This is a genomic window from Mucilaginibacter sp. P2_D11, from assembly GCF_056404435.1.
This window is the reverse complement of the sequence record NZ_JBFUEA010000003.1, coordinates 57,672-115,342: the sequence shown is the minus strand read 5'-3', so window position 1 is coordinate 115,342 and position 57,671 is coordinate 57,672. Positions and strand designations below refer to the sequence as shown.

At 47.5% G+C, this 57,671-nt stretch carries 51 protein-coding genes (2 of these 51 cut by a window edge); 26 read left to right on the top strand and 25 right to left on the bottom strand.

Translation table 11 applies throughout. The features are described from left to right. A protein-coding gene (locus AC1DXC_RS05340) for a hypothetical protein (RefSeq protein ID WP_477458105.1) crosses the window boundary here: on the bottom strand, window positions 1–159 show its 5' portion. The gene continues 261 nt to the left of window position 1, outside the view; the window shows 159 of its 420 coding nt (coding positions 1–159); its start codon is at window positions 157–159; the stop codon falls past the left edge of the window. Between the two features lie 187 nt (window positions 160–346). Continuing rightward, window positions 347–502, bottom strand: a complete 156-nt coding sequence (locus tag AC1DXC_RS05335; RefSeq protein ID WP_477458104.1) for a hypothetical protein — start codon at window positions 500–502, stop codon at window positions 347–349. A 215-nt stretch (window positions 503–717) separates the two neighbouring features. On the opposite strand from AC1DXC_RS05335, the gene AC1DXC_RS05330 reads away from it, so the two are divergent. After that, on the top strand, window positions 718–1,737 hold the full coding sequence (locus tag AC1DXC_RS05330; RefSeq protein ID WP_477458103.1) for a phosphotransferase: 1,020 nt from the start codon (window positions 718–720) through the stop codon (window positions 1,735–1,737). On the opposite strand, the gene AC1DXC_RS05325 is transcribed toward AC1DXC_RS05330, so the two are convergent. Next, a complete protein-coding gene (locus AC1DXC_RS05325) occupies window positions 1,706–2,401 on the bottom strand; it encodes a glycosyltransferase family 2 protein (RefSeq protein WP_477458102.1) in 696 nt (231 codons plus the stop codon). The two genes, AC1DXC_RS05330 and AC1DXC_RS05325, sit on opposite strands and share 32 nt — an antisense overlap. 104 nt (window positions 2,402–2,505) lie before the next feature. Here AC1DXC_RS05325 and AC1DXC_RS05320 point away from each other — a divergent pair, with 104 nt between their 5' ends. After that, complete coding sequence (locus tag AC1DXC_RS05320) at window positions 2,506–3,645, top strand: glycosyltransferase family 9 protein (RefSeq protein ID WP_477458101.1); 1,140 nt, start codon at window positions 2,506–2,508, stop codon at window positions 3,643–3,645. A gap of 59 nt (window positions 3,646–3,704) precedes the next feature. After that, window positions 3,705–5,540: an ABC transporter ATP-binding protein gene (locus tag AC1DXC_RS05315; protein ID WP_477458100.1), complete on the top strand. Its 1,836-nt coding sequence runs from the start codon at window positions 3,705–3,707 to the stop codon at window positions 5,538–5,540. A 2-nt stretch (window positions 5,541–5,542) separates the two neighbouring features. Here AC1DXC_RS05315 and AC1DXC_RS05310 read toward each other — a convergent pair whose 3' ends face one another. The 3 genes from AC1DXC_RS05310 to AC1DXC_RS05300 all read right to left on the bottom strand — a co-directional run bounded on the left by AC1DXC_RS05310 (window position 5,543) and on the right by AC1DXC_RS05300 (window position 8,003). Further along, complete coding sequence (locus tag AC1DXC_RS05310; RefSeq protein WP_477458099.1) at window positions 5,543–6,355, bottom strand: class I SAM-dependent methyltransferase; 813 nt, start codon at window positions 6,353–6,355, stop codon at window positions 5,543–5,545. A gap of 3 nt (window positions 6,356–6,358) precedes the next feature. Next, window positions 6,359–7,210: a hypothetical protein gene (locus AC1DXC_RS05305; RefSeq protein WP_477458098.1), complete on the bottom strand. Its 852-nt coding sequence runs from the start codon at window positions 7,208–7,210 to the stop codon at window positions 6,359–6,361. Between the two features lie 100 nt (window positions 7,211–7,310). Further along, window positions 7,311–8,003, bottom strand: coding sequence for a porin family protein (locus AC1DXC_RS05300; protein WP_477458097.1), 693 nt, complete (start codon window positions 8,001–8,003; stop codon window positions 7,311–7,313). A gap of 320 nt (window positions 8,004–8,323) precedes the next feature. Between AC1DXC_RS05300 and AC1DXC_RS05295 the strand changes: the two genes are divergently transcribed. Then, the gene (locus AC1DXC_RS05295) at window positions 8,324–10,045 is read left to right on the top strand and encodes a glycoside hydrolase family 3 protein (protein WP_477458096.1); all 1,722 of its coding nucleotides are present in this window, start codon (window positions 8,324–8,326) and stop codon (window positions 10,043–10,045) included. Between the two features lie 58 nt (window positions 10,046–10,103). On the opposite strand, the gene AC1DXC_RS05290 is transcribed toward AC1DXC_RS05295, so the two are convergent. Then, window positions 10,104–11,690, bottom strand: a complete 1,587-nt coding sequence (locus AC1DXC_RS05290; RefSeq protein WP_477458095.1) for a S41 family peptidase — start codon at window positions 11,688–11,690, stop codon at window positions 10,104–10,106. Between the two features lie 242 nt (window positions 11,691–11,932). Between AC1DXC_RS05290 and murQ the strand changes: the two genes are divergently transcribed. From murQ to AC1DXC_RS05270, 4 genes are all read left to right on the top strand, one after another. Then, window positions 11,933–12,739, top strand: a complete 807-nt coding sequence (gene murQ, locus AC1DXC_RS05285) for an N-acetylmuramic acid 6-phosphate etherase (RefSeq protein ID WP_477458094.1) — start codon at window positions 11,933–11,935, stop codon at window positions 12,737–12,739. A 177-nt stretch (window positions 12,740–12,916) separates the two neighbouring features. Beyond that, window positions 12,917–13,483 (top strand): hypothetical protein, encoded by a 567-nt coding sequence (locus AC1DXC_RS05280; protein WP_477458093.1) that lies wholly within the window; start codon window positions 12,917–12,919, stop codon window positions 13,481–13,483. Window positions 13,484–13,667: 184 nt separating this feature from the next. Continuing rightward, window positions 13,668–14,195, top strand: coding sequence for a hypothetical protein (locus tag AC1DXC_RS05275; protein ID WP_477458092.1), 528 nt, complete (start codon window positions 13,668–13,670; stop codon window positions 14,193–14,195). Window positions 14,196–14,291: 96 nt separating this feature from the next. Beyond that, entirely contained in the window at window positions 14,292–15,023 is a 732-nt protein-coding gene (locus tag AC1DXC_RS05270; protein WP_477458091.1) for a Bax inhibitor-1/YccA family protein, read from the top strand. 181 nt (window positions 15,024–15,204) lie between these two features. Here AC1DXC_RS05270 and AC1DXC_RS05265 read toward each other — a convergent pair whose 3' ends face one another. After that, window positions 15,205–15,729 carry a YfiT family bacillithiol transferase gene (locus tag AC1DXC_RS05265; RefSeq protein ID WP_477458090.1) on the bottom strand — a complete coding sequence of 175 codons (525 nt, stop codon included), beginning with the start codon at window positions 15,727–15,729 and terminating at the stop codon, window positions 15,205–15,207. Window positions 15,730–15,820: 91 nt separating this feature from the next. On the opposite strand from AC1DXC_RS05265, the gene AC1DXC_RS05260 reads away from it, so the two are divergent. After that, on the top strand, window positions 15,821–17,647 hold the full coding sequence (locus AC1DXC_RS05260; protein ID WP_477458089.1) for an FAD-dependent oxidoreductase: 1,827 nt from the start codon (window positions 15,821–15,823) through the stop codon (window positions 17,645–17,647). 100 nt (window positions 17,648–17,747) lie between these two features. On the opposite strand, the gene AC1DXC_RS05255 is transcribed toward AC1DXC_RS05260, so the two are convergent. The 4 genes from AC1DXC_RS05255 to AC1DXC_RS05240 are packed head-to-tail and all read right to left on the bottom strand — an operon-like array spanning window position 17,748 to window position 21,343. After that, window positions 17,748–18,293: a hypothetical protein gene (locus AC1DXC_RS05255; RefSeq protein WP_477458088.1), complete on the bottom strand. Its 546-nt coding sequence runs from the start codon at window positions 18,291–18,293 to the stop codon at window positions 17,748–17,750. A 15-nt stretch (window positions 18,294–18,308) separates the two neighbouring features. Further along, on the bottom strand, window positions 18,309–19,361 hold the full coding sequence (locus tag AC1DXC_RS05250; protein ID WP_477458087.1) for a glycosyltransferase family 4 protein: 1,053 nt from the start codon (window positions 19,359–19,361) through the stop codon (window positions 18,309–18,311). Continuing rightward, window positions 19,358–20,326, bottom strand: coding sequence for a glycosyltransferase family 9 protein (locus AC1DXC_RS05245; protein ID WP_477458086.1), 969 nt, complete (start codon window positions 20,324–20,326; stop codon window positions 19,358–19,360). The genes AC1DXC_RS05250 and AC1DXC_RS05245 overlap by 4 nt, the downstream gene beginning before the upstream one ends. A 39-nt stretch (window positions 20,327–20,365) precedes the next feature. After that, window positions 20,366–21,343, bottom strand: a complete 978-nt coding sequence (locus AC1DXC_RS05240; protein WP_477458085.1) for a glycosyl transferase family 90 — start codon at window positions 21,341–21,343, stop codon at window positions 20,366–20,368. A 102-nt stretch (window positions 21,344–21,445) separates the two neighbouring features. Here AC1DXC_RS05240 and meaB point away from each other — a divergent pair, with 102 nt between their 5' ends. After that, window positions 21,446–22,360, top strand: coding sequence for a methylmalonyl Co-A mutase-associated GTPase MeaB (gene meaB, locus AC1DXC_RS05235; RefSeq protein WP_477458084.1), 915 nt, complete (start codon window positions 21,446–21,448; stop codon window positions 22,358–22,360). Between the two features lie 36 nt (window positions 22,361–22,396). Here the strand turns inward: meaB and AC1DXC_RS05230 are convergent, their stop codons facing one another. Then, window positions 22,397–23,686 (bottom strand): aminopeptidase P family protein, encoded by a 1,290-nt coding sequence (locus AC1DXC_RS05230; RefSeq protein WP_477458083.1) that lies wholly within the window; start codon window positions 23,684–23,686, stop codon window positions 22,397–22,399. A gap of 148 nt (window positions 23,687–23,834) precedes the next feature. Between AC1DXC_RS05230 and AC1DXC_RS05225 the strand changes: the two genes are divergently transcribed. From AC1DXC_RS05225 to AC1DXC_RS05190, 8 genes are all read left to right on the top strand, one after another. Then, window positions 23,835–25,268 (top strand): OmpA family protein, encoded by a 1,434-nt coding sequence (locus tag AC1DXC_RS05225; protein ID WP_477458082.1) that lies wholly within the window; start codon window positions 23,835–23,837, stop codon window positions 25,266–25,268. Window positions 25,269–25,343: 75 nt separating this feature from the next. Beyond that, the gene (locus AC1DXC_RS05220) at window positions 25,344–25,487 is read left to right on the top strand and encodes a DUF6728 family protein (RefSeq protein ID WP_477458081.1); all 144 of its coding nucleotides are present in this window, start codon (window positions 25,344–25,346) and stop codon (window positions 25,485–25,487) included. A gap of 34 nt (window positions 25,488–25,521) precedes the next feature. After that, the gene (locus AC1DXC_RS05215) at window positions 25,522–25,902 is read left to right on the top strand and encodes a RidA family protein (RefSeq protein ID WP_477458080.1); all 381 of its coding nucleotides are present in this window, start codon (window positions 25,522–25,524) and stop codon (window positions 25,900–25,902) included. A gap of 12 nt (window positions 25,903–25,914) precedes the next feature. Further along, a complete protein-coding gene (recG, locus tag AC1DXC_RS05210; protein ID WP_477458079.1) occupies window positions 25,915–28,023 on the top strand; it encodes an ATP-dependent DNA helicase RecG in 2,109 nt (702 codons plus the stop codon). A gap of 52 nt (window positions 28,024–28,075) precedes the next feature. Further along, window positions 28,076–28,381, top strand: a complete 306-nt coding sequence (locus AC1DXC_RS05205) for a HigA family addiction module antitoxin (protein WP_477458078.1) — start codon at window positions 28,076–28,078, stop codon at window positions 28,379–28,381. Between the two features lie 37 nt (window positions 28,382–28,418). Next, a complete protein-coding gene (locus tag AC1DXC_RS05200; protein ID WP_477458077.1) occupies window positions 28,419–29,801 on the top strand; it encodes a M20/M25/M40 family metallo-hydrolase in 1,383 nt (460 codons plus the stop codon). Window positions 29,802–29,986: 185 nt separating this feature from the next. Then, window positions 29,987–31,303 (top strand): MFS transporter, encoded by a 1,317-nt coding sequence (locus AC1DXC_RS05195; protein WP_477458076.1) that lies wholly within the window; start codon window positions 29,987–29,989, stop codon window positions 31,301–31,303. A 288-nt stretch (window positions 31,304–31,591) separates the two neighbouring features. Continuing rightward, window positions 31,592–33,328, top strand: a complete 1,737-nt coding sequence (locus tag AC1DXC_RS05190) for a tetratricopeptide repeat protein (protein ID WP_477458075.1) — start codon at window positions 31,592–31,594, stop codon at window positions 33,326–33,328. A gap of 599 nt (window positions 33,329–33,927) precedes the next feature. Here AC1DXC_RS05190 and AC1DXC_RS05185 read toward each other — a convergent pair. Next, window positions 33,928–35,277: a polysaccharide deacetylase family protein gene (locus tag AC1DXC_RS05185; RefSeq protein ID WP_477458074.1), complete on the bottom strand. Its 1,350-nt coding sequence runs from the start codon at window positions 35,275–35,277 to the stop codon at window positions 33,928–33,930. A gap of 269 nt (window positions 35,278–35,546) precedes the next feature. On the opposite strand from AC1DXC_RS05185, the gene AC1DXC_RS05180 reads away from it, so the two are divergent. The 4 genes from AC1DXC_RS05180 (at window position 35,547) to AC1DXC_RS05165 (ending at window position 38,172) form a co-directional block, all read left to right on the top strand. After that, on the top strand, window positions 35,547–35,861 hold the full coding sequence (locus tag AC1DXC_RS05180; protein ID WP_477458073.1) for a hypothetical protein: 315 nt from the start codon (window positions 35,547–35,549) through the stop codon (window positions 35,859–35,861). Window positions 35,862–35,944: 83 nt separating this feature from the next. After that, window positions 35,945–36,535, top strand: a complete 591-nt coding sequence (locus AC1DXC_RS05175; protein WP_477458072.1) for a TetR/AcrR family transcriptional regulator — start codon at window positions 35,945–35,947, stop codon at window positions 36,533–36,535. Between the two features lie 123 nt (window positions 36,536–36,658). Beyond that, the gene (locus AC1DXC_RS05170; protein ID WP_477458071.1) at window positions 36,659–36,883 is read left to right on the top strand and encodes a hypothetical protein; all 225 of its coding nucleotides are present in this window, start codon (window positions 36,659–36,661) and stop codon (window positions 36,881–36,883) included. Between the two features lie 5 nt (window positions 36,884–36,888). Further along, complete coding sequence (locus tag AC1DXC_RS05165; RefSeq protein WP_477458070.1) at window positions 36,889–38,172, top strand: MFS transporter; 1,284 nt, start codon at window positions 36,889–36,891, stop codon at window positions 38,170–38,172. A gap of 622 nt (window positions 38,173–38,794) precedes the next feature. Here the strand turns inward: AC1DXC_RS05165 and AC1DXC_RS05160 are convergent. Next, complete coding sequence (locus AC1DXC_RS05160; protein ID WP_477458069.1) at window positions 38,795–39,142, bottom strand: hypothetical protein; 348 nt, start codon at window positions 39,140–39,142, stop codon at window positions 38,795–38,797. A 144-nt stretch (window positions 39,143–39,286) separates the two neighbouring features. Here AC1DXC_RS05160 and AC1DXC_RS05155 point away from each other — a divergent pair, with 144 nt between their 5' ends. Together AC1DXC_RS05155 and AC1DXC_RS05150 are read left to right on the top strand one after the other, a co-directional pair. Further along, window positions 39,287–41,356 carry a prolyl oligopeptidase family serine peptidase gene (locus AC1DXC_RS05155; protein ID WP_477458068.1) on the top strand — a complete coding sequence of 690 codons (2,070 nt, stop codon included), beginning with the start codon at window positions 39,287–39,289 and terminating at the stop codon, window positions 41,354–41,356. 62 nt (window positions 41,357–41,418) lie between these two features. Next, window positions 41,419–44,259, top strand: coding sequence for an NACHT domain-containing protein (locus AC1DXC_RS05150; RefSeq protein ID WP_477458067.1), 2,841 nt, complete (start codon window positions 41,419–41,421; stop codon window positions 44,257–44,259). Window positions 44,260–44,353: 94 nt separating this feature from the next. Here AC1DXC_RS05150 and AC1DXC_RS05145 read toward each other — a convergent pair whose 3' ends face one another. The 3 genes from AC1DXC_RS05145 to AC1DXC_RS05135 are packed head-to-tail and all read right to left on the bottom strand — an operon-like array spanning window position 44,354 to window position 47,469. Continuing rightward, the gene (locus tag AC1DXC_RS05145; protein WP_477458066.1) at window positions 44,354–46,189 is read right to left on the bottom strand and encodes an ABC transporter ATP-binding protein; all 1,836 of its coding nucleotides are present in this window, start codon (window positions 46,187–46,189) and stop codon (window positions 44,354–44,356) included. Window positions 46,190–46,237: 48 nt separating this feature from the next. Further along, window positions 46,238–46,543, bottom strand: coding sequence for a hypothetical protein (locus AC1DXC_RS05140; RefSeq protein WP_477458065.1), 306 nt, complete (start codon window positions 46,541–46,543; stop codon window positions 46,238–46,240). A gap of 59 nt (window positions 46,544–46,602) precedes the next feature. Next, window positions 46,603–47,469 (bottom strand): PfkB family carbohydrate kinase, encoded by an 867-nt coding sequence (locus AC1DXC_RS05135; RefSeq protein ID WP_477458064.1) that lies wholly within the window; start codon window positions 47,467–47,469, stop codon window positions 46,603–46,605. A gap of 146 nt (window positions 47,470–47,615) precedes the next feature. Between AC1DXC_RS05135 and AC1DXC_RS05130 the strand changes: the two genes are divergently transcribed. After that, window positions 47,616–49,907, top strand: coding sequence for a family 20 glycosylhydrolase (locus AC1DXC_RS05130; protein WP_477458063.1), 2,292 nt, complete (start codon window positions 47,616–47,618; stop codon window positions 49,905–49,907). A 191-nt stretch (window positions 49,908–50,098) separates the two neighbouring features. Here the strand turns inward: AC1DXC_RS05130 and AC1DXC_RS05125 are convergent, their stop codons facing one another. Further along, a complete protein-coding gene (locus tag AC1DXC_RS05125; RefSeq protein ID WP_477458062.1) occupies window positions 50,099–50,875 on the bottom strand; it encodes an NUDIX hydrolase in 777 nt (258 codons plus the stop codon). Between the two features lie 123 nt (window positions 50,876–50,998). Between AC1DXC_RS05125 and AC1DXC_RS05120 the strand changes: the two genes are divergently transcribed. Next, on the top strand, window positions 50,999–51,127 hold the full coding sequence (locus tag AC1DXC_RS05120) for a hypothetical protein (protein WP_477458061.1): 129 nt from the start codon (window positions 50,999–51,001) through the stop codon (window positions 51,125–51,127). Between the two features lie 33 nt (window positions 51,128–51,160). Here the strand turns inward: AC1DXC_RS05120 and AC1DXC_RS05115 are convergent, their stop codons facing one another. From AC1DXC_RS05115 to AC1DXC_RS05090, 6 genes are all read right to left on the bottom strand, one after another. Then, complete coding sequence (locus AC1DXC_RS05115; RefSeq protein ID WP_477458060.1) at window positions 51,161–52,429, bottom strand: glycoside hydrolase family 27 protein; 1,269 nt, start codon at window positions 52,427–52,429, stop codon at window positions 51,161–51,163. 4 nt (window positions 52,430–52,433) lie between these two features. Next, window positions 52,434–54,164: an alpha-L-arabinofuranosidase gene (locus tag AC1DXC_RS05110; protein ID WP_477458059.1), complete on the bottom strand. Its 1,731-nt coding sequence runs from the start codon at window positions 54,162–54,164 to the stop codon at window positions 52,434–52,436. A 78-nt stretch (window positions 54,165–54,242) separates the two neighbouring features. Further along, window positions 54,243–55,124: an AraC family transcriptional regulator gene (locus AC1DXC_RS05105; protein ID WP_477458058.1), complete on the bottom strand. Its 882-nt coding sequence runs from the start codon at window positions 55,122–55,124 to the stop codon at window positions 54,243–54,245. 26 nt (window positions 55,125–55,150) lie between these two features. Next, entirely contained in the window at window positions 55,151–55,696 is a 546-nt protein-coding gene (locus AC1DXC_RS05100) for a carbohydrate binding domain-containing protein (RefSeq protein WP_477458057.1), read from the bottom strand. An 83-nt stretch (window positions 55,697–55,779) separates the two neighbouring features. Beyond that, window positions 55,780–56,985 (bottom strand): IPT/TIG domain-containing protein, encoded by a 1,206-nt coding sequence (locus AC1DXC_RS05095; protein WP_477458056.1) that lies wholly within the window; start codon window positions 56,983–56,985, stop codon window positions 55,780–55,782. Between the two features lie 21 nt (window positions 56,986–57,006). Further along, on the bottom strand, window positions 57,007–57,671 hold the 3' portion of the coding sequence (locus tag AC1DXC_RS05090) for a RagB/SusD family nutrient uptake outer membrane protein (protein ID WP_477458055.1). Its footprint extends 973 nt past the window's final position; the window shows 665 of its 1,638 coding nt (coding positions 974–1,638); the start codon falls outside the window, past its right edge; the stop codon is at window positions 57,007–57,009.

The following is a 57,671-nucleotide window of genomic DNA, read 5'->3' as shown; positions in this document are numbered from 1 at the left end:
TATAGTATCGCGGCTTATCTCGCCCGCTACGGCCGGGTCGAAGCCCTTGAATTGTAGGGATTGTTTATTGGGCGTTAAAGATATGCTAACGTTGTTGCGCTGCGGTTTGGGGCTGCAGGAGAAGAGGAAAAGGAGGAGGAAAGCAAGATAGATTTTCATGGCAAACAAATATACAAATACATAAGGGGATGCAGATGCTTCAATGCCCCGTTAGGGGCTACAGCTTTGTAGTAGTAGCAAAATCATGATAAAATAAATTGCGCCGTTAGGTGCCATCCAACCGGCGAAGGATAGCACCTAACGGCGCACAAATAATATTTAATTATTGGCTACAAAGCGGTTACCCCTAACGGGGTATAGGCCATGAAGGGGTATTATCCCAATCGTCCTTATCTATTTGTTCGCAACCCTCTTCGATATTCTTTTCAAATGCCTCGAGTTCCTCGGCACTTAAAACATTGGTGAAGTTGCACAGCTTGTTTGGTTCATTATTGGTTGCCATAAAATGAGTGCTTATACAAAGATATTATATAATTCCTTAAGTAGTATCTGACGCTAGTCAAGCTTGATAAATCCGTTAGTTCCACCCTCATACCCATTGGGTTAACGCCCATCCCCTCAATATATTTCGCCTAAAAATTTATAGTTCCCTTCCGAATAAAAAGCAAGAACCCGCTTATATATTTGGTCATAAACTCACCATTAAACCTTGATTTTATGATTCCTGAAGCAAAGAAAACAACCCTCGCCCATGCCTTGCAAACCACATTCGGCGTAAGTGATTTGGAAGCCATTATGCCATTGAACGCCGGGCTTTCCACTGCGCTGGTATTCAAAATAACGGTGCAGGGTAATCCCTACCTGCTCAAGATCATCACCCGCACCGATGCCATGGCCGACCCGACCACCCAATATACCTGCACGCGCGCTGCTGCCGAAATAGGCATTGCCCCGAAGGTTTGGTACGCCAACGTGGGCGACCGTATCTCTATCACGGATTTTGTGGATGCGAAGCCCTTCCCTATCGATAAGGCAAGGTTAATGGTACCTGCCCTGCTTAGCCGACTACATGCCATACCCGCCCTGCCCTATCGCATCAATTACCTGGATATAGTAGATGGTTTCGTGCAAAAATTCCGCGATGCGAAGATTTTGCCTGCGGGTTTGACGGAGGATTTGTTTGCCCAATACGCCAGGCTCCGCAGCATTTACCCCCGCGATACCAGCGATTGGGTAAGCTGCCATAACGACCTCAAACCCGAGAACATTTTGTTCGATGGGGAACGGCCCTTGCTGGTAGATTGGGAAGCCATCTTTTTAAACGACCCGTATTTCGACCTGGCAATGGTAGCTAATTTCGTGGTTGCGGGTTTTGAGGAGGAGCGGGAATACCTCAAACAATATTTCGGCCAGGAGCCCGCTCCTTACCAGCATGCCCGTTTCTTTTTGATGCGGCAGCTAGCGCATACTTCTTACTTTACGTTTTTTATGAGGCTTGTACATGAAGCCGGCACAACTATTAATCCGGATGACGAACGCCCGGATTTCGGGGAATTCAACAACCGTATGTGGATCGGCGGCGTAGATTTAAACGATACGGGCGCACGCCTGCAATATGCATGGGCGCATATGGAACAATTAAAGCGCAATTTTGCGTCGGAACGTTTTGAGGAAGCTTTGGAGACAGTAGCGCAGCAAAGCGCCATCACTTCCGCAGCCTCTCCTTCAGCAACCTGAACCGGTACCGCAGCCATATTTTCAAGCCGAAGTTTTTCAGTATGAGGCCCGATCTATCTTGCTCGAATGCGGCATCGATAGCATGGGACGATAAGCCTTCGTGGCTGTAGTTAGCTATGATATAATCGCGGTATTCAAAATTATACCCCTTGCCGAAGCATTGCATATTGAAGACCCAGTCGGCAAAAACGCGGTAGCCGGTGTCGTACCCAGCCGATTTGAAAACCGATGCGGGGTAGATTATGGATTGATGATAGATGCCCACCTTGGCCATGTGATAGGCACTTACCCGGCCCGCCCGTTTAATGCCTTTATGCATTACGTTGGCGTAATAAATGGCATTAGGGTCTTTCAATTCGGCGGCAAAATCTGAAAAGGCAGGCAGCAGCACATCATCCGAACCCAAAAAATATACCCACTGCCCGGTGATGTGTCGCAAGGCTTTGTTCATGGCATCATAGATACCTTTATCGGGTTCGCTTAGCCAAAAGGTGATGCGGGTGGCATTGGCTTTTAAGATTTCCTGTGTGCCATCGGTACTGTTGCCGTCGATAATAACCAGCTCAATATTGGGGTAGCTCTGCGCATAGATGCTATCCAGGCAGGCCTGCAGGGTGGCTGCGGCATTATAGGTAACTACGATGATGCTGAGTTTATGATTCAATGGCTTGTTATAATCCTGTTATATTTGCCCGTGGCTATTCCTTGCGCAAAGTAAAATATTTAAGCCGTAAAAGCAGGCATGGCAGAAACAATCCATATTCATTAATGGCCCAAAACAGGAATCTATTCAGGCTTAGCCGCTTTATCTTACTAAAGCTGCCCTACCTTTTCCGTTTTTTGGGGATGTTGAGGTCTGCACCCGGCAAGCGGCTGCTCATTGTAAAAGCCGATGCCATCGGCGATTATATCCTGTTCCGCAATTTTATAGCGAAGGTGAAATGCTCACCAAAGTATAAGGACTGCGAGATAGACCTGCTGGGCAACAAAGCCTGGGAAAGCCTGGCAATGGCTTACGATAGGCAACACCTCAACGGTACTTATTTCATCAGTCCCAATAAAATCGCTTACCAGCCAGGCGCCTTGCTCAAGTTGGGCTGGGCTTTGTTCAAACGCAATTATGCGGTGGTGCTTAACCCATCCAGCACGCGCACCTTTATCCCCGATGGGTTGGCCGGACTTACCGCCGCCAGGCAAATCATCGGCTTCGAAAGCGATTTTGAGGGCATGCCGGCGAAGTACAAAATCAAAACCGATAAATTTTATACCACGAAATTGCGCCTGCCAGCCGGTGTTTACCACGAATTCCATCGCAATAGTTTCTATTTCGAACAGGTGCTGGAGCAGTCGATAAGTTTATCAAAGCCCCTGCTGCCTGCACAGCTACAATCACGCAGCGGCATCATCATCTTTCCCGGCGCAGGCGAAAAGAAACGGGGCTGGGAACTGGAGAAATTCGCAGAACTCATCAAACGCATCCGCCTTCATTCCAGTGAGTCCATCTATATTGCCGGCGGGCCGGATGAGGCAACAGCCAACGCCTACATCTGTCAGGAAGCATCGTCAACCGGCGTAATTGACATTACGGGGACGACGACCTTGCCGCAATTAATAGAGAAAATTTCCGTATCTACCTTAGTAATCGCCAACGACAGCAGTGCCATCCATATGGCCGTAGCCACCGGCACGCCATCCGTTTGCATTACGGGTGGCGGGCATTTCGACAGGTTTGTGCCTTACCCGGCCGATATCCCCGGCGGCCCCGCCTGCGCCTACCATAAAATGGACTGCTACTATTGCAACTGGATATGCAAATACCAAACCGCCCCTAACGAGCGTTTCCCTTGCATCAATGCCGTAACCGTTGATATGGCATGGCAAGCAGTACTACCCTTGCTACAGCCCTGAATTGCACCATACGGCTAATTAGCTAATTACTGCTAACTTTGCGCCTCTATTTTATTTTAATGAAGACCTATTTTCGTCTGCTTTCTTTTGCCAAACCAATCGGGAAATTTGCTGTACCCTACTTTATATGTACTTTACTTTATGTTGTTTTTAGCACCAGCGTACTAGTTTTACTAGGGCCCTTACTCAATACCCTTTTTGATACCAGCACCGATGTAAAACACATCGCGGCCGTAGTTTTAAAAAAACCATCGATATTAGACCTTGCCGGTTGGTTTAAATATTACCTGCAATACTTCCTAACCGCGTACGACCGCTGGACAGCACTGAAATTCGTATGTGCAGTAATTGTAGTGTCGGTATTTTTGGGTAACCTGTTCCGTTACTTTTCGCAGCGGATAATGGAAAATCTGCGCGTGTACACCTTACTAAATTTGCGCCGCGCTGTTTTCAATAATGTGATGAACCTGCACATGGCTTATTTTAACAACGAGCGTAAAGGGAACATCATTACCAAGGTATCGTCGGATGTGCAGGTTGTGCAATTTTCGGTAACGGCAACCCTGCAGGTAGTGTTTAAAGAACCGTTGCAGCTTATCGGTTTCCTGGTAGCCCTGTTCGCCATATCTGTTAAACTTACTTTAATATCCTTGCTGGTTTTGCCAATCGCCGGTTTTATCATATCGCGGATAGTAAAACGACTAAAGGCGCAAGCCATTGCCGGCCAGGAATCGTACAGTAATATGATTAGTTATCTTGATGAGGCCCTGTCGGGAATTAAAATCGTAAAAGCATTCAACGCAACTGATTTTATAAAGGAACGGTTCGACGACGAGAACAAACGTTATTCAAAAATAACAAAGGCCATTGCCAAACGCCAGCAGATGGCTTCGCCGGTATCCGAATCCCTATCGATTACCATGGTGGCTTTCATCATGCTTTACGGCGGCTATATGATTTTCCATCACGATTCTGCACTAACAGCGGCACAATTTATTACGTATATCGCCCTGTTTTCGCAACTGCAAAGGCCCGTGAAAGCACTTACAGATGCGTTCAGTAATATCCATTCGGGTATAGCAGCCGGCGAGCGCGTGCTGGATCTGATAGACGAAAAACCCGAAGTTACCGATGCTAAAAATGCCGTGGCTTTAAACGGGTTTAATGATGCTATTCAATTCGAGAACCTGACTTTCGCCTACCAGGAAAGACAAGTTTTATCCAATGTAAACATCACCATCCCCAAAGGGAAATCGGTAGCGCTGGTTGGCCCATCGGGTGGTGGAAAATCTACCATGATGGATCTGATACCCCGCTTTATGGACCCGCAGGAGGGCCGCATTACGGTAGATGGCGAAGACATCAAAAACGTTACCGCACATTCGCTGCGCGCCTTAATGGGCGTGGTGAACCAGGAATCGCTGCTGTTTAACGATACCATTTACAACAACATCGCCTTCGGTAAAAAAGATGTGCAGCCCGGCGAGGTAGAAGCCGCCGCGCGCATAGCCAATGCTCATAACTTTATCCTGGAGACGGACCATGGCTACAACACCAACGTGGGCGACAGGGGTGCCAAGCTATCCGGCGGCCAAAGGCAGCGCATTTGCATAGCCCGTGCGGTGTTGAACAACCCGCCCATTATGCTGTTAGACGAAGCTACCTCGGCACTGGATACAGAATCGGAAAAACTGGTGCAGGATGCCTTGAACAACCTGATGAAGAACCGTACATCGCTCATCATAGCCCATCGTTTAAGCACCATCCAAAATGCCGATAAGATCATTGTTTTAGAAAGCGGCAAGGTGATAGAAGAAGGCACACATACCGAATTGCTGCAAAACAACGGCCTGTACCGCAAGCTGATAGATATGCAAACTTTTAACGCCGATTAGAACTATTTGCCGTTCAGCTTATCTTTAATGTATTGCCAGTCGGGCAGGGTAAGGCTGTCGCGTTTGCCGTATAGTTTCTCTTCCGCTTTTTTAACGAACTTTTTGGCTTTGCGTATCAGGAATGGGTCGCGCAGCTGGGCCAGCGGATTAATACCAAAGGGCTTTTTACTGAACAGGTGGATGAACTTACCGTCGCTGTAAAAGTTATAGCCAAGTTGCTCCGCTATATAGCCAAGCGATTCGATATTGTAAAAAGCCACGTGCTGCCCGGTTTCGGTAGAAAGGTAAGGCCAGGTTTGCAAATTTGTGCCCTCATCCTGCAACTCGGTGGTAAAAAACAGGGTATCGGCATAACTCATTATCTCCTTAATGCCTTCTATAGGATCGGGCAGATGCTCAAAAACCTCAAAGGCAGTCACAGCCTCGAATTTGGTGCCCGCAGGCAATCCTTTCAAATCGAAATACTCCGCAAAAATATTGTCGCAAAACTTATCGGTATTGTAAAACCGGTAACCCTTATCGCGCATGAGACGGGTGAACAGGCCATAGCCCCCGGCATAATCCAAAAACAAGCCCTTGCTATCGAAATGCGAGCCGATGATCTTGCGGAAGGCATCGGCCAGATGGATATTACGCGATACCAGCCCCACATCCAACTTCGTGATGGTGGATGCGTAGGCTTCTTGCAGCCAGTGTGGTTCTTCGGTTTGTACAAAGCCGGTTTGGTTGCAGCGGTAGTATTTCACATCGTGCTTGTTAAGCACTTTTGCCGTAAATAAAAGCGTTGTTTCGCCACCTGTAATTTTGCTTTGCATAAGCTATTTGCTGAATATTTTCCGGTTCATCCGGTAGTTGTTCCTTAACGAAAAATAGATGAATTTGGCATACCGGCCCATATAAAAACGCGCCAGCACGGGTTTATAGGAGCCCTGAAAATGCAGCAGCGCCATATCCTGCGTTTTGCCCGATTTTAGGTAGCAGGTAATCTTATCACCCTGTATCTGTAAATATTTGCGCCCCGCAAAGTGTTTAAACTCATCGTCTTCACACAAAAGGGTAGAGAGGTTATGATCTATACCCAGCGGGAATTGGGTGGAATTTGAATTGATATAAGGCACTTTGTTGGCTTGTATCCAAAGGTAAATCAGGTTCATATCCGATATGCAGAAACCAGGGTACTTTGCCGATTGCGCCTCGTAATAGTTTTTGAGGAAGCCGGTCTCTTGCTCGGTCTTATAAACCGTGAGCATGAACTGTATAAAGTTCATGAGCAATGCCCTATCCCAAAAAGTGCAATGCGGCGATATCTGCCCCACGGAGCCGTTCTGGTCGAAACCTTCGCTGCCCACGAATGCGCCATTAAATTGGTAACCCTGCACATCTCTGAAAGCCTGGGTGATGTAGACGTCGGTATCCGTCAGCAAAAAAGGCTCATCGTTATCAACCATGGAAGCGATAGCAAAATAACGGGCAAAACAGGCTATCTCAAATTCGGGCGGGTTTGTACTGTAATGCACATAGGCATCATTAAACTCTTTAAAAAGCTTGTTGCCTTCCAGTTGGGCATTATTGCTGAGGGTGACGTTGAAGCCCAGCGATGTTACCTTATCCATATATGGCTTGAGGAAATTTACCGCCCGGGTTTCGAATAGGTGTATGTTTTGAGGCATATGTTAATTTCAAAATTACGATAAAAACTAAACGTGGAAGAACAAAAAAGGCCGCCCTGATTAAAAGGCGGCCCGTTTTTATATAATTGAGGCGGTAATATTACTGGAACTTAAACCCTAAGCCGATCTGGAAAACCTGGTTGCGGTAGTCGGGGATGGCGGCGTTATTGTCGCCACGGTTCTGGTTAAAATCGAGCGCGTAGCGGAAACGGAGTTCGGCATTTCGGTTAAGGTCGAAACCCACGCCGATTACGCCCGATAAGTAGCTTTTATCGCGCAGGCCATCGTAATTATCACGATAGATGGTGCTGAAGCCGTCGTCGTAGGTGTTGCGTGTAGAAGTCTGGAACGTCAACTGCGGACCAACCACAATGTTGAAGCCACGCGTTACGCGCAATTTGGCTAACAGCGGGATATCAATAAAATTGGTGTGCTGGCGGAAAGTGCCGTCTGGCGTCTCGGCTTTGTAGCCTTTTTGCGAAAACAAAAACTCGGGCGCAAAAGAAAGCGGGTAAGCGATAGGCACCTCGAAGGTTAAGCCAACGTGCGCACCGGCTACGCTGCTGGTGCTGAAATCGGCGTTGTAGGCATCAACCGTATTGCTGATGTTGAGGCCGCCTGCAATACCTACTTTGGGTTTGTACCAATCATCTTGCTGGCGGTAGCGCTGCGGTTGGCCCTGGCGCGGTAAATGCCTTACTATGCGGCGCGGGTAACGGCGGGGGCCATCCTGCGCATCGGCCGAAGCTGCTATGGTAAGCAGGCCAATAGCTAAAAAGAGTAATTTTTTCATAGTTTTTAATTGCTTTGAATACCATGGGGCCGAAGGCATTTATCCCCCAGCTTTGGCATGTATTGTTGTTTTTTTATATTTCATAGAGCGATTTTTTTCGTCAAGGTTTATTTTGTGTTGCGAGAAAATAGTGGCTGGACGGTTTTGTATCGTGTTTTTTACAGGAGGCCGTCTGAACTCGAATTTTAAGGAATTAACGAATTCACAGAATGGGAACAACAAAACAATGCGATGCACAATGCGTTGGGTACTTTGTCTTTTAATTCTGTCAATTCTTAAATTCTGTAAATTCTGATTCAGATACCTACATTTACATTGCCATGCAGCTAAAAAAATACCTTACTTTCACGCTATTACTCTCCGCTATTTTATTTGCCGATTGTGCCTTTGCGCAAACGCCCCAATTAATCGATGCCCTATCGCGGCAAAATCAATGGGTAGATTCTGTTTACAATAAGATGAACCGGCGCAAGCGCGTTGGGCAGCTTTTTTTTGTGAGGGCGCATACCAATCGCGGGCAGGCCTATTCAGATTCGGTGAGGAAGGTTATCAAGAAACAGCACATCGGCGGGCTGGTGTTTTTCCAGGGCGGACCGGGCAGGCAGGCTATTTTGGTGAACCAATACCAAAAAGTTGCCAAGGTACCTTTGCTTATAGCCATGGATGGCGAGTGGGGACTGGGCATGCGGCTGGATTCTACCATCTCCTACCCTTACCAAATGGCCTTAGGTGCCATACAGGATAATACGCTCATTTATAAAATGGGGCAGATGGTGGCTTACGATTTCAAACGGCTGGGTGTACATATCAATTTCGCGCCCGATTTTGATGTGAACAACAACCCCAATAACCCGGTTATCAATTACCGCTCCTTCGGCGATAATAAATACAACGTGGCGCGCAAAGGCATAGCCTACGCTAAAGGCATGCAGGATGCCGGCCTCATCGCCATAGCCAAGCACTTCCCCGGCCATGGCGATACCAATGTAGATTCGCACTTCGATTTACCCTTGCTGCCCTTTACCCGCGAGAGGCTCGATTCTTTGGAACTATACCCTTTCCGCGAAGCGGTAAATGCCGGTATAGGCGGCGTAATGATAGCCCATATGAGCATCCCCGCGCTGGATACCACCAAAAACCTACCCTCTACCTTGTCTAAACCCATCATCACCGGTCTGCTGAAAGATTCGCTGGCTTTTAAAGGACTGGTTGCCTCGGATGCTATGGAAATGAAAGGCGTAACCAAATACTTCCCCAAAGGCGAGGCCGACCTAATGGCATTCCTGGCGGGTATGGATTTAATTGAGCTATCCGAAGATTCTAAAAACGCAGCCAAGCTGATACGCAAGGCAGTGCGCAAAAAACAGATAGACCCTGCCGAATTCGAGGCGAAAGTGAAAAAGATACTAGCCGCCAAGTACTGGGCCGGACTGAATAATTACACCCCGGTAGTAACCGATGGCCTGCTGGCCGACCTTAACCGCCCTGCAGCCACCCAACTGGTGCAACAGCTAAGCGATGCCGCCGTAACCCTTATACAGGGCGACAGCCGCATGTTGAAGCAGGATACCAGCAAGAAAACAGCCATCATCAGCATCGGCGTAACGGAGCAAACCGTTTTTCAGCAGGAATTGGTTAAGCATTACCCTAACAGCACGCTGTTTTTGGTTGGCAAAAACACCGCGGTGCCAGATCTGAACAAGCTATTGGCATCGCTTAAGCAATACGACCAGGTATTTGTGGGCATACATGACACCCGCATACGCCCTGCCAGCAAGCTGGATTATAGCAGCGACGTAAAACTGCTGATAGCCGACCTGGCCGCAAAACCCAATTCGGTCATCAGCGTTTTTGCCAATGCCTACGCCATTGCAGGGCTGCCGGGAATTGAAAAGGCCGGTGCTATACTGGTATGTTACCAAAAAGATGATGCTATGCAGCGCGCAGCCGTAAAAGCCATCAGCGGGCAAATCAAACCAACGGGCAAGCTCCCCGTAAGCGTAAATACTTTTTACACAACGGGTGCGGGAGCAAGCCTATAATTTATATTGGATTATTAAGATAATGTTTTCTGATGGCGCCGCTGCGCGATAGAACTGATTACTCCTCCAACGCTCTTTTAAACGTGCTGTCGTTTTGGTTGATTACGCGGTAGAAGGCGCTGTTACCCCATTTAAAGCGGGCCGCATGGGCCTTCAACAACGTTTTTATCAATGCAGTAGACTGATGCAACTCGCGCGGGTCAATTTGCTCTAAGGATTTGGCCACGTATTGGATAAAGGCATCGTACTCGGCATTGCCGGGCTGGTAATTGTTGAAGAAGCTGTCTTCGGTGGAGTACTTGTTAAGCGTGGTCCGCATCCTATCGATAATGTAAGCGGTAAACAGCTGCTTGTCGCTTATATCCGCCAAAAGGCGCGTGGCTTGGGTAGTATCGGCAGCAACAAAAACATCAGGCATGATGCCGCCCGAACTGAACACCTTGCGCCCGTTACTGGTATGGAATGTTAAGGCACCAACAAAAGCACTATCGGCCAGGCTATTGCCGGCAGAGAGCAGTTCGCCTTTGCGCACCCGGTTAGCCAGTTCGTTACGGTAGCTTTGCACGCCGTTCTTATAAGATTTCTGTATAGACCGGCCCGAAGGGGTGTAATACCGCGCTACGGTTAAATTCACCGCCGTGCCATCCCCAAAGGGGAATTGTTGCTGCACTAAACCCTTACCGAACGAGCGCCTGCCTACGATAGTAGCCCGGTCCAGGTCCTGCAATGCACCTGCCAGTATCTCGCTTGCACTTGCCGAATATTCATCTATCATCACGGTCAGCTTGCCATGCTCGTAAGTGCCCGAGTCGGTAGCAAAGTAATCGGTACGGGGTTCGTGCGCGCCTTTGGTGTACACGATGAGTTTGTTTTTCGGCAAAAATTCGTCGGCCATGGCTGTGGCCGTGTTAAGGTAGCCGCCACCGTTGCCGCGCAAATCTAAAACCAGCTTTTGCATGCCATCGGCCTTTAAAGCGCTAAGGGCTCGCCTGAAATCGGCATCGGTAGTGGAGGCAAATTTGCTTATTTTGATATAGCCGGTAGTGCCGGTAAGGTAATAGGCATCCAAGCTGCTCTGGGCCACGCGGCCACGTTTTATGAGGTAATCTTTACGTTCGCCGGTATTGGTTATTACGTTGAGGGTTATCTCCGAATCCTTTTCCCCACGGAAGGTTTTGCTGATGCGGCTTTGTGTAAGCTTGGTGCCGGAGAATGGTTTGCCGTTTACGGATATTACGCGGTAGCCGGTGTTAAGCCCCGCCCTTGCCGCCGGGCCGCCGGGATACATTTGGGTGATGACCAGCGTATCGCGCAGCACCTGATATTCTACCCCGATGCCATTGAAGCCGGCACCCAAACGTTCGCTGATGTTTTGCGCCTGCTGGGCAGGCAGGTAAACGGAGTGCGGATCCAGGTTTTGCAGCATATCGTTCACGGTGATGCCCGCAATGCTGTCAATATCTACGGAGTCTACGTAGTTCTGGTTCACCAGTTCGAGCACTTTAGAAATCTTATCGTCGCTGCGCGAAAAACTGAAGCCGAGCCTGCGGCCCGAAACATTGTCTTCGCTAATAAAAATGCCAATAAGGATGCCTATCAGGAGTAAGATGATGGCCCGGAAAATAATACCCGCAGTTTGTTTCATGTAATGATGCCTGGCAAATTTAAGCAATAAGCTTTATAGCCTATAATTTATATCGTGTTTAAGCAATGGTGCTGTTATACAGCCAAAAGCCCTGTCTATAGCTTACGTATTTAATTGTTTTTCGGACTTTACCCATCTGCTTTTTCCACAAGTACCGAATATTATTTTAAGTGCCTTCGCCCTGCATCTTCTTTGCTTTGATGTTTTTTATTCAATTTTGTTAAAATTATTTTTTGCTACCCATGGAAATAACAACCGAAAGGGATTCTAAATACAACAATCTGGAGAAGATGCCCTTGCTGGATATCCTCCAAAACATCAATAACGAAGACAAAAGCGTACCCCTGGCGGTGGAAAAGGCCATGGAACAGATAGAAGACCTGGCCACTATCGTAACCGAAAAGATGCGCATAGGCGGCCGCCTGTTCTACATCGGCGCGGGCACCAGCGGCAGGCTGGGCGTGGTTGATGCTTCGGAATGCCCGCCAACCTTCGGCGTGCCCCTCGATTGGGTGGTAGGTATTATTGCAGGCGGCGATAGCGCTATACGCCGCGCCGTAGAGTTTGCCGAAGACGACCGCCAGCAAGCCTGGAAAGATTTGATGGAATTTAACATTAACGAGAACGATGTGGTGGTTGGCATAGCCGCATCAGGCACCACGCCCTATGTTATCGGCGGCCTGCAAATGGCCAACGAGCATAATATTGCCACAGGTTGCATCGTATGCAATGGCAAAAGCCCGGTAGCGGCAGAGGCGCAATACCCGGTAGAAGTTATCGTTGGTCCCGAATTCGTAACCGGCAGCACCCGCATGAAAGCAGGCACCGCGCAAAAGCTAGTCTTGAATATGCTGAGCACCAGCGTAATGATACAGCTTGGCCGCGTAAAGGGTAATAAAATGGTTGATATGCAGTTAAGCAACAACAAGCTTGTACACCGCGGCACCCGTATGGTAATGGCCGAAACGGGCCTCGATGAGAAAACTGCTGCGAAGCTGCTGAAAGAGAACGGAAGCGTAAGGAAAGCGGTGGAAGCAAGTAAAAAATGATTACAGATGTGCAGATTTCAGATGTGCAGATGAGAAAATAAATGTGCAGATGTGCAAATTACAGATGTGCAAATGAAAAAATAGATAATTGAATGACTAATAAATGGTGCCGTTAACAGATAGATATGCAGGGTTAATCTGCACATCTGAAATCTGAAATCTGCACATCCGCAGCTTATGCACGAGATAGAACCATATTACAAATGGCGCGATGATTATGTAGCATCAGAAGACGAATACTCGCCTTTTTATGCTACGCAATACAACGAGTTTGAATTTGATAAACAGATATACAATTACCTGCTGCACCCGCAGTGGGATTCGTTCGGCTCCAACACGCTGTACTTGAAAGTGCTTTTTGTTGATTACGACCGGGGGTATAGTATCATAGAATTCATAGGCGAATGGAATGATGCCATCAACAACGACATTATGCTGCTGAAGCGCGAGATTCTGGAGCTTATGATAGACCAAGGCATCAATAAATTCGTGCTGATAGGCGAGAACGTGCTCAACTACCATCATTCCGACGATAGCTACTACGAGGAATGGTTCCAGGATGTGGAAGACGGCTGGATAGCGGGCGTAAACTTTCAGGACCATGTGATAAAAGAATTCAAGAACAGCAATATAGATTACTATATCAATTTTGGCGGCCAGCTCGATGAGCTGCAATGGCGCACCTTAAAACCCGTGCAGGTTTATAAAAAGGTAGAAGAGCAGCTGATGAAAAGATTGAATTGAGAAGCTGTTTAAAAATGTTTTATTTTTTCGTAGAGACGCAATATTTTGCGTCTCCCGCCATACAAAACGGATTGGCAGGATGGGATCTGCATAACGGAGACGCAAAATATTGCGTCTCTACGGGGATTCTGCACCTGGAATCAGCCTCGGTTAAAACGAATTATATTTTTAGACAGCTTCTAAGATGGGCAAACCGGTAAAAATTGCAGGCATTATATTTATCGGTTTTGTGCTGATAAGCGTCATATGTTCTTTAATGGGCTATACTTTAGTTATCCCCTTATCGCAAAACAACCTGGATAAAACAGTACCGACCTTAAAAGTCGGTCAGCAACTAAACCCATTTGCAGGTTTTGATTTTACAAAGGGCGATTGGCAAGCATATATTGTAGTTTCTCCTTCAGACCTCCCCGATCTGCATCCCTCTATTCCACATCACGGATGCATAAAAACCAGCGACAGGAAAGTTTTGATCCGCATGCAAAAGGACTGGAAGTTTAAGGCTAACGGCGGGGATATGGCCACCGTTCAAAGCACATTCTATTTGGTTAGGAACCATAAGGTGATGTTCGAATCGGGTATCGTGTTGGATAAGCAAAGGCAGGGGCTTCAAAACCCGCAATACGGCTGGATGGAACCTGTGGCTACAGCGGAAATTATAAACACTTGTAAGCAATTTAAAACGGTGTATTGGCCAATTGTATTCTTATAGCCATAAACAACAATTGTTGTTATCAAAATACAACATTCATATCGTTTGTATCGTTTCAACTTTACTATATTCGTATTAAATAAATTTAAAAATAAAATGGAAGGTAATATTCGTAATTACGTTTACGACGAAGTAAGCCACGTAGAAAACGCGGAAGCTTCGCGCAAGTTCATAGCTAATGTATTTATGTGGATGTTTGTAGCGTTAGGCATATCCGCAGTTTGCACTTATACTTTCGCATTCATCCCCGAGTTGAGTGGTATGCTGCGCAATAACATCACCGGGCAAACCAGCCTGCTGGGCTACGTGGTGATGTTTGCACCGCTTATTTTTATACTGGTGGCAAGGTTTACCTTCAGCAAGCTTAGTTTCGCATCGCTGGCCATTATATTCATTGCTTTTTCTGCAGTGATGGGCATCAGCTTAAGCTATATCTTCTACGTTTATTCTATAGGCACCATATCAACTACATTCATTACCTCCTCAATTGTATTTGGCGTAATGGCAGTAGGAGGCTACATCACCCATCAGGATCTGACCAAATTCGGCTCTATCCTCATCATGCTGTTGGTGGGCATTATCGTAGCCACGTTGCTTAATGTATTGATATTCCACAGCGGTGCGTTCAATTTGCTAATCAGCTACATCGGCGTGGCCGTATTCGTGGGCTTAACCGCTTACGACGTGCAGAAACTGAAACGCATTGGCGCAGAAATGGATGGCGATGCTTCGGCAGGTAAAGTGGCTATCATGGGTGCCTTAACCCTTTACCTCGATTTCGTGAACCTGTTCTTGTTTCTGTTACGCATATTTGGCAACAGACGGTAAAAGAATTACCCTGTTAGACTTTGAAAGAGCCGCCTTGTGCGGCTTTTTTTGTTTGAGAGGAGTGAAATCGTAAGAAACGCTTTGCGCCCTTTGTGAAAAATCTTTGCGCCCTTTGTGGTAAAATTTAAACACAAAGGGCACTGAGAAGACACAAAGTTCACGGAGATAAGATTATAGACCTCTAAAACCGTTTTATCGTCTCCGTTAAATGCGCCAGGTGGTGCCTGCTGTGCCAGGCGTAAACGGCCAAAGCTTTTTTAAGCGTAATAGTCTCGCCCGATGCCGGGTGGTAAAAAGTCATATCCCATTGTTCTTCGGTAAAGCTCTCGAACAAGGCTACCATATGCATGTGTATACCCTCCAGCATCCTTAACGATGGTTCTACGGGCATGCGGTAATCGGGCAGCAGGGCCCAGTCACCCTCTTCATAGGGCTTTATGGTGGGATTATCTTCGGTAAGGGCCAGCTTGAAACGGGTGAGCGAATTCATGTGGCTATCGGCCAGGTGGTGCACAACCTGGCGCAGTGTCCAGCCGCCGGTGCGGTATTGGGTGTCGAGTTGCCGGTCGGCAAGGGGCATGATTGCGTTGCGTACTTTGCCGGGCAGGTTACGTATCTCGCTTATCCATTTACGTTTATCTTCGGGGATATAGGAAAGAGGGGCTACGAATTTGCCTACGGGGTAACGCATCTGCTCGTCTGTCATGGTTGATGAAATTTAGTTTTGGGCAATAATAATTTGATGCATCCATAAGGATTTGCCCTAAATTAGCGTTTTGTACTTGTTTTGTAAACTGATGATAAAAAAATTATTAACGCTGCTCTTCGTACTAGCCTCTGCCACCACCTTTGCCGATACTATTAAAACCGATGTGCTGGTTGTTGGCGGCGGTGCCAGCGGCGTAGCGGCTGCCATACAAAGCGCGCGCAGCAACGTAAAAACAATACTGATAGAGCAAGGGCCCTGGTTGGGTGGCAGCATGACGGCAGGCGGCATGTGCATACTGGAAGCCAACCGCAACCTGCCCAACGGTTTTTACGGCGAATTTAGGGAACGTATCAAGAACTTTTACAAGGTGAGATTAGGTTACGATACCACCTTCAACGCCGTGCTCAACTTCGAGCCATCGGTTGGGGCATCTATCCTCAAAAAACTGACCGATACCGTCAAAAACCTCACCGTGCGGTTAAGCACTCCCTTCACCAGCATTAAAAAGGACGGCACGGGCTGGGAGGTAAGCATTACCGTAAACGGCAAAACCGATGTGATAAAGGCCAAAGCTGTTGTGGATGCCACCGAATTTGGCGACGTAGCCACCATGGCGGGAGCCCTGTTCAATACCGGTTTCGATAGCCGCAAGGAAACCGGCGAGGTGCTGGCGCCGGATAATGCGACCAACCAGATACAGGACATCAGCATGATTGCCATACTGAAGGATTACGGCCGAACGGCCGACAAAACTATTGCCCGCCCCGAGGGCTATGAGCCATCGTTATATGCCTGCCTCAAGAAAATCGACATTAAAAGGATGCTGAAGGCCGGGGCGCTCATCAACGATAAATTCATGATGAACTGGAACGACTGTGCCAACCAGTACTCCGTAACCTCAGACGACCTCTCGCCCGAAAAACGCGGCGAAACCTTCCGCAAGGCCCGCCTGCATACTTTAGGAGCGATCTACTACCTGCAAACCGAACTGGGCTACAGGAACATAGGCCTTGCCGATGAGTTCCCCACGCGCGACCACCTGCCGCTGATCCCCTACATCCGCGAAAACAAACGCGCCTATGGCGAAGTGCGCATGGTGCTTGATGATATTTACACACCTTATGACCGGGGCTCGCGCCTGTACCGTACCTCAATAGGCATTGGCGATGCCCTGCCTGGCCAACACTACATCGTACCCGGTGCGCCAAAGATAAAGTACCCGCCTTTCCCGCCGTACTCGGTGCCGCTGGGTGCCATTGTGGTAAAAGATGCCGTGAATCTGTTTGTAACGGAGAAGGCGATGTCGGTAACGCATTTGGTAAACGGCAGCATAACCGACCCGGCCGTGCAGATGGCGCTGGGGCAGGGCGTGGGCGCTTCTGCGGCCTGGTGTGCGTTCTTCGGCAAAACGACAAAGGAACTGGATGTGCGCAAGATACAGGACGAGGTGCTCATTTACGGCGGCTCGGTAATGCCCTTTAGCGACATCCCAAAATCAGACCCGGCCTACCGCGCCGTACAACAAGTGGGTTGTACGGGCATGCTAAAAGGTTTTCGCACGGTAACCGGCACTACGGCACAAATGCTGTTTAAACCCGATACCACCGTTTATACAGATGAAGTAAAACCGTACCTGAACGAGATATACACCCGCTCGTTTTTGTGGTTCAACAAAACGCAGCCGGGCGATGACTTTACAGTGGGCAACCTGTTATCCTACATCAGCGAGATGTCGCTCACCGACCCGGAAACGCTGGAACGCATTATGCGCGCCAACTGGAAAAGCAAGTACAACTTCACCGTTGCCTTCGACACCAAACGCCCGGTTACCCGCCGCGAATTTGTAGTGCTGGCCAATAAGTACCTCAATCCCTTTGCACGCAAGGTAGATTTGGCGGGGAAGATGATTAATTAGGGTTGGAGAGTAGCGGCTGGAGATTAGGGGTTAGGGCAAAAACGCACTCTTTGCTATCGTGAGTGATTCCATATGGGCTCCCGCATACTGAAGTTATGTATTATCTGTCTTCAACCTCATGGCCCAGTTCGGCGAAGAACTTCTTTAATAAAACATAAACTTTAGCATCTGCATTTATTTCAGAAAACAATCTCGTACCCATATATTGGCAACCAAGGCAAATATTCAATGTAGAAATGATGCGCCCGTCGCTATCATAAAATACGATGGCATCCCTGTATACCGGGGCACACATCCATGCGGGTACATCAACAGGTTCTATACTCAAAATGCCAATTAATTCGTCAACTTTATTTTCTGTCCGTTTAAACGTATATGTCTTTATGCTTGAAGGGTGAAAGCCGCCATCGGCATTAATTAAATATTGGGTGGTGTTTAAAATGTATAACAACTTATACCTTTCTTCCTGTTCCCCGGTAAGTACATGTTTTGCTTTTCGGGCTTGCAATGCAAAATATTCCTTTGTGGTCGCGGCGCGGTAAGCTTCAAATTCAAGTCCCCGTTGAAAAGAATAGGTTTCGATGTAATCAAACTTTAATTGCTTGATATAATCAGGAGAGTTGGTGTATGTATATAAGCCTGCCATTGATGTTTTAATTAATTACCTAATACATTCTGCATATAGCGCAAGATACTGCCGGGCGGTATCATCCCAATTGTATTTGGCGGCGTGAGCAATGGCCTTTTCGGCACCGTTATTTTGGTGGAAGTGCCGCATCCCGTCTGTAAAAACCTGCCGCATCGCCTCTGCGTCGAAACTCTCGAAATAATAGGCTGCATCGCCTGCAACCTCGGGCAGGGATGTATAATCGGAGCAGAAAACCGGTTTGCCAAAATGCATGGCTTCTATCACCGGCAGGCCAAAACCCTCGGCTATGGATGGGAAAACAAAGGCCTCGCAATTGCTGTAATACCAGGCTTTATCCGCTTCGCTTATGGGGCCGGTAATCCGTACCCTATCTGCGACACCATGCTTCATTGCCGCTGCTACAATCTCTGCTTCGTAAGGCGTTTTAATGCCCGCTATCACCAGTTCCATATCGTTCCTGGCAAGCAGGGCGGGCAGCACGGCAAAGTTCTTTTTTGCCGATACGATGCCGATGGCAAACAAAAAGGGCTTCTTTGGAACGCACACCGGGCTATGCCCGGGCGTTGTTTGCAGCTTATCGGCCCCGTTGTATATCACGCTTAGTTTATCTTTAATCTCCGGGAAATACTTCAGCACATCGTTGGCGGCGAACTGCGATATAGCTACCACCCTATCGCAATGCCTAATATGCTCCCCTAGCTTTTTGAGGTAATAAGCCTCAGCTTTGCTGCCCGGCGCTTCGTGCACGGGGTTGATATCGTGTATGGTGAGTATTTTTTTGCCTTGCACTTTGGCAGGGGCCAAACGAGGTAGTTGGTCGGTAAAGTGGAACAGCTCGATTTTCGCCGTATTGAAATAAAACAGCTTATGGTATTTGCGCAAGCGTATTATTGGGACCTCGTCGCCATCGAACTCCGTAGTTTTGGGATGCAGGAAAAAGTTCAGGTGGAACCGATTATCATTATTCCGCAGCAACGCCCGCCCCAAACTTTTCCCAAAATGGAACAACCCGGTATTGGGGTACCGCATCGAATCAAAAGCAACTAATACCTTCGGCTTACTCATATCCATCCGTCAATTTTAGCGGCAACCGCATCCACAGTAATATCGTCCAAACCCTCGCCTGTGCTTTCCAGATATTCGGCTTGCGGGCCTAAAGGCCCCCAGCGTTGGGCTTTCATGGGCCTTACGCCCGGGTACAAACCCAAAGCGCGCACCCCCGTGGCTGCTGCAATATGCAAAGGCCCGGTGCTTGCGGCCAACAGGCCATCGGCTTTAGCTATAAAGGCAATCAGCTCGTCCAGGCTCATTTGCCCGGTTACATCGTTTACGTTTGCAGGTAGCGTGGCAATCCATGGCGCGAGCAGGGCCTGCTCTTTATCCGAGCCTGTTATAAAGATGTTGAACTTATCTGCATCCAACGCCTCGGCCAGTGCTTTGAATTTATCCAGCCCCCACTCCATAGCGCTGCCATGCGATTTGGGGTGTAGTATCAGGTTGAATTTATCTTTAGCCAGCAAGTTTTGCAAAGGGGTGGGCAGTGTAATTGTCGGCGCGAAATGATTATTGCTGATGATATCCGCCAGCGATGGCACGGCGGCAAAGCCCAGTGGCTTCAACAGGGCCAGATTTAATTGCGCCTCGTGCAGGTCAGATTTTTTGCGACTTAGCCTTACCAGCTTATTGCAGGTATGCCAATGGAAGAGCCGGTTTGTGGTACCTATCCGGATGTTGATGCCCGCCTGTTTGGCTAATGCTGCAACGTGTTTATTGGGGAACACATGGATAATAGCATCAATGTTCTTATCGCGCAAAAAAGCCTGTTGCTCTTTATCGCCTAAATTTAAAAGCGCCGTATAATCTATAAACTCGCCAACAAAAGGATTGCATTTGATAACCGGCCCCGTATAGGCACGCCCAAGGAACGATATCCTGGCCTGCGGATACAGCTGCTTTAGGTAAGCGGCCACAGGCAAGGTAAGTATCACATCGCCAATGGCATCGGTACGGCTGATGAGCAGGTGCTTCAATTTGTTTTATAGCTTAAAAACAGTTAAAATTATTACATTTCAGGCATTGTCCTTTACCTGGCCGGTGTACTTAAAATACTTTTGCAATACCAGCAAAGCTATTAAGCGCTCTCGTTTTTTATTTAAAAACTGCTTAACGTATTGGTTGGCGTTGCCGATGATTTTCTCCGCTTCGGCGGGATGATTCAAATAATATTTAAGCTTTTCTTCCAGGTCTGTATAATCGTCTTTTATGGCAATGTAATGGTAGCCGGGTATCAGCCGCCCCTCCATAAACCAGGTTTCGTACTTAGGTGTGGGCATTACCGCAACCGAGTTTGACGACATAATCCACTTTAAATTGGTGGCCACATCGTTCCCTTCCAGGCTCAGGATAAACTTATAGTTTAAGTGTTCTGCTATGCTGATTTTGGGCATAAACCACTCCATATTGCCCCCCGTCTTATTCACCTGGCCCAAATTGCACAGCGGGTGGCCAAAGTACATTTCCATAAAGCGGGTACGGTGGGGTTGAGTCATCACCCCGCGGCCTATCAGTAAATCCTTTTTCTCCGCAAACGGCAGGCTGTCTTTCACAAAAACAAAATGCCGCCTTTTATCCAGGTTCAGCAGTATGGCGTTGGTATTATTGCCCCCTACCGGCCTGCTTTTCTGTATAGATGGCACGGCCGCTACATGAGTTACATCGCCGAAAAGGAAATTCGCCCGCAAAGTTTTATCGAAATACCGCGTATATTTATAGGTGTCGAAATTGTACGCTTTGGGGCTTTTAAACATCTGCATGTCTTTTAAACAAATTGTCCCGCTGCCTTCAACCTGCGTAGGCGTGCTGAGTTTGTTGTAATAATTAACTCTGTCCAATACCGCCGCATCGTATTTATCAATCTCCTGAAGCCTTTCCCGAAGGTTTTTTTCGTACAGCACCGCCGGGACCGCCTGCCTCAGGATGTTTTTTGCATAGTAAAAAACAGTCGCTTTTTTTAATTTGCCAATAAACGATAGCCCGTTAGCCTTCATTCCACATAGCCTGCTTTTAAAGGGCTACGGGGCAAATATACTTATATCGGTATCTATACTTTTTAAATAGGCAATACTTTTGTTACTTTATAGCCAACGCGCATGGCAAACCCAATAACACATACTACCCCCGGCATTATCGACTTCCGCAAGGTTGCTCGCCAACTTACTGTGGTTGAGAATAACCTGCCGGGTGCTACAGAATTGCTGAAATCGTTGCATTATGCCGATGTACCAGTAACGGGTATAACGGGTCCGCCCGGCGCAGGCAAAAGCACTTTGGTGAACGCCATCATCAGCAAATTATTGGATAAAGGTAAAAAAGTAGCCGTTTTGGCAATTGACCCCTCATCGCCGTTCAACTTCGGTTCGTTGCTGGGCGATAGGATACGCATGGCCCCCCATTTTAACCACCCCGATGTATTTATCCGCTCGCTTGCTACGCGCGGCTCCCTTGGGGGCCTCTCCGCAAAAACCATCGAAATGACGGATGTGCTGCGCGCATCAGGTTTCGACCATATTATTGTTGAAACCGTTGGCGTGGGCCAATCTGAAGTGGAGATTGCAGGCCTTGCCGATACAACCTTCGTAGTATTGGTGCCCGAAGCCGGCGATGAGATACAGAACATCAAAGCGGGCCTGATGGAGATTGCCGATGCTTTCATCATTAACAAAGCCGACCGCGATGGTGCCGACCTCTTCATCAACAACCTCAAAAAGATCATCCATCAAAAAGAGGGCGCGCCTATACCCATCATACGCGCGGTTGCTACAAAGGATGAAGGGATAGACGACATTGCCGATCTGATAAGCTCAGGACTCAACGCATCGAACAGCCGCCGCAAATTGCTACTGACCCAAAAAGCATACAACCTCATCCAGCAAAACCGAATGGCCGGTGTAGACAAAAAAAAGCTTCAGCAAGATATTGCCGAAGCTTTGAAACTGGAAGGGTTTAACCTGTATTTGTTTATTTCGGATTTCGAACGTTCGATTTCGGATTTAAAAAACCCGTAGGCTAAATCCGAAATCGAAAATCCGCATTCCGAAATCTTAACTATTCATTATCTCTTCAATATGCTCGGCCTCTACCGGGATATTGGCCATCAGGTCAACATTGCCGCCTTTGGTGATGAGGATGTTATTCTCCAACCTTACGCCCAAGCCTTCTGCCGGGATATAGATACCCGGTTCGCAGGTAAGGATGTTGCCCACCTCGAAAGGTTTGTAGCGGCTGGCATAATCGTGCACATCCAACCCTAAATGGTGCGATGTACCGTGCATAAAATACTTTTTGTATAGTGGTGCTTTGGGGTCCTGTTTAGCTACATCATGCTTATCCAGCAGGCCGAGGCCAATCAGTTCGCTTTCCATCACCTTGCCTACCTCATCGTGATACTCGTTCCAGATGGTGCCTTCTACAATCATGGCGGTGGCGGCTTTCATTACGCGCAAAACGGCATCATACACCTCGCGCTGGCGTTTGGTAAAGCGGCCGTTAACGGGTATAGAGCGCGTCATATCTGCATTGTAGTTGGCATATTCGGCGCCAAAATCAAGCAATATCACATCGCCATCTTTACAGGGCTGGTTGTTTTCTACATAGTGCAGCACATTAGCGTTGTTGCCCGATGCGATGATAGGGTTGTAAGCATGCCCTGTAGCCCGCCGGCGAACAAACTCGTGGATAATCTCGGCCTCTATCTCATACTCGGTAACACCGGGTTTGGTAAACTTAAGTACACGCACAAATGCATCGCGGGTAATGCCGCAGGCTTTGGCCGTAAGCTCTATTTCAATATCTGATTTTATTACCCTCAGGTCGCGCAGTATGGGTGCCGAGCGTTCGTAATGGTGCAGCGGGTATTTCAAGCGCAGGGCTTCGTACATCCGCAAATCGCGATAAGGCACGGTATGCACGTAGCGGTCGTTCTCGTTGGTGTTGATATAAATGCTTTCGGCGTAGTTAATGATGCCATGCAAAACCGAATCATAATCCTGCAGCCAGAGCACGGTTTGTATGCCCGATGCTGCACGCGCCTCTTCCTTGGTGTACTTGTGTCCTTCCCAAATGGCAATGTGTTCGCTGGTTTGTCTTAAAAACAGTACTTCTTTGTATAACGGATTAGGACAATCGGGAAACAAAACCAAAATACTTTGCTCCTGATCTATACCCGACAGGTAAAAAAAATCGGGATTTTGCTTAAACAAGAAACTTTGGTCTCCGCTACGCGGGTATTCGTCATTTGAGTGGAAAATAGCTATAGCGTTGGCCTTTAGTCGCGAAACGAAACTTTTTCTATTTATTGTAAATAGCCGCTCATTTACAGGTAGATATTTCATTATTTTAAAATATATATATTAATAAAAACAAATTATTTTTATTATTTGTAGTAGTAATTGTGAATTTTGGAACAAAGTTTGGTAATCGTTTCAAACATAATTACTAATTTTGAAAAAAATCACAATTAAATCGTTTAATCTTAAAACTATGAATTATTCTACATTAAAGAAAACAGCTGCCTTGTCGTTTGCTGCTTTGTTGACTGCTGGGATGGTGAGTGCGCAAACAGACAGCGCTAAAACCGTTACCACTACAACAACTGCAGACACTACAATGTCATCTGGCACAACCACCGCCAAGGTATTTGGCGGTAGGGGACAGTACAAAACCTTTAGCATCGGCATCAACGCTGGCGTAACTTCGCCATTTTTGGCGATCGGCGGCACCAACGAGTGGACTTCGGCTGACGTATCGTTAGGCTACGGCATATCGTTGAGGTCACAATTAGCTCACTCTTTCGGCTTGCAGTTAGATGTACATGGCGGTAAAGTAAAAGCACACAACGATCAGAACGATGGAGTAGATTGGGGTCAAAGATGGGGTTACTCTACCAGCTTTTACTCTGCAACATTGAGCGGTATCGTTAACGTTGCTACTATCGACTATATCCGTCGTAAGAATGCGATCAACTTCTTCGTCACCGGTGGTGGTGGTTTGATTTTCTACAAACCGAGCATTGCTGTATCAAAAGCTGATTATAATGCTGGCATTTACCAGTTTTACCGTTCTGATGCTAATGGCGACCCAACTTCTATTGGTATCCCTGATGCAACCAACAAAAAACGCACAGTTAAAGAATTGGTTATCCCAATTGGCGTAGGCGTTAAATTCAGGCTTACAGATGCGGTTGGCCTTAACTTAGGTTACACCATGAACTTCATCGATGGTAACAACTTTGATGGTTCTTACTCTGCAGCTAAACCACAGGCCCGTGATAAATACTCTTACGGTTACGCCGGTTTAGAGTTCACTTTAGGTGGCAAAGGCAAACCGAACCTTGATTGGGTTAACCCTGTAGCTATGATGTACGATGAATTGTACGACGAGACCCTGCGTCAGGAAGTTGCTGCTTTGAAAGTACGTGTGACTAACGTTGAGAACGCTGTTAACGACCTGAAGAAAGATTCTGACGGTGACGGTGTTTCTGATCAATTCGACAAATGCCCTAACACTCCTGCAGGTAGCGTAGTTGACGGTGCTGGTTGCGTTATCGTATTCCCAACTCCGGCTCCAGCTGTTGATACTGCTAAAGCTGCTGCTTACAGCAATATCCAGTTTGAATTTGATAGCTCGGTATTACGTACATCTTCATACCCAGTATTAGATGCTACTTCTGCTGACCTGCGTGCATCTGGTGCAACTGTACAGGTAAACGGTTACGCTTCATCTGAAGGTACTGCTGCCCACAACATGTCATTATCACGTGATCGTGCTAACTCTGTAAAAACTTACTTAGTTAACTCTGGTGTTTCTGCTTCTAAAGTAAAGGTAAAAGCTTACGGCGAAACTAACCCAATTGCTGATAACAGCACAGAAGAAGGCCGCATACAAAACCGTCGCGTGTCTTTCATCAAAAAATAATATTCCTTTAGCATAATATTATTAAGCGAAAGCTCCGGATAACCCGGAGCTTTCTTTTTTTTGTTAATTTTGTGCATGTACTTCTTCAGGAAAAAGGACCCTAACAGGCCAACCAATTTTAATTTAAAGGTGATGCATACCATCAATGCAATCGCCATCATCATGTTTTTGCTGGGTATCATCTATATCCTTATCAAATGGTACATCCTCAAGAAATAACTGTCCCCTAATTAATCACCCACATACCGTTGCAATGAAAACAATTATCAATACCACTAATGCCCCCGCCCCTATAGGCCCATACAGCCAGGCTGTTGCCGCAGCCGGCCTTTTGTTCGTATCGGGCCAGGTGCCTATAAACCCTGCCACCGGCGAAGTAATTACCACCGGCATTACCGATGAAGCCAAACTGGTTATGGAAAACCTTAAAGCCATTTTAACCGAGGCAGGCCTTGGCTTCGAGAGCGTGATCAAAACCAATATCTTCCTTACCGATATGCAAACCTTTGCGCAGGTAAACGAGGTATATGGATCGTACTTTACCGCCAACTTCCCGGCGCGAGAGACCGTGCAGGTATCGGCATTACCAAAAGGTGTTAATGTAGAGATATCGGTTATAGCCCTAAAACCCTGAACCAGCTAAAAATTGAACAGCCAGCATTTTCAAACACCTATCGAATATTTAAAAGGCGTGGGCCTAACCCGCGCCGAGGTGCTAAAAAAAGAGCTGAACATCCATACGTTTGCGGATTTGTTGAAGCATTTCCCGTATAAGTATATCGACCGCACACGGTTTTACAAGATAAAAGACATACAGCCCGATCTGCCCTACGTGCAGGTGCTGGCCCGCCTCGTTTCGAAAGAAATAATGGGCGAAAAGCACACCAAACGCCTTGTTGCCCAAGCCAAGGATGATACGGGCATCATTGAGCTGGTGTGGTTCCAGGGGATAAAATGGGCAGAGAAAAGCCTGGTACCCGGCCAGGTTTATGTGCTGTTTGGCAGGCCCGGCTTTTTTAACGGCAAGGCCCAGATGGCCCACCCAGAGATTGAGCCCTACAACCCCATGGCACCGCAACAACGCGGCGCGCTCACCCTGCAGCCCGCCTACAACTCCACCGAAAAACTGAAGCAGTTCAGCCTGGATAGTAAGGGACTGCAAAAGCTCATCGCAGCATTGCTGGACCAATATGCCCGCGAGATCCACGAAAACCTGCCTGCCTACCTGCTCAACCGCTTTAAGCTGGCCGGCCGTGCCGACAGCTACCGCAACATTCACTTCCCGAACGATGCCGCCCAACTGAACGAAGCTATCCTACGCCTGAAGTTCGAAGAATTGTTTTTCCTGCAACTAAAGCTGCTCAAGAATAAGCTCACCCGTACGGCCAAATTCAAGGGCAACGTATTCGGCACGGTGGGCCACTACTTCAACGATTTTTACCACCATAAACTACCCTTCGTGCTAACCGACCCGCAGAAACGGGTTTTGAAAGAGATACGCGTAGACACCCAGCGCGGCGTGCAGATGAACCGCTTGCTGCAGGGCGATGTAGGCAGCGGCAAAACCGTAGTGGCGCTGATGAGTATGCTCATCGCCATAGATAATGGTTTCCAAACCTGCATCATGGCCCCTACCGAAATTTTGGCCAATCAGCATTACCAAACCATCAAAAGCCTGGTAGGCGAAGATTTTGTAGAGGTTGCTTTGCTTACCGGCTCGGTACCGCAAAAAAAACGGCGGGTAATACACGAGCAACTGGAAGACGGCACGCTGAAGATACTCATCGGCACGCACGCGCTAATTGAAGATAAAGTGCAATACAAAAACCTGGGGCTGGTAGTGATAGATGAGCAGCACCGTTTCGGCGTAGAGCAGCGCGCGAAGCTTTGGCGCAAAAATATCATCCCCCCGCATGTACTGGTGATGACGGCAACCCCCATCCCTCGTACCCTGGCCATGACGCTTTACGGCGATCTGGATGTATCGGTAATAGACCAATTGCCTGCCGGACGCAAGCCGATAGAAACCAAACACTTTTACGATGCACAGCGACTGCGCATGTTCGGCTTTATGAAGCAGGAGATAGCCAAAGGTCGGCAGGTTTACGTGGTGTATCCGCTGATAAAAGAAAGCGAAAAACTCGACCTGAAGAATTTGATTGACGGTACAGAGGTGATGAGCCGCGAGTTCCCGTTGCCGCAGTTCCGCATCAGCGTGGTGCATGGCAAAATGGCTGCCGCCGATAAAGACTTTGAGATGCAGCGTTTCATCAAAGGCGAAACGCAGATAATGGTGGCCACCACCGTAATAGAGGTTGGTGTAAATGTGCCCAACGCATCGGTAATGATTATCGAGAACGCCGAACGTTTCGGCCTGTCGCAATTGCATCAGCTGCGCGGCCGCGTGGGCCGCGGTGCCGAGCAATCGTACTGTATATTGATGACCGGGCAAAAATTGAGTGCCGATGGGCGCGTGCGCATCAACACCATGGTAAAAACGAATAATGGTTTCGAGATAGCCGAGATAGACATGCAGCTGCGCGGCCCCGGCAACATCGAAGGCACCCAGCAAAGCGGCGTACTCGACCTAAAGATCGCCGACCTCACCACCGACCAGGAACTGCTGATAAAAGTACGCAAATGCGTGGAAGACCTACTGGCCGCCGACCCGCAACTGGCCCTGCCGGAGCACGCGATACTCCACCAATCGCCGCAGGAAAAAAATGGCGGGCTGAGCTGGGATAAGATATCATGATAGCGATATTTTCCTATTTTTACAGGAAGCTACCAAAGCGCATTATATGCATATGTTCGATCCGGCACATCCAGGAGAATTAATCAGGGAAACTTTAGATGGTTTACATGAAGAAACAGGAAAAAAACTTACTGTTGAGCAAGTTGCCACCGGTTTAGGCACTACACGTAAAACACTATCAGCAATCATTAACGGCAAGCAGGGAATTACGCCCGAAATGGCCCTGCGGTTAAGTGCCGCATTTAATACCACGCCAGAATTTTGGTTGCATGCCCAGGAAAATTTTGACCTTGCGCAGGCCCGTAAAAAAGTAGATACTAAACAAGTAACCGTTTTTTGGCAGCCAAAAGTTGCTTAATAGTCAATCGCAAAAAAAAATCAAAACACCCATCCACATGAAGAAATTCTTACTCCTCTTTGCTTTATTAGCTTCCGCTACCGCCTCACAGGCGCAGCAAGATTCGTTAATGCTGCGCAAGCTGTATGATGAAGCCCTGGTAAACGGCCAGTGCTACGAAAACCTGCGCTACCTATGCAAAAAAATCGGCCCGCGTTTAAGCGGCTCGGTGGGTGCGCAAAAATCGGTAGAGTGGAGCAAAAAACTCATGGACACCTATGGTTTCGATAAAGTGTACCTGCAAGAATGCATGGTGCCGCATTGGGTACGCGGCGAAAAAGAAGTGGCTTATATCATCGATGGCAAAACGCGCATCAAGGTGCCCATCGCGGCCCTGGGCATGTCGGTTGCTACGCCCGCCGCAGGCATCACTGCCAATATTATCGAGGTAAAAAGCCTTAAAGAACTGGACCAGCTTGGCGAAAGCGCAATCAAAGGCAAGATCGTTTTCTTCAACGGCCCATTCGATCAGCGTTTCATCGAAACCGGTGCCGGTTATGGCTCGGCAGGCATACAGCGTTTCGCAGGGCCTTCGGCAGCTGCCAAATATGGTGCGGTTGGCGCTATCGTTCGTTCCATCAGTTCGGCGCTCGACGATTTCCCGCACACCGGCGGCACCGTTTATGCCGAAGGTGGCGTGAAGATACCGGCAGCAGCCATATCAACACTGGCGGCCGATAAGTTGAGCAACATGCTCAAGCTGCGCAAACTGCCGCTGATCAAATTCTACTTTAAACAAAGCTGCCAAACCCTGCCCGACGTGAAATCGTACAACGTTATCGGCGAAATTACCGGCAGCGAAAACCCTAATAAATTCATCACTGTAGGCGGGCACCTCGATTCGTGGGACCTGGCCGAGGGCGCGCATGACGATGGCACCGGCGTAATGCAATCTGTAGAAGTGCTAAGGATATTCAAAGCCGTTGGCTACAAACCAAAGAATTCTGTACGCGCGGTATTCTTCATGAATGAAGAGAACGGTCACAAAGGCGGCCTTAAATATGCCGAGATAGCCGCCCAGAACAACGAGGACCATATAGCAGCTATAGAGACCGACGAGGGCGGCTTCACCCCGCGTGGCTTTAGCTTCCAGGGTATACCGGCTGCGCAGTTAAAAGCCATCAACGATAAATATAAATCCTTGTTTGAGCCTTACGAAGCCGACCACCTTATTGCCGGCGGCGGCGGCACGGATATTGGCCCATTGAAAGAGACCAGGCCTGCTATTGTGCTCATTGGCTTCCGGCCCGATTCGCAGCGGTATTTTGATATCCACCATTCATCAAACGATGTTTTCGAGAACGTGAATAAACGCGAGCTGGAGCTTGGTGCCGCAGCCATAGCCTCGCTGGTTTATCTTATAGACCAGCACGGATTATAAAAAGCCCCACCTAACCCTCCCCGGTAGGGAGGACTAAAAAAAGGCGAGAACCAAAAGTCTCCCCTCCCGGGGGAGATTAGAGGGGGCTCGCCTTTTTTGTTATATTAAAGTAACAAAACCCGCTACATTGGTCTTATTAATGAAGAGGTTCGTAACTTGCGGCACTCAATCAAAACAGCCCATCTATGCCCGAAGGAGATAGTACAAGCCCCCGGATAGACTCATTCGCCGCCTTGCGGTACAAAGATTTCCGCTCATACGTTAGCATGCGTTTTTGCTTTACGTTTGCTTACCAAATGCAAACGTATGTATTAGGATTTTATATTTACGAACTTACACACAGCAAGGTGGCTCTTGCTTTTGTAGGCCTTACCGAAGCCATCCCTGCAGTATGCATTGCAATTTACGGCGGCTATGTTGCTGATAAACACGAGAAGCGTAAAATGCTCCTCATGATATTTTCGGGGGTGTTTTTGTCGGCACTGACTATGTTTATTGCAACGCTTAACAACCTGCATGGTTACATACATCCTGGCTGGATATTACCTATATTATATACCATGATATTTTGTAACGGGGTGGCAAGAGCTTTTTATGGCCCAGCTACTTTTACTATTTATGCGCAAAGTATCCCAAAAGAAGTTTATCCAAATGGTAGTACATGGAGTAGCTCTACCTGGCAGGTAGCATCTATTTTGGGTCCGTTTATTGGCGGGTTTGTCTACGCTTTTGCGCCGCATCTTATATCTGGATTAAGCGGTATTACCGCCACGTTTGGCATTGTTGTAGCTGTAATGTTTATATCCCTGATATTGGTGTATCGCCTTCGCAAGTTCCCACCCGTATTTATCCCGAAGGAAAATATCTGGAAAAGTGTTAAAGAAGGACTGTCGTTTGTGTTCAATAATAAGATTATGCTGTATGCGATGAGCCTTGATATGTTTTCGGTGTTTTTCGGCGGCATCGTAGCGCTTTTCCCAGTATTTGCACTCGACATTTTGAAAGTTGGGCCAGAAGGCGGGGGCATAATGCGCATGGTTACGTCTGTAGGCTCGGCGGTTACACTGCTTGCTATGGTCAAATTTTCGCCTATGAACAGGCCCTGGCGCAACCTCCTTATTGCGGTTGCTGGTTTCGGCATAACCATCATTGGGTTTGGCCTTTCCCGTGAATTTTATCTTTCATTGGCCTTTCTTTTCTTTCAGGGATCATTTGACAGTGTGAGTGTGGTTATACGGGGCACGTTAATGCAATTGCTTACGCCAGATCATATGCGCGGGCGTGTATCAGCAGTAAACTCAATGTTTATCGGCTCTTCAAACGAAATTGGCGACTTTGAATCGGGCATAGCTGCTAGCTTGTTGGGCACAGTACCCGCAGTACTATTCGGCGGGAGTATTACCTTGATGATAGTAGCAGCAACTTATTTCAAAACAAAAAAACTCATCCCGCTATCGCTGAGCCAAATACACACGCCCGAGGTTGCCAAAGAAACGGCTTAGGCAAAGCATTTACAAAACCCTTTCGAAATACAAATTCAGCTCTGTGTTCTTTGTGTTCCTCCCTTAATGTTCTTTGTGTTAAAAAGTTCACCACAAAGCACTAAGATTCATCCTCGCAAAATTTTAATCGTGGAATTTGTTTTTGATACATGCTCCACGCCCCGAACACCCAAGCCCGCTCCCCCATCGATAATATAATTTTAAGGATATAGCACAATAGCTATATTTATGCCCTGATACTTTGGGTTATAAATGTTGAGGTTACCACCATGTATTTTACTGCTTTTAATGCTGATACCGGGCATGCTGTTGATACCTGCGGCCCATTCCTTTGCCCAAAGCATCTCCCTAACTGATGGACCCAACCCCTTCGCATCTATAAAAACCACGCCGGCAGATAAGCGCGTTGAAGCCGCCCGCAAAATATACCAGGCCAACTGCCTTAAAATGACCGAAGCAGCGGCCATACAAAACCTGGACGAGCTTGACGATATTGCCCTACAGATAGCCGATTTGCCTCTGCAATGCGCCGTGTTGGATATGCGCGCCGATTATTACGCTGCAAAGCGCCAGTACAACACCGCAAGCGATAGCTATTACGATAAGGCTATCCGTTTTGCGGAGGAACACGACTTGCCGCTGGAAGCTGCCGTTTACCAGCATCACTTCGCCGTTTACCTTGGCAAATACGAACAGAACATCCCCGCCTGCCGCAACTTCCTGTTCTCGCAGGAGAAATTCCGCGAGATTGGCTTCGGCAAGGTGCCGGGCATGGGCACCTACTTTATACAGGTGGCCAATTTCTATTACGCCATAGGCGATTACGATACCGCCCGTGAAAACCTGATGCTCGCGCTTAAATACCAGCAGCCCCAATCGCACCAGCGGATAGATGTATTGAACACCATCGGCCTCAGCTACCGCAACACGGGCCACATCGCAACGGCGATGCAATATTTCCAAAAGGCGCTTGCCATGGCCAGCACCGCCCGCGATAGCGCATGGATAGGCATAGCTACGGGCAATATAGGCTCGGTGTATTTTATGCAGCAGCAATACGCTAAAGCACTGCCGCTGGTACAAACAGATTACGTGGTATCGTTAAAATACAACCAAAAACTCAATGCCGCCATGGCGCTGCTGCGCCTGGTGCGGATAAATATTGATGGCGGCAACCTTGCCATGGCCACCCAACAGCTTAACACCGCCGATACCTTGCTGCTAAGCGCGGGCAACGACGAGCTAAGATACCGCGCCGATTATTTTGAGCTGAAAGCCCTGCTGAACAACAAGCTTGGCAACAAAGCTACAGGCATGCAATACCGGCAAAAGTATGTGCTAGCTAAAGATAGCCTGGAGAAACGCGATAACCTTGCCGCCGTTGAACGGGTGCAACTGCAATGGGAAGTAGATAAAAGCAAGGCGCAACTGAGCCACCTTAAAAGCAGGGCCGAACTCGGCGCGTACAAACGCAATACCGTCATCATCGTTTTGATGTTGCTGATGGTGATATTGACATTGATATATAACCGCCAACGCCTTAAGGCCAATAAAGACAAAGCCCTGCTGGCATCAGAAAAACTACGGTTGGATGAGGAATTGAAAAACGCCACAGCCGCTCTTCACGGCTACACCGAAAACCTGACGCAAAAGAACCTGCTGATAGATGAGTTTAAGAGCGAACTTGAAAAGCTTAAGCTACGATCGGTAAATGAGGTGGACGCCCGCGAACTGGAGAATATGATGAAAGCCCATATCATGACGGATGAGAACTGGGCCGAATTCAGGAAATTGTTCAGCAATGTGCACCCTGCTTTTTTTTATCGCCTGCGCAACAAATTCCCGCACCTTACCGATACCGATATACGTTTGCTTACCCTGCTTAAGCTAAAGCTCAACAACCGCGAGATGGCCGGTATGTTGGGCATCACTACCGATGGTGTAAAGAAAGCCAAGCAACGCCTGCGTAAAAAAATGAACCTGGAAGCGGGCCAGGAAATAGAAGATGCAATAGCAACACTATAATTACCCGGCCCTCTGGTCAATTTGTCCTCCTTTTGTCCCCCTTATATATTCTCCTTTAAGGCAACCTGAGCAGCATATTTGCTCTTCGGACATGTTAATTCATGCTTTAAACATTTGTTCGCAATTAATCAATGAGTTAAGTTTTAATTATTATGCAAAAGCCGTATATTTATGCAGCCATCAGCACTAGCCTTAGCGGATACGTTCCCGGGGGTTCAGTCGCCATGATTGGTTGCAGGCATGTTGGCAGATATCCAAATTTGCAGCATGCACCGCTTGGAATTGCATCTGCCAGGAAGCCTGGGATAACAGCCGCATGCATTATCCCCCCGCCAACCGCCACCCGCAATTTTTGAGCATTTGCAAGCCCCCTGTCAATAAGTTTAAGTTCAACGTTTACTAATACCCCTTATGGAAACAAAAGACAACAAACACAAATGCCCCAAATGCGCCACCGGCATGTTAAACCATCGGGCAAAACGCCCCCTTTGGATGAAGCTTTTTTTATTTTGGCTGCCTATAAGGCGATACGAATGCGGTAGTTGCTACAAGCGCTCTTATGTATATGGCGCATACACCCATCACACTGCGCATACCGCTCAGTTATGACCGTTCAGCGGGCCACGCATCAGCATTGTAGTGCCCGCATTGGGCTTCACCTGGTATAGAACATAGGGCCGTCCTCCGCCGGGAGTCGGTATCGGCTTAAGTATAATAGCTGCGGACGAAAAAACGCCCTGTACCAACCATACCTCCTTCCAATCGGCAGGTACGTATGTTTTAAGCGTAAGTGGCTGGGCGTACATTGCTTTATCCAGCGGCTGCATCAGCTCTATCCAAATCCGCCACGACGATGTTGATTTTACGGTTACTTTAGCACTTTGCCGTTCGCGTATATAGCGGGCAACATCGCCAAAAGGGGCTATCCACAATTTGTTATCCCTGGCTTTTATGTAGCTGAAGTAATTATCCAGTTGCTGATGGGTGAGGGCTTCCCAGCCCACGCTATCTACACCGTGGAAAGTAAGCACCAGCCAGGTATCATTCCTCTTCAGCGTGATATCTACCCACCTTTTCATCATACGCATAGGCGTTTTGGTAGTGGCCCCGCGCTGAAACTGGATATATTCTTTATCGGTATTGCCGGGGTTTGCCGGGTTACTGCGGCTTATTTCTTTGAGCCAGGGCTCGGGCATACGGTTGCGCATGGCGGGATACACCTGGTGCAGATAGCTCATTACGCGTTCGTTTTCGGTACCGAAAGGTCCTTCGGCGGAGAAGGTGTACTGCGGCCCAAGCTCGCGAAGGATATCCAGGCGGCTGCTTTGCATTTCGTAAAGCATGTTCGGTTCGTCCAGCGCGGCTAGGCGGGGGTGGGTTATCATATGGCTGGCAAATTCGTGTCCCTGCGAAGCGTATCCGCGTATATCAGCCCAGGTGGTGCCCTGCGCGTCCATATACTCGGTGTTGTGCTGTGTACCGGGCTTGAACTCGTTATTACGCACTTTTTTGTACAGCTCGTCTATCACGCGGTATGCCTGCAGGGGCTTGCCGGCATCTATAAGCGAGCCCGCCTGGTAATGATAATCTAAAGGGCCAACCAGCCCCAGATAACCCGCTGCCGAGGCGCGTTCGTAAAAATTATTGCTATCGGTAGCTATAGTAGCGGTTTCGGCGATAATGTCTTTAACAGGCCGGCCTATGAATTTGCCCTCATATTTAGAGCCGGGTATTTGCCCGGTGATGATAAAAAAGGTGGCCTTCAACTTTAGCCGGTTAAGGATAGGGAGTGCCCGTTTAAACTGGTTTATCGATCCATCATCGAAGGTGATGGATACGGCACCCGTTTTATCGCCGGGCCAGCGGGTTATGGTTGTTGTGCCGGGCTCCTGGGCAAAAATCACTCTTGCAGCAAATAAAAATGCCGTGGCAAGCAACAAGTTCTTCATATTGGATGATGGGTTTATGCACCCAAATATACAGCTAAAATGCAGTGCATTAATGGCTTTACGGTTTAATGCTGGCTTGCGCCATGGCAAGTAAATTGCTAAGTAATATAATTTTTTGCATTTCATACCGTGTTTTCACCCTAAATTTAGGGTGAAAACAGGTACTAGTACGTGTTTTTTTTTTGAAAATGGTGGCCTATCTTTATTGCGCCCCTAAACCTTATCGCAATTATAGATTGCTTAGAAGCAGCCTGCGGTAATAATACAAAATGATTGCCCGTATCTTAATCGTCCTCATCCTTTTATTATCCGTTTTAAATATCATTGGCCAGCCGGCCAGGGATAAGGCTGCTTCGCATACAGGCAAGCAAGGCTTCACCAATAAAAATGCACCCGCCAGCTTAGTGCCTGTTATCAAACTCTTATCCGGCTTTACCCTTTTGTTGCTCAGCCAAAGCTATCTCAACCGCAGGCTAAGTAAAATAAAAGCAGCATCTGCCAGGTACCGCATCAGTAAACAATTCCTCCTCCGCAAGGCCGTGACCAACACGCCTGTTTTTCCTGATTCATGGCAACAGGCTTAAATGCGTTTGAATTTATCGAAAAAAATATTTTTTTTTCGATAAATAAATGAACATTCATTTATATTTGTGGCAGATAATCGAGTATGCGCACAAGAGACAATAGCAAAGAAAAACTGGTTAAGGAAATGGCTATCCAGCTATTCGTAAAAAATGGCATGGAAGGCTTTAGCATGAACAAGCTGGCCAAAGCCTGTGGTATATCGGTAGCTACGCTTTATATCTACTACAAAGACAAGGACGACCTTATTATAAACATCGCATCTGAAGGCGGTAAGCTTTTTAGCGATGCTTTGATAAAGGACTTCGACCCGGATGCTTCTTTTGAGGAAGGCTTGCGCGTACAATGGAAAAACCGCTACCAGTTTATGCAAGACCACCCAAACCTGAGCATGTTTTTCGACCAGTTGCGGAGTTCCAGCTACCAGGAGAAGTTCCTTGCCGGTTTCCTTACGGAATTTAAGCAAATGATGGGAAAATTCATGCATAACGTAATAGCGCGGGGCGAGATAGAGAAGGTGCCGTTTGAAACGTACTGGTCGGTAGCGTTTTCGCCCCTATATGCCCTCGCCCGGTTCGATTACGAAGGTCAAAGCCTTGGCGGCATGCCCTTTAAACTCACCGATGAGGTGTTATGGGAAACTTTTAGGCTGGTTGTAAAGGCCCTTAAAAAATAATATCGCCTGCTTGTACAACGTTTCAAGGCCTCAATCGTCAACAAGGGTAAGCGGCAGGGAAAAGAAATGAGTAGCGTTGTCCAATTATGCGCATGGCGATAGTTACAACATAAATTGAATACAATGGAAGATTTTTGCAACATACTACTCTTTAAAACCAATATCAGCGGCGAGGCGGATAAGGCTTCGGTGTGCGCCATGCTTGGTAACACGCCAGGCGTAGAAAAATGGAGCGTAGATATTGAGGATGAAGACTGCGTGCTGCGGGTAATATCGCACACCCTGCGCCACGCGCAAATAATAGAACTGGTAACCCATCACGGCTATAATTGCTGTGAATTATTATAACAACAATGCAAGCACAACAGCCCTCGGTACCTTTTACAGGCTACCAAAAATTCGTGATATTTATTTTAGCCATCACCCAGTTTACGGTGATACTGGATTTTATGGTGATGAGCCCCCTGGGCTATATGCTCATGAAATCATTGAACCTTTCCACACAGGCTTTCGGCGTGGCGGTATCGGCCTACGCTTTCAGCGCGGGTATGTCGGGCTTGCTTACCGCCGGTTTCGCCGATAGGTTCGACCGTAAGAAACTCCTTTTATTCTTCTACTGCGGCTTTATCATGGGCACCATTTTTTGCGGCCTGGCCCACTCTTACGTGGCACTGGTGGCTGCGCGTATCATCACCGGCTTGTTCGGCGGGGTTATCGGCTCCATATCCATGGCCATCATTACGGATATATTCGGCTTTCAGCAGCGCGGTCGCGTAATGGGCTTTATACAAATGGGCTTTGGTGCCAGCCAGGTTTTGGGCATACCCGTTGGCTTATACCTGGCTAACCTAATCAGCTGGGAAGCACCGTTTTGGATGGTAGCCGGTATTGGCGCAATTGTTGCAATAGCCATAGCCTTATACCTGAAACCCATAACCGCGCACCTGGCCATACAGAAAGACAAATCGGCACTAAAGCACCTGCTGCATACCGCCGCCAAGGCCGATTACCGGGTTGGTTTTGCGGCTACGGCGCTGCTCTCTATCGGTGGTTTTATGATGATGCCCTTCGGCACCACCTTTGCGGTAAATAATTTAAAAATACCTGGTGCCGATCTGTTCAAGCTATTTATGGTGGCGGGCCTTAGCACGCTGCTGATCATGCCGGTTGTAGGCAAGCTTAGCGATAGGATAGATAAGTTCAAGATATTTATAGGCGCATCGGTGTGGACCATGATCATGTGCGTGGTGTACACCAACCTTGGCCCCACCCCGCTTTGGCTGGTGATGATATTGAACGTGATGATGATGATGGGGGTAATGAGCCGGATGGTACCTTCCAGCGCGCTTACCAGCGCCATCCCCGATATGGCCGACCGTGGCGCTTTCATGAGCATCAACTCTTCGCTGCAGCAAATTGCCGGCGGCATAGCAGCTGTAATAGGCGGATGGATAGTAACTCAAAAAACAGATCACAGCCCGCTTGTACATTACAATATCGTAGGTTACGTAGTGGTAGCAATATCGTTAGTAAGCATTTTCGCCCTGCAGCGGGTAGATAGGCTTGCCAAGAAAAAAATGGCAGAAAAAAAGGTGGTGATACCCGAGGCGGAAGCTGTATTGAGCGAGGGCGTATAATAAAGTCGGGGAGTCTGAAGTCCGAAAGCCGAAGGAGCCGCCCGCCGTGCTCCTTCTCTTATGTCTCCGCAGGGACTGTTTGAAAAATTTAAGTTAACCCATAAAATCGTCAGAACCCATAAAGCGTTCCCATGGAACGCGCTTTTATATCTTTCTTTTTCTACCCATAAGGTATCCCGAAGGGATACGCATTTACATTCTTCGTCCCTTCGGGACGGCTTATAGGTAGAAACATGTAAACCGTCCATTTTACGTTCCATAGGAACGTTTTATGATATTAAGTATGCAGTAACGATGTCGTTTAAACACAGCATTTTGTGGGTTAACTTAAAGTTTGAAAAAGGACCCTGCGGTGGCAGTACATTCGACATAGTACCTTACGGGCATGTTACTAATAATTCACCCTATACCAATTCGCATCCAATTTTTTAAACCCAGGGCGTTTGCCATCGCTTATCCATTCCTCTATCGATTTCATTTCTCCCGCGTCGTTGGTATAAACAAATGCCGAATAGTGGTCAAGAAACCCCGAATTGATATAAAACGTTACCGATACCGTTTTATCTGTCGGCTTTTCTACAAAAACACCGCCGTCGCTGTTAGATATCGGAGGGAAATCAAATCAAGACGGATGATCGCCCCTAAAATCCCCATTTTTTACACGCTCAACAATAGCATTTCTCGTGCCTCGTCGTAATGCCCAGTCTATATGTTCAACTACATCTTCGCTAAACAATGCTGCTATGCCCAAACTTATACCTACAAAGCAACCAACTCTGATGAATGGCGTATTTGATTCTTTGTGCCGAAGTTTGATGACAAGATAAACGGATAAGGCAAACCCCACTGACATGTACGGAGGCAGGAATAACATCGCCCGGAAGCCGCTACAATAATAATATATGAGCGGCCCCTGCCACAGGGCCATTAGAAGAATGATACAGGTGATAATGGTTTTGGTTGATTTCATGTCCTAATATACGTTTCTGTTCGCCTCAGCGTGCCGTAACTCTTAAAATCTTTGCGCCCTTTGTGCCAATCCGTTTGCAAAACCTTTGCACCCTTTGTGTTTAAAAACCCTTATATTCACACTCCAAATCCTGATCGCCTCACAATGAAAAAACTACTTATCCTCACCATTACTATATCTGCCGCTATGGCCGCAAACGCACAGCAAAAATTCGATCCGCCCAAAACAAAAGCAATCCCCGTTACCGATACCCTGCACAACGTTATCGTTACCGATAACTACCGCTGGCTGGAAGATAAAAAAGATGCCCAGGTTATCGACTGGACCAAAAAACAGCACGATTACGGCGTAGATTACCTGGCCAAAACCCAAAAGATACACCCCGATCTAAAGGAAAAAATCGCCGCCTACCTCAATATGGATTACGAAGGTCCGCTGAACAACGTGGGCAAGCGCGTTTTCCAAACCGTGAAGCTGAAGGGTGATAAACAAGGCCGCACCTACACCATCCTCAATGGCAAAAAGGTTTTGATATGGGACCCTGTATTGCTGGATACCACAGGCAAAACATCAACCAGCGGAATCAACTACACTTACGATGGCGAACGCGCGGCCATTAGCGCGCAAAAAAGCGGCGCCGAGGTAAACACCGTTTACTTTATAGATACACGTACGGGCCACCAGATACACCCGCCGCTGAGCAACGTATTCGGTTTTCAGTGGACCAAAGATCAGCAGCACGCGTACATTACCCTGCGCAGTCAGGAAGACGTAGACAAGCAGGCCCCGCTTAAAACCTACCTGCTGAAAATAGGCGACCCGATAGACAAGGCCGTGTTTATTGGCACCACCAAAGATGCTAAAGACAATTACTTTATTTACGACAACCGCTACAGCGATGTTACTTTCAGCGGTGATGGCGATTTCTACTCCAACAGCCTCAAGATACGCCCGACCGGCAGCCTTAAAGGTGGCCGATTGATCTACAGCAGCAAGAAGTTCTCGGCCTACCCCGAAGCCATTGGCGATAAGCTGTACATGCTCACCAACGATAACGCACCCAATTACCGCCTGATGGTGGCCGATAAAGCAAAACCCGATTACAAGTACTGGAAGACGCTTATCCCCGAAGGGAAAACCGTGATAGAGAATTGCGTGTTCACCAAAAACAGCATCATCGTACAGGATAAGCACGACCTGGTGAGTCGCCTCACCATCTACGATCTGAATGGCAAAAAACTGCGCGCCATGCCCCTGCCCGAGCAAGGCAGCATTGGCAGCGTAAGCTACGATCGCGACCTCGATTCAGTTTATATATCGCTGGTTACCTTCACCTCTACGCCAAAAACTTACGTGGCATCACCATCTAACTACAAATGGCGCCTGTTTTACCAAAGGCACCTGCCGGTAGATATGAGCAACATCGTAGGCGAAATAAAATTCTATACCAGTAAAGATGGCAGTCGCGTGCCGGCCTTCGTGATACACCGCAAGGACATTAAGCTGGATGGCAACAACCCGGTTTTGCTAACCGCTTATGGCGGCTTCCAGGCGGGTATCAAACCGCGATACTATGGCTTTTACGCGCCTTTCGTAAACGCGGGCGGCATTGTGGTAGAGCCGGGCATACGCGGCGGCGACGAGTTTGGCGAGCAATGGCACCTGGATGGTATGCTGGCCAAAAAGCAAAACAGCTTCGACGATTTTTACGCCTGTGCCGAGTGGCTGGTGCGCGAGAAATACACCAACACCGGCAAAATAGTTGCCCTGGGCGGCAGCAACGGCGGCCTGCTGATGGGTGCCGCCGCAACCCAGCGACCCGACCTGTTCAAGGCTATCGTTTGCGAGGTGCCCTTACTGGATATGCTGCGCTACCATAAATTCCTGATTGCCCGTTACTGGATACCCGAATACGGCGCAGCCGAAGACCCGGAGCAGTTTCAATGGTTGCTGCGCTACTCGCCTTACCATAACATCCGCGCGGGCGTAAATGTGCCGCCTATGCTGGTAACCGCCGGCGCCAACGATACCCGGGTAGACCCTATGAACGCCAAAAAATTCGTAGCCGCCCTGCAGAACAACCCCGGCCAGGTAAGCCCCATCATCCTCCACATGGATTTTGACAGCGGCCACGGCAGCGGCCAAAGCACCCAGCAATCCATCGATAACTGGACGTTTATTTTTGAATATGTGATGAATCAGTTGGGGATGTAGGGCGACTTATGTAACTTATTTTAACAATTAAACTTTCATTTCTAAATATTATTCGAAAAATTATGATTACTACATCACTGGTAGCGGTTGGCACATGGGTTGGGACAAAGCTTTTAGATAAAGGGTTTGATTCTTTATACGAAGCAATTGTTGGCGAAAAGGAACTCACTGAAAAATTCTATGCAGCTGTAGACAAAACTTCAAAGCAATTACAAGTTCAATATCCACATCTATTGGGTGGCAGTATAGAGTACTTTTTCAAAAGTGATGAGGTTTTTAACGAACTATTTAAATTGCTTTTTAAAAACTCTGTCGTTAACGTTGTCATTATCAGAAAATCATTCGATAATGAAACCCTACCAGCAAATTTCATTAAGAAATTTATCTTAGAACTGAAAAAGGAGTTAATGACTGACCGGCTTTTCGATGAAATATTTTCGAATAACGAAGCCTTTTTAATTTTTCAAGGAGTAGGTCGAGACTTACAGAGTATTGCGGTGAACTCTACCATTAGCGCTCAGGAGCTTGTCAAAATCAGCCATTTATTATCGGATAAATTAGAGTCAAATTTTGAATACGATGAATTTTTTAATCTCTACAAAAAAAATGCTTTAAATAATCTTTCCCAGGTTAATTTCATCGGGCTCGGTATTGACAGCTCTATTAAAAAAAACCGTAAAAATCTCCAAGATATTTTCGTTCGCCCAATATTCGAAACTTCTGTTCGACTTGTTTATAAGAATAGACAGGAAGACAAGATTCTCTCATACATCAGAAAAGAAACAAAAACAATCTTTTATACGCGTTTGATTGGATATAAAAATCGACTCGTGATTTTGGGTAATCCGGGTGCTGGGAAATCAGTTTTAGTAAAATCACTCATCTGTGATATTCTAAATAAATCATACACTGATTTTAAGAGTAAAAAAGCAACTGAGTTATTACCTTTTCGAATTGAGCTACGAAAATATTTAGCGTTCAAAAAAGAAAACAAAGGCAACATAATCAAGTATTTACTTTTCGTTTTAGATACAGAATATCTAATTACAAATCTAACAGAGCATACCCTTAATGAAATTTTAAATGATCGACCATGTATTCTTTTTTTTGACGGTTTAGACGAAATATTTGATATCTCAGACAAGATTGAAACAAAAACAGATATCGAAAATTTCCATAACAAATACCCTAAAATAAACTCACTAGTTACATCGAGATTTATAGGCTATGAAGAGGCTGGACTAAACGAATCGTTTACTGAATTAAGAATAACCAATTTTAACGACAATCAAATTGATGAGTATGTAAACAAATGGTATAAGAAAGAGGAGGAAAATGAGGAGATAAGAGCAAGAGAAGTTAACGATTTTTTAAGTAAGCGTCACGAAATAGATTCTGAGTTAATTACAAATCCTTTATTATTATCGTTGATTGTAATTATATATAGAAATATTCTAAAACTGCCTGAATCAAAACTTGAAATATACCAAAGTTGCACAAAAACTTTAGTTGATAAATGGGAAGCGTCCAAAGATTTAAAAATTGACTTGAACAATGATATTTACAAAAACAAGGACAAAATTTTTGCTGATTTGGCGCATTGGCAGTATGAACACTTAAGTAGTAAATCTTTAAAAATCACATATGAAAAAGCCAAAAACACTGTTTCAAAGTCGCTAATTAGAATTAGCCTATCAGACGAAGAAAACAGCGATGACCTTGCCGAAACTTTTATGAACTACGCATTACGTAGATCTATTTATTTCGACAACAACTTTACACACAAGACTTTTTTGGAATATTATACTGCATACTGGATTTATTCAAATGTCGAAAAGAAACATAATGTAGAGGAACGAAATAACATAATCACCAAGTATATCAGTAACCCTTTTTGGTTTATCGTTTTGGAACTTCTGTTGAATTTAATCGATAAAGACCAAGCTGATAATGAAGTAATTGATGCTATCATAAAGACTCAATCTTCTAATGGCAATAAATCCATTCCTTTCTTGTTAACCGTAATACTGAAATTAAAAAATATCAGTCCAATAACAATAGTAGATACCGTCGAATTTGCCATAATCTATTTGCTTGACCCTGATTATAGTATCGCAAAAACGTCCGAAGAGGCTCAATTATATTCTTCGCTCGAGTCTTTTATGGCTCAAAATGAGACGGCAAGAGCAATTTTAATATCTAGATTCAAAGAATTAGAGCAGAGATTTATTGATAATGAGGACGCGTTAATAACACTTTATACCCTTTACCTAGAATTAAACAACGGCTTTAGAAGCCCGTCAAGGCCTCCCAAATTTGAGCTTGACAACGAGGTGACTTATAAAAGCCTTTGCCTAAAAAATCAGTATCTATTCGTACTCAATAATGTCGCTTTGCCAAAAAGCGATAAGGCTTTTCTTGATAATTCAATTCTTTATGTGAAAACTTTTGGCAAGCAGAATTTGTTTACAATACATACATCAAAATATGATGACCATGCTTCGCTTCCTTATTTCTACTTTGTAATTTATCGATTGATCCGCACCTATGACATAAATCAATTAACTAGATATTTAGATAAGCTTCAACAAGCGGGGTTATCAAAAGCTTATCTTTTCAACAAAATTGCCTCACCCAAAGGACTGATACATTTTAACCATGAAGGCATTATCAAGGTTATATCATTAATAGAAGAATCCGATGATTTAATGACAACTAAAATTTTGCTAATAATGTTAAAAGTCGTGCTACTTAATTACCATTTTTCCGACAGGGAAAAAAGCCTGGCAGAAATTAATGAAACGGTTGCAAATTATCAAAAAAAGGAAATTCTATCTTTTATGTTACAGCCGGCGATTAACATAAAAGACAGCGTAAAACTCATTAGAGCATTTAAAATTTAACATGGACACTACTTCCCTTGCTGCCATAAGTCCGCCACTGGTCGAAGTTTAAAACTTCGACCTAAAATGCTTTAAGCTTCCAGCTTAATCAGTTTTATTTATACCCCGCCGCCTGCAAATTAAATAGCTCTGCATACCTGCCGCCTTTGGCTAAGAGTTCTTCGTGGCTGCCTGTTTCGGCAATTTCGCCGTTTTGGAGTACGAGGATACGGTCGGCCATGCGGACGGTGGAGAAGCGGTGCGATATCAATACAGCCATGCGGCCCTTGGTTAGCTCGGCAAAGCGCTGAAAAACTTCGTATTCGGCGCGGGCATCCAGTGCTGAGGTTGGCTCGTCCAGTATCAGCAGCTGCGCATCGCGCATGTAGGCACGGGCTATCGCTACCTTTTGCCATTCGCCGCCGGATAGTTCGGCACCGTCGAAAAACCGTTTGCCCAGCATTTGTCCGTAGCCGCCGGGTAGCCTTTGTGCCAGTTCATCGGCAAGGCTTTGCCTGGCCGCGGCTTGTATCAGTTCGGTATTGTCTTTTTCGGCAATATTGCCTGCGGCGATGTTTTGCGAAAAGGTCATCTGGTAACGCAGGTAATCCTGGAAGATGATACCGGTATTGAGCCGCAACTCAGTCAGGTCGTATTCCTTCAGGTCGTGCCCATCCAGCAGTATGCGGCCTTCGGTTGGGTCGTACAATCGGGAGAGCAGTTTTACCAGCGTGGTTTTGCCTGCACCGTTCTCGCCTACTAAAGCCAGCTTTTCGCCGGGGTGGAGCGTGAAATTTAAATGGCGGTTAGCCCAGCGGTCGGAGTGGATATACCGGAAGCCCACATCCTCAAAAACAAAGCCCTGCATAACCGGATTGGGGAACGGCAAAGGCTTTGCGGGCGGATGGATGCGGGGCTTGATCTCGAAGAATTCAAAAAAATCGCGCAGATAAACCGCACCCTGCGATACCGCTGTAAAACGGGTGAGGATAGCCTCCAGCAAGGTGCGCAGCTGGCGGAACGAGCCCGCCAAAAACGTCAGCTCTCCAATGGTGATATTGCCGGCAATGGTGCGGGCAATAATAAAAACATACGCGCCGTAATAACCCGCGCTGCCCAACAGGGCAAAAAAAGTGCCCCAGCCGGCGCGTTTGATCACGATGCGCCGGTTATCGCGGTAAAACATATCCGACAGGGTTTTGAACCGGGCGATGATGAACGCCGATAAATCGAACATCTTTATTTCCTTAGCGGTTTCGTCGCTTGCGCCCAGGTAACGCAGGTAATCCAGTTCGCGGCGTTCGGGTGTTTGGCTGCGGCTGAGCGCGTAGGTTTGGTCGTTAAAGTACGATTCGCCCAAAAAGGCGGGCAGGATAGTTACCAGCAGCAACAGGATGAGCCAGGGGTTGAAGGCCATTAAACCTGCGGCTAAAAAGCCCATGGTAATCAGGTCCTGCAGTTGGCTCAGCACCTGCGAAAGCAGTACGGTGCGGCCCACGGTTTGCTGCCGGGCGCGTTCGAGTTTATCGTAAAAAACGGCATCTTCGAACTGGTCGAGGTCCAGCGTTGCGGCGTGGCGCATGATTTTTACGGAGGTGTGGTTAGCGAACAGGTCGCCCAGCAAACTATCCATCAGCGTAATGCCGCGGCTCAGCATGTCAGACAGTATCACCAACCCAAACTCCAGCCCCAGCAGTTCCCATACGCGGGTATGCGGCAGGGTGTTGTGGGCATTGTTCAGCAGAACAACCTGGTCGATGATCAGCTTGCCTACATATAAAATCAACAGCGGCAATGCAGATTTGATGAAACGCAACAGGATGTTTGCCAGCATCATGCCCGGGCCGGTTTCATAAACCAGTTTAAAAAAAGCCGGCAGGTTATTTAAGGCGGCTAACCGCTCCTTAAGGGTTAATGTGGGTATTTTCTTTATGGGTGGGCGCTGTTTCAAATATCGATGGATTTACTTTCTTAAATTGACGATTATAATGCCATGAATTTAGTGCTCCGCGTATTTTAACATTCCGAAGACAAACCCCTCCAACACACCTGGAATTTCCTGGAAATCCACAGCTAAAATCAGCGCAAAACCTGGAAAAAGCTGGACAAGATTTCGTGGCCTGCAAACACGGTATTTACCTAAAACGGCCAATCCGCGTGAATTTCGCAATTTGACTGCCTGCCGGAAAAAACCATAAAAACACCGAAAAACCCGGAAAAACACAGATTTTTTTTGGTATTTAGTTCCGTTTAAAGCAAGCTGCCAAGGCAAAAAGCCGGATGTACGGTCGTCTTTAACTGGCACAGTTTCCACTGTTTTTTCCGGATTTCTATAAAACAAAATCTGGACAAAATTAGCTGCGCTTACCGCACGATCATCGCCCGCACCTCATCCTCTGTCCCGGTAAAAGGCCCGGCGTTCTCAATCTTCAACCCCGCCATCGCCGAGGCGAATTTGCCCGCATCTTCTACGCTGTCGCCTTTTACGCGGCGGTACAGGTAGCCGGCCATATAGGTGTCGCCGCAACCGGTAGCATCTACAACTTCGGTGGGTTTGTAGGCGGGTATCTCGTAAAACTCCTTATCATATAAAATCACCGAGCCCATGCTGCCCAAGGTGACCACCACCTCTTTTACGCCCCATTCGGCCAGTACTTTAGCTCCTTCGCGTATGTCGGCAATGCCGGTGAGCACTTCCAGTTCGTGCTCGTTCACCTTCAATACGTCGATGTATTGCAGGGCTTCTTTTTTGTCGGCCCAGTCTATGGCATGCACCCCTTTGTCAATCACCTCGCGCAAGTAACCTTGTGCATCGCAGGAAACATTGCCCCGGCTAAACAGGTTCTTGATGAGGTCGGTAGGGATATCGTCGGCCAGTAGGGGCCCCAGGTGAAAGATGATGGCTTCGGTATCAGCCAGGTCGGCAACGGTAAAGACATCGGCTTTTTGCAGTACACGCTGGGTGCGATTGTCCTGGTTTTCGCCGTAAATGTTCTCAAAATTCACGGTATGCTTGCTGGGCAGGGCTTTTACAGCAATGCCCAGATCGCGCAGGGCGGTAACGCTTTTCATTTCTGTTTCGGCAAGGGCGGTAACCAGGCTGTACTTCACATCCATGTTACGCATAGCGTGCGAAAAGTAAAAGGCTGTGCCGCCGGCCATATGCATCACAGCGCGCGGGGTTACAACTTTATCCAGGGTGATGTGGCCGATGCAGCAAATATCAAGCATGTGGTTGTTTTATTGAGGGTGTAAAGATAAGCTTGTCAAGTATTTGTTACCATACCTTAAAGTAAATGATAAGCCATAATTGTTAAATTGCCGGCATATCTCACAGCTGCCTTATAATGAATTTCAATGCATCCCCAAAAATCAGTGTGCTTTTTACCTTAATTGCCCTGTTTGCATCAACCCTATTAAACACGGCCAAGGCCCAAACCGCCCCTGCGGACGATCCGAACCTCGGCATAATCCCGGCACCGGCATCGTTAAAAAAGACTGCCGGCTGGTTTAAATTCAATGCGCTGACGCAGATAAAAGCCGATAAACCTAACGACAAAACCATTTTGTTCCTGAAGGATTTCCTCAAGAACAACCGGCATCTGAACAATAAAATCTCCAGATACAATCATAAAAAAAAGGCGGCTACAGGTTTGATACTAACCTCAGTAGGTGCCGATAAATTACCTGCCGAAGGTTATAAACTAACCATCACCCCAAAAAAGATCGTCATCATAGGTAAGGGTGCCGGCTTATTTTACGGCGTGCAAACACTGTTGCAACTGCTGCCGGTAAAACCCTCGTCAACAGAACTATTGCCCTGCGTTACGATAGAAGATGCGCCTAGGTTTGGATATAGGGGGATGATGCTGGATGTGTCGCGGCATTTTTTTACCGTGCCTCAGGTAAAGCAGGTAATAGAAATGCTGGCCGCTTACAAGCTCAATACCTTCCACTGGCATTTGGTAGATGGGCAGGGCTGGCGCATCCAGATCAAGAAATACCCCAAGCTTACGGATGTGGGCGCTTACCGCCAGCAAACCATGTATGGCAACAACCGCGACTGGCCCGACAGCCTCAGCTATGGCGGTTTCTACACACAGGACGACATCCGCGATGTAGTGAAATTCGCTGCCGATAGATACATCAACGTTATCCCCGAAATTGAGATGCCTGCCCACTCGGATGCCGCCCTGCGCGCCTACCCCGAACTGCGCTGCGAACCTGCCGACCCCAAAAACCCGTCCCGCAGCATCAACGGTATCTACTGCCCTACCGAAGCAACCTTCACATTTTTGCAGGATGTGCTCACCGAGGTAATGGATTTGTTCCCTAGCAAATACATCCACGTAGGTGGCGACGAAGCCAATAAACAACCCTGGAAAGAATCGGCTTTTGTGCAGGCTTTGATACAGGAAAAAGGGCTGAAGGACGAGAAGGAGGTGCAAAGCTACTTCATCCAGCGGATGGAGAAATTCATCAACAGCAAGGGCCGCATCATGATAGGTTGGGACGAGATACTGGAGGGCGGCCTGGCACCAAACGCCGTGGTGATGAGCTGGCAGGGCGAAGAAGGAGGCATCGCGGCAGCGCGCCAGCATCATAACGTAATCATGACGCCGCAAACCACCGGCAACTACTTCGACCATTACCAGAGCGGCTCGCCACAGGAGCCGGTTTCCTTCGGCAGGTACGCGGTATTGAAAGAGACTTATGATTATGACCCCGTATCCAAACAACTTACGCCCGATGAGCAGCAATACGTAATGGGTACGCAGGGCAACCTGTGGACGGAGTACGTACCCACTATGGCTAAACTGCAATACCAGATATTCCCGAGGCTATTTGCCTTAGCGGAAGTAGCCTGGACCAAACCCGAAAACAAAAACTACGACAACTTTGCCGACGTGCGCCTGGCCAAACATTTCTTCAAGTTGGAGGCGATGGGCTATAACTACCGCGTGCCAACGCCATTCGCGGTTATCGATACCATTCTGTTCGGTAACAAATTTACCTACGAGCCTAAATCAGTGGTACCGGGCGCGCGCATTTATTACACCCTCAACGGCCGCGACCCGCTTGATACCGATTGGGAATACACCACGCCGATAACCATTACCATACCCGCTGGCGAAAAACGGGAGTTTAAGGCCAGGGTTATAACCCCCATCGGCAGGCGAAGCATTGCCACCCGCGTGCTGATGTATAACCGCCCCCTTATACCGGCTACAGTTTACACCAACGGCAAGCCCGGCTTAAAATACAAAATGGTGAGAGGCCGCTTCACCTCGCCCGACCAACTGGATTATGTGACCCTGACCGATTCCGCAACCACAGATAAGCTGAACGCCGAAGCATTAAAGAAAGATAACCCATACTTCGGTATTGTTTATGATGGCTACGTTGATATAGCAGAGGATGGCAGCTACAACTTTTCGCAGGCATCTTATACCGATACCGAGCTTTTTATCGACGGCGAGAAAATTACCGAAACCGAATACATGCTGCCCTTAGCCAAAGGCCTGCACAAAATTCAAGTAAAATACATCTATCAGGCACCCGTACAAACACCCGGTAGCCGCGCAAGGCAAACGCCGCTGCATATTTATATAATAGAGCCGGGCGATGGGAAGAAAGGGGAATTTGAAGCAGGGAGCTTGTTCTATTGATGGATTTGACCATTTAACGTTATGCCGAATAACAATATCGTCATGCCGAACTTGTTTCGGTACCCCACACGGCAGGTCATCGGCTCGCAAAACGACATGCGAAGCGGCTTAGCAAAGTGGTGACTTTTATGATGGGGTGCTGAAAAGATTTCAGCATGACGATTTATTATTTAAAGTTCAAGAAAACACCATCAACTCAACACAACCCCATTTTTCAAGGCCTCATCGTAGCGTTCCTTATCGAACTTATATAAATGCGGCGAACGGTGCGGGCCGATGCTGCGTTTCTCGTCAAGCTTTTTCAGCAGGCCTAAGGCTATCAGCTTCTTGGGGAAATTGCTGATGTCGAGTTTCTTACCCAGTAGGGTTTCGTATAGGGCGTGTATCTCCGTAAGGGTAAATTTTTCGGGCAGCATATTAAAGCCAATGGGGTAATGATACAGGTGTATGCGCATGGTATGCAGCGCCTCTCGCACCATCTCATCATGGTCAAATTCCAACGCGGGCAGGCTGTCAATATCAAACCACTCGCATTCTAGGCTCATCATATCGGGCTGTAAAATGGTGCGCGAAAAATCAGTTATCGAGTAAAAACCTACGGATATGGTTTGGTCTATCAGCCAATTGCTACGATCAACCCTTACGCCTAATATCTCGCCCCATTTTTCTTCGTCGAATTCTTCGAATTTGGCCCGGTTGGGGTCGCCAAAGGTTTTAAACTGCTGTAAAAAAAGGTTGTCTACCCCGGTGCGCTCCTTTACGTTGCGGGCTGCTGCTTCTACAAGCTTCTCGGTTCGCTTAATGTAGCCGCCTGGCAGGCACCAGCCATCCACCGCCTTATGCCGTATCAGCAGTAGCTTCAATTGCTGTTCGTGATAGCCGAAAATGGCGCAATCTAACGATACATGGGGGATGTATTCCTTGTGTCCGTTCAGTATAAAATCTTCTACCTGCGCCTGTGTTACCATGCGTTAAAATTAACATTCCCTTTATGAAATCGCGCTTAAAAAATTTATTTAGTAAATTTTACTAAATAATAAAATATTGTATCTACCTTCCTCTTGTAAACCAATTACCGTAAGCCAATCATCATGAAAACTAACCGCCGAGACGAAGGCGGCCTATTAAAAATGTACACCAAAGATGCCAAATACCCCGACGATTACGCCGGCACCACCGCTACCAAAAATCTGGTAGAAAAAGCGGGGCGGATGGCATAGAAAAAAGCGACGACTCCTAATAAATAACGACTTCTACTTCTGCGTAAGCTTCAGCATAATCACATCGTGCGCTGCTATATCCTGTTTCAGGTTGCTTTTTGTAGTGCCGGCCGCCTTCTTTAACCATAAATCGCGCAGGGCGTATGTGCTCTCACCCAACTTAAGGTTTAGGCCAATGGTTTTATCTTCTACATTCAAGTCGGCCCATTTAATATTAAGTTTTTGCGGATGATTAGCGCGATTGAGGAAGCATACTGCTACCTCCTTTCCTTTCAATGGCTTCACCCAAACCTCTAAGCTATCGGCCAGCTGTATTTTATATGCGGCTATGCCTAACTCATCCTGGTCTATGGCTATCACTTCCTTATTGGTCAATATAGATTTGGTTTGTGCCGACATGCTGCGCAAATCGTTACCGGCGGCTAAAGGTGCAGCTAGCATGCACCACATCGAAAAATGGGCTTTATCTTCGGCGTAGCTCATGCCATTGCCTACTTCCAGCATATCGGCATCGTTCCAGTGGTTGGGGCCGTTGTACTGACGAATGGCGGGCTGTTTATCCAATATCGTCATCACGCTGCTGGCGGTCCAGGTACCCATGTGTTTATCCTGGTCGAAGTTGGCGGTGATATCTCCCGTGGTGCGGTACAGTTCGCCCACGCCTTTTGCCCAAAGCCAGGGTTTGTGGTTGCCCCATTCGCATAGGCTAAAAATTATCGGCCTGCCGGTTTCCTTCAATGCCGAGCTCATGGTAATGTAGGCTTCGCGGGCGTTCAAGCTATCGGTATTGCACCAGTCGTACTTTAAAAAATCAACACCCCATGATGCATACAGCCGGGCATCCTGGTATTCGTGGCCTCGACTACCCGGGTAACCAGCGCAGGTTTTGTTGCCAGCGCAATTATAGATGCCGAATTTTAGGCCCTGGGCATGCACGTAATCAGCAAAAGCTTTCATCCCGTTGGGGAATTTCTTTGGGTCGGCAACCAAATTGCCGTTCGCATCGCGCTCCATGGTCATCCAGCCATCATCGAGCACGAAGTATTGGTACCCGGCATCCTTCATGCCCGATGATACATAGGCATCAACCATGCCTTTCAGCAGCGGCTCGTCTATCTTGGTTTGGAAAGTATTCCAGGTGTTCCAGCCCATGGGTGGGGTTGGTGCCGGGTTGCTTGTACCTGCTACCGCTTTGGTTTGCGCAACCGGCGCAGCGCCATCAACCTGTGCCGATGCTTTGAAGCCTAATGTTAAGATGCCTGCCATGGCCAGGCTACATGCTGCAATTCGTGTTATCCTCATTGTTTTATTTGCTTTCGATAACCATGAATACCGCGCCACGGGCGGGTACGCTTACCGTTATCCCGCCTGCAATATCAGCAGTATTTGCAGCGATTGAATTATAATTCGAGGGCCCTCCCGATGAACCCGCAGGCCCGCTGCTGTTCACATAAACCTTTTGCGAAAACGAGCCATTATCTGTACCCCCATTGAGGGTGTAGTAGTAATATTTACTGCCTTTGGCAAAGTTCTTTAGGTTTACAGCCACCACTTTGTCGCTACTGCCTTTGTTTACCAGTATGGTGCCTGCCTGCCCCGATGTGAACGACGAGGCATAGCTCAGAATATCGCTGCTGCCGGTAACCGTAGAGTTTACCATACGGTCGCCAAAATATTTTTGGAAGAAGTACATGTAGTAAAAGGCAGGCCTTGGGTTCCATTTGGCAGCACCAGGTTCATCGCCTATGTTGAAGAGGCCGTGGTCGTTACCGCTATCCCAGCCATTGGCCAGATCCCAGCGGCAAGCCATGCCAAACTGGTTCTTGATGGTTTCGGCCAGTACCATTACGGCGTGCACGCCTGCTACATTTGATACCATTTGCTTGGAGCCTACCGAAAAGATGTTCCACTCATCAAGCGCGATGGGCTTTTGCGTAACGCCCGCATTGGTAGCTGATGTTTTTATCCAGTTGGCCATGGCCGGGGTAACCACGTAGGGGGTAGCCAAAATAACCTCGGGGCTGGCATTAGTATTATAATCGGTATAATAGTTATGCACTACGTAAAAATCGGGCGAGTTGCCTACCTGCGAGAGTGCATCGGCATTCCATTTTTGGATGATGGCGGATGTGTTATTCTTCTCGTCGGCATCGGTCAGCACGATGCCTATCTTGATATCGGTGTTGCCAACTTCTGCAGCCGCCTTGCGCATCGAATCGGCATAAATCTTAAAATGATTGCCGTACAATACGCCATTCAGCATTTGCGGCTGCCCGTCTTTATTATTAGCCGTGTTGATGCGGTTGCCCGCCTCCCAGTTGCCGAAATTCTCGTTGCCAATTTCCCAGTATTTGGTGCGGCCTTTATCGTAACGTACCCAGTTTGCAGCGAGGTGAGCCGCTGCTTCAGCGGGTTTGGGACTGGTGCCGTAACGGGCGTAGCCATAGTTTACGGTGATGATGCCGGTGCTATTGGTTTGCTGAAGCACCTTGTAGTAGTTATCCAGCGAAAAAGTCCAGCTATCGGTTTTGTTCCCGTACCAGTACCCGGCAGCTGAGGCCGTGCCGGCATTATCTACCAATTGTGCCGGGGCATCGGCAGGAGTTACGCCATCCCAAAAGTAAACATCGGAGATGCTGCCGCCCGGGAAACGCAGAATATTGGGCGACAAGGCAGTAAGGTTGCCCATCAGCACCGGCTCGGTAACAAACTGGCCCATATAAGGGTTGGTGTTATTGCCGAACAGGTATTTTGATACCTTACTTACTACGGCGCTGTAATCTATGGTTGTTGTTATGCTGCCGGCAGCGGGTTGAGTAACGGCTTTGGTAATGGTTGGGGCGGCAATGGTTTTGGGTTGCCAGCCATCCAGGAAAAATCCCTGGGTAGCTGCCAGTGCCGGGTCGGTTTGGGGGAGGATAGCGCCTGTGTCGCCGCCGGTATCAACCGGGGTAACGGGCTTATTATCTTTTTTGCAGGCTTGCAAAGTGCCCAACACAATCATCATCACTGCACTAAATCTGGTAAATTTTTTCATCAATTTTTTATTGTTATATATGGTAGGGGTTTCTTCATCTGCACATCTGAAATTTGAAATCTGCACATCGATAATCATCTATATAAAAATCCTGTTCCCCGTATAGGTTTCCCTAAACTCTTTGGGGATGCAAAGTTTCTTCCGTTTAAATATGCGGTTAAAGTTGGAGATATTATTGAATCCACATTTATACGCTATCTCGGCAACCGTGGTGGTGCTATCTATCAACATCCGCGAGGCATGGCCAAGGCGTATCTCGTTCAGGCTATCGATAAAGGTTTTTCCGGTTCGTTTCTTGATAAACCTGCTGAAAGAGGCCTCGGGCATATTGGCTATTTTGGCTACCTCGGCCAGCGTTACCGATTTGGTGTAATTGGTATTGAGGTATTCGTACACTTTTTCTATCCGGCGGCTGTTGTAGTTGAATTTTTCGTTATTGAAGGCAATATCCGACAAGGTGCGCATATTGCGCGATATGGATAAGCCGTGCATAATGGATAACAGCTCCAGCACCGAGTCGAAGCCGCTTTTTTTATCCAGGGAGAGTATCCTGTCTTTAATGGCCAAAATTGTTTCCGGCGAAAAGGATATGCCCCGCTGCGATCGCTCCAGCATAGCCTTTATAAAGCTCATCTGGTTGCGCCGCAAAAATTTATCGTCGAACAAATCCTTATGGAACTGTATGGTTACTTCTATGATATCTTCGCTGGTACACTGGTGCGTGAACCAGGCGTGGTAAAGGTTTGGGCCAACCAGCACCAGTTCCACATCATCAATCACCTCTATATTGCCGCCTAAAACCCGCTTCGCGCCTTTGGCATTTATAATCAGATTTAGTTCGTATTCGTCATGGTAATGCAGCGGGAAATCGAACTTTGTCTTCACCCTGTGCGCTATCGTAAAACAATCACCCGGGGTAAGCGGCGTTATTTCGTGCATTACGTTATTGCCTGTTATCATATCTATTTCACTCTCACGCTGCGCATTTACAGCTTTGCCACCGCCTCTGCATTTAACACTTTTACCGTAACATCATCTACCAGCATGGTGCCCGATGCATAACTCATAGCCACCATTACTTTAAAGCTTACTGCCCCTGCGGGTACTTTTACCTGTTTTGTGGCCAGTTGCCAGTCGTTATCGCCGGTAAGGTGCGCTACGTTTACACCTTCGCCTACTTTTTTATCGGCGCGGTCTAAAAACTCCAGGTTGTAAATTGCGCCCATCCATTCGTCCTTGCCTCTTACTACGTTATTGGTTTTTACCCAGGCAGATACTTCTACGCCCAGGGTATTCTTGGGCAGGCGTATGGTTTGGTCTATCCCCACCCAGCCGGTGGCATTGGTTACAATGATGGCACAGCTGTTTTTGCCGCCCTTGTAATCCCAGGGGGTAACCTTGGCCGAGTTGCCGTTGTTCCAGTCGTTCAGTTCATCTTCAAAACCGGGGTTGGTGACCAGGTTTTTTTGTGCCGATGCCTTGCCGGCAAACAGCAGCACCAATGCAGCGCATAACAGGGTGTTGATCTTCATGCCTTAAGGGGTTTTGGGTCAAAAAAATACATCCCCGGCCAGCCAGAGCCGGCCGGGTGCTGTATTGCTTAAATAAAAATATATTACCTTATTATGCCCACATCATCTATATACCAAAGGGTGGCCACACCGCTAAACTCCTGGAAAACGATGGAGTTTATGGTTTTTGGGGCCGTGCCGCCTTTAGGCACAAAGGCCGTCATCGGGATGTTGTAGTTTGTCCAAACGCCTTCTTTCAATACGATAGCTACCGGGTTGCCGAAATTGTAATCCAACGCGATGTGTATTACCTTGTTATCGCTGCCTTTGCCACCGTAGATAGACATCTTAAAGCTTTTGGCTTCGATGTTGCCCGATGCGCCGATTACATAGCCATCGTAACCGCCTGCATATTGCACTTTAATTGCTTTAGTGCCGCGTAGAACATGGTCGGTACTGTTATCACTTGGTGAGTTGCTCCAGCCGTATTGGAACCAGCCGTTCTCGAAGCTGTCTTCATACACCGCCTCGGTAAAACCGAACGGATATACACCGAATGCCTCGCTGTTATTGCCGGGAATGCTAAGGTTGATACCATTTGATGATTGCGGGCCCGATGTGGTACCGCCGCCCAAAGTGGCCGATGTGGTGATAGACAATATGCTGCCGCCCACTACGCCTGCCGGTACTTTCACCACAGCCTGGGTAGAGGTGCTGGATACGATGGTGCCCGGTAGTGTACCGAATTTAACCGCCGAGAGGCCATCGAACGTGGTGCCCTTTATGGTGATGAGGTCATCGGTGTTGCCGGCCATCTTATCAACTGAAGTGATAGAAGGGAACGGCTGCTCTATCACGAAATCGTACAGTATCTCGCCAAAACTAGTAACCAGCTTAAGTTTATTAGTAGTACTTGCATTACTAAACGGCACAGTTGTAGGTATGCTGAAGATGATAGACTGATCAGTAGCCAGGGCAATGTTAAAATACACCTCTGCATCGTTGATGTAGATATGCTTAGTGGTTGCCAGGTTTTTGCCGATAATGGCGTAAAGCGTGTACACCTTGCCCGAGTTGGTGGTAGAGTCGAACGGGAGCGGCCTCACCTCGGGGTAGGTTTGCGTAGTGTTCAAATCTATCTGGTGATCTATAATCACACTGTCGTTCTTGGTGAGGGTGCGCACCTTGGTAATCTCCGGGCTGCCCTTGCCGTAATTGTTGTTGTCCTTTTTACAGGCGTTTATACCCAACATTAGCACTACTGCCAGCGCCAGGTACAAGCTTTTGGGTTGTTTGAATATCTTTTTCATGATGTTGTAATAATTCTTTGATTATTTAAATACATAAGGTACAGGTGGCTCCAGCAATTTGGGGTCGGTAGCGGTTTCTATCTGCGGTATCGGGAAGTTGAAGAACTCGTCCTTAGCCGTTTTTTTGTCGCTGTACACCACAGGTGGCGTATCGTTGCTGTAAGTACCTCTTTCTTGGTTGGCAATTACGGCCAGTGCTTTAGGGTGCTTTACGGTAAGTATGCCCTGCCATCCGTCCATACGGCCCAGGTCGAACCAGTAGTCGTTCTCTATGGCGAACTCTACGCGGCGTTCGTGCAACAAATCGGTCTTGCTGAACGATGTAACCGCTGTGAGGCCTGCCCTGTTACGTATCATGTTGTAATATTTCAATGCGATCGGGTCGCTCGTGGTGGTCGAGGCACCCAGGATAGATTCGGCGGCTATCAGCAGCACTTCAGAATAGCGCATCAGGTAAGTACAGTTGGCTGCAGATTGCGCCGCGCCAATACCGCCGTTATCGGCAGGGGTACCTACTACGTACTTTTTAATGGCTGCGCGTGTGCCCTGTGAGTTTACGTTATCCGGCACTACGAAACCGCCGGCGGCCTGGTTTATCTCTGGGTATTTATCGCCCGCTTTCATAATGGTGGCATGGAAACGCACATCGCCGGGTTCGTAGGCTCTCTGTAGATCGATGGTGGGGC

Excerpts from the sequence above, each read along its gene's own strand:
- AC1DXC_RS05335 (WP_477458104.1), bottom strand. The coding sequence starts at position 502 with ATGGCAACCAATAATGAACCAAACAAGCTGTGCAACTTCACCAATGTT.
- AC1DXC_RS05330 (WP_477458103.1), top strand. The coding sequence starts at position 718 with ATGATTCCTGAAGCAAAGAAAACAACCCTCGCCCATGCCTTGCAAACC.
- AC1DXC_RS05320 (WP_477458101.1), top strand. The coding sequence starts at position 2,506 with ATGGCCCAAAACAGGAATCTATTCAGGCTTAGCCGCTTTATCTTACTA.
- AC1DXC_RS05315 (WP_477458100.1), top strand. The coding sequence starts at position 3,705 with ATGAAGACCTATTTTCGTCTGCTTTCTTTTGCCAAACCAATCGGGAAA.
- AC1DXC_RS05310 (WP_477458099.1), bottom strand. The coding sequence starts at position 6,355 with ATGCAAAGCAAAATTACAGGTGGCGAAACAACGCTTTTATTTACGGCA.
- AC1DXC_RS05305 (WP_477458098.1), bottom strand. The coding sequence starts at position 7,210 with ATGCCTCAAAACATACACCTATTCGAAACCCGGGCGGTAAATTTCCTC.
- AC1DXC_RS05300 (WP_477458097.1), bottom strand. The coding sequence starts at position 8,003 with ATGAAAAAATTACTCTTTTTAGCTATTGGCCTGCTTACCATAGCAGCT.
- AC1DXC_RS05295 (WP_477458096.1), top strand. The coding sequence starts at position 8,324 with ATGCAGCTAAAAAAATACCTTACTTTCACGCTATTACTCTCCGCTATT.
- AC1DXC_RS05290 (WP_477458095.1), bottom strand. The coding sequence starts at position 11,690 with ATGAAACAAACTGCGGGTATTATTTTCCGGGCCATCATCTTACTCCTG.
- murQ (WP_477458094.1), top strand. The coding sequence starts at position 11,933 with ATGGAAATAACAACCGAAAGGGATTCTAAATACAACAATCTGGAGAAG.
- AC1DXC_RS05280 (WP_477458093.1), top strand. The coding sequence starts at position 12,917 with ATGCACGAGATAGAACCATATTACAAATGGCGCGATGATTATGTAGCA.
- AC1DXC_RS05275 (WP_477458092.1), top strand. The coding sequence starts at position 13,668 with ATGGGCAAACCGGTAAAAATTGCAGGCATTATATTTATCGGTTTTGTG.
- AC1DXC_RS05270 (WP_477458091.1), top strand. The coding sequence starts at position 14,292 with ATGGAAGGTAATATTCGTAATTACGTTTACGACGAAGTAAGCCACGTA.
- AC1DXC_RS05265 (WP_477458090.1), bottom strand. The coding sequence starts at position 15,729 with ATGACAGACGAGCAGATGCGTTACCCCGTAGGCAAATTCGTAGCCCCT.
- AC1DXC_RS05260 (WP_477458089.1), top strand. The coding sequence starts at position 15,821 with ATGATAAAAAAATTATTAACGCTGCTCTTCGTACTAGCCTCTGCCACC.
- AC1DXC_RS05255 (WP_477458088.1), bottom strand. The coding sequence starts at position 18,293 with ATGGCAGGCTTATATACATACACCAACTCTCCTGATTATATCAAGCAA.
- AC1DXC_RS05250 (WP_477458087.1), bottom strand. The coding sequence starts at position 19,361 with ATGAGTAAGCCGAAGGTATTAGTTGCTTTTGATTCGATGCGGTACCCC.
- AC1DXC_RS05240 (WP_477458085.1), bottom strand. The coding sequence starts at position 21,343 with ATGAAGGCTAACGGGCTATCGTTTATTGGCAAATTAAAAAAAGCGACT.
- meaB (WP_477458084.1), top strand. The coding sequence starts at position 21,446 with ATGGCAAACCCAATAACACATACTACCCCCGGCATTATCGACTTCCGC.
- AC1DXC_RS05230 (WP_477458083.1), bottom strand. The coding sequence starts at position 23,686 with ATGAAATATCTACCTGTAAATGAGCGGCTATTTACAATAAATAGAAAA.
- AC1DXC_RS05225 (WP_477458082.1), top strand. The coding sequence starts at position 23,835 with ATGAATTATTCTACATTAAAGAAAACAGCTGCCTTGTCGTTTGCTGCT.
- AC1DXC_RS05220 (WP_477458081.1), top strand. The coding sequence starts at position 25,344 with ATGTACTTCTTCAGGAAAAAGGACCCTAACAGGCCAACCAATTTTAAT.
- AC1DXC_RS05215 (WP_477458080.1), top strand. The coding sequence starts at position 25,522 with ATGAAAACAATTATCAATACCACTAATGCCCCCGCCCCTATAGGCCCA.
- AC1DXC_RS05205 (WP_477458078.1), top strand. The coding sequence starts at position 28,076 with ATGTTCGATCCGGCACATCCAGGAGAATTAATCAGGGAAACTTTAGAT.
- AC1DXC_RS05200 (WP_477458077.1), top strand. The coding sequence starts at position 28,419 with ATGAAGAAATTCTTACTCCTCTTTGCTTTATTAGCTTCCGCTACCGCC.
- AC1DXC_RS05195 (WP_477458076.1), top strand. The coding sequence starts at position 29,987 with ATGCCCGAAGGAGATAGTACAAGCCCCCGGATAGACTCATTCGCCGCC.
- AC1DXC_RS05190 (WP_477458075.1), top strand. The coding sequence starts at position 31,592 with ATGCTGATACCGGGCATGCTGTTGATACCTGCGGCCCATTCCTTTGCC.
- AC1DXC_RS05185 (WP_477458074.1), bottom strand. The coding sequence starts at position 35,277 with ATGAAGAACTTGTTGCTTGCCACGGCATTTTTATTTGCTGCAAGAGTG.
- AC1DXC_RS05180 (WP_477458073.1), top strand. The coding sequence starts at position 35,547 with ATGATTGCCCGTATCTTAATCGTCCTCATCCTTTTATTATCCGTTTTA.
- AC1DXC_RS05175 (WP_477458072.1), top strand. The coding sequence starts at position 35,945 with ATGCGCACAAGAGACAATAGCAAAGAAAAACTGGTTAAGGAAATGGCT.
- AC1DXC_RS05170 (WP_477458071.1), top strand. The coding sequence starts at position 36,659 with ATGGAAGATTTTTGCAACATACTACTCTTTAAAACCAATATCAGCGGC.
- AC1DXC_RS05165 (WP_477458070.1), top strand. The coding sequence starts at position 36,889 with ATGCAAGCACAACAGCCCTCGGTACCTTTTACAGGCTACCAAAAATTC.
- AC1DXC_RS05160 (WP_477458069.1), bottom strand. The coding sequence starts at position 39,142 with ATGAAATCAACCAAAACCATTATCACCTGTATCATTCTTCTAATGGCC.
- AC1DXC_RS05155 (WP_477458068.1), top strand. The coding sequence starts at position 39,287 with ATGAAAAAACTACTTATCCTCACCATTACTATATCTGCCGCTATGGCC.
- AC1DXC_RS05150 (WP_477458067.1), top strand. The coding sequence starts at position 41,419 with ATGATTACTACATCACTGGTAGCGGTTGGCACATGGGTTGGGACAAAG.
- AC1DXC_RS05135 (WP_477458064.1), bottom strand. The coding sequence starts at position 47,469 with ATGCTTGATATTTGCTGCATCGGCCACATCACCCTGGATAAAGTTGTA.
- AC1DXC_RS05125 (WP_477458062.1), bottom strand. The coding sequence starts at position 50,875 with ATGGTAACACAGGCGCAGGTAGAAGATTTTATACTGAACGGACACAAG.
- AC1DXC_RS05120 (WP_477458061.1), top strand. The coding sequence starts at position 50,999 with ATGAAAACTAACCGCCGAGACGAAGGCGGCCTATTAAAAATGTACACC.
- AC1DXC_RS05115 (WP_477458060.1), bottom strand. The coding sequence starts at position 52,429 with ATGAGGATAACACGAATTGCAGCATGTAGCCTGGCCATGGCAGGCATC.
- AC1DXC_RS05110 (WP_477458059.1), bottom strand. The coding sequence starts at position 54,164 with ATGAAAAAATTTACCAGATTTAGTGCAGTGATGATGATTGTGTTGGGC.
- AC1DXC_RS05105 (WP_477458058.1), bottom strand. The coding sequence starts at position 55,124 with ATGATAACAGGCAATAACGTAATGCACGAAATAACGCCGCTTACCCCG.
- AC1DXC_RS05100 (WP_477458057.1), bottom strand. The coding sequence starts at position 55,696 with ATGAAGATCAACACCCTGTTATGCGCTGCATTGGTGCTGCTGTTTGCC.
- AC1DXC_RS05095 (WP_477458056.1), bottom strand. The coding sequence starts at position 56,985 with ATGAAAAAGATATTCAAACAACCCAAAAGCTTGTACCTGGCGCTGGCA.